Origin of the sequence: Citrobacter cronae (assembly GCF_016893685.1) — a bacterium.
Classification (GTDB): domain Bacteria; phylum Pseudomonadota; class Gammaproteobacteria; order Enterobacterales; family Enterobacteriaceae; genus Citrobacter; species Citrobacter werkmanii.
The window spans coordinates 2,552,109-2,609,275 of the sequence record NZ_CP069763.1; the positions used below are offsets into that span (position 1 = coordinate 2,552,109).

Sequence of the window (57,167 nt, forward strand, 5' to 3'; positions counted from 1 at the left end):
ATGCAATGGACATCATTCTAATGAGTATTCAAGACGATGTGTTAAAGCTTTTCAGGGAAGAAATACCCGGGTATTTGGATGAAAACTGGAAAGAGGTACCTTTAGAACTCGACTCAGAACTATTTGATGTCCCCGGTGATGACCTCCACAGTGCTCTGACTCGATATGAGAAAGAGTTTAAAGTCGATTTATCATGTGTGAACTGGAAACCGTATTATCCGTGGCACAATTTGCCACTCTTCACGAGATGGTTCAAAGCTAACCGGGAAGAAATCGAAGCAACACGCATACCGTTAACCGTAAGGATGTTTGCCGAGTCGGCTGAAGCGGGAAAATGGTTGTTTGAAATATGGACGGATAATAAACAGGAAGATGCCTGATGGGGTTACGTTTATCCGGCCTACAAGCCATGTGCTTTTTTGTAGGCCGGATAAGGCGTCAGCCGCCATCCGGCATAGAAGATGTGACGATTAACTTACCAGACGTAAGTCAGTAGGTTCTGCGAGTTTGGCACCATGAAGTCGACGGACATCATCACGCTGAGCGCGGTAATGGCGATGATGGAGAAGCCGAACAGCTTGCGCGCCCAGACTCTGTCATCTTCCACTTTATAACCGCGCAGCGCCATGCCCAACCACCAGACGCTCACCGCCGCCGCAACAATCAGGTATTTATAACCTGCATAACCGCCCAGGGTTAGCATCAGCGTGGCGATAGCAAATGCCACGATATACAGCGTGATATGGTTCTTCGCGACCGAAATGCCTTTTACCACTGGCAGTACAGGGATGTTGGCAGCCTGATAATCCTTGAAGCGGAAAATCGCAATCGCGTAAGAGTGCGGCATTTGCCACAGGCTGAAGATAGCCAGCAGAATCAGCGCACCGCTATCGAACTCACCGGTTACGGCGCAGTAGCCAATCACCGGCGGCGCAGCGCCGGAGAGTGAGCCAATCAGCGTACCGTAAACGGAATGGCGCTTCATATACAGGCTATAGACGCCCACGTATACCACGAAGCCCATCACCCCCAGCCAGCAGGCCAGAGGGTTGGCACCAAACCACAGCAGCATAAAGCCAGCAATACCCAGCAAGGTGGCGTATACCAGCGAGACGGCAGGAGAAATCAGACCTTTAACCAGCACGCGGTTTTTGGTCCTCTCCATCTTCCTGTCGATATCCCTGTCGATATAGTTGTTAAATACACAACCCGACGCCACAACCAGTGACACCCCAACCAGCGTGTAGATAAACAGGGGATAGTCGATGCTGCCTTTCGAGGCCAGCAGGAACCCCCCAATCACCGAGATCAGGTTGCCAAAGATGATGCCTGGTTTCGTAACTTGCAGGTATTGCTTAAACATCATAATCGCCGCTCTTAGTGCATCATCATGTTGTAGTTAAGGTTCCACATAATCCAGATGGAGCCCACAACCAGAATGGCGATGATTAGCACAGTAAAGACAAAGGCCGTCATGTTCCAACCTTCATCAGATTTGCTATTCATGTGCAGGAAGCACACCAGGTGCACCAGAATCTGTACCACGGCCATTGCCAGAATAGTTCCCAGAATAACGGCCGGAGAGGCAGAACCTGTCATCACCATCCAGAACGGAATGACCGTCAGGATGATCGACAGGATAAAACCTGTCATGTAGGTTTTTACGCTGCCATGGGATGCGCCGCCGCTCTCGTTAGAATGACTCATTACATCGCCCCCATCAGATAAACAACAGTGAACACACAGATCCACACCACATCCAGGAAGTGCCAGAACAGGCTCAGGCACATGATGCGGGTACGGTTAGTACTGGTCAGGCCGCGACGGGCAACTTGCACCATCAGCACCGCCATCCAGATAAGACCGGAGGTGACGTGCAGACCGTGCGTGCCGACCAGCGCGAAGAACGCAGACAGGAAGCCGCTGCGATCCGGGCCCATACCGTTAACAATCAGGTGATGGAATTCATAGAGTTCCATCCCGATGAATCCGGCACCGAACAAGAAAGTCAACGCCAGCCAGGAGATGACCTGGCTCTTGTTGTTCTTATACATGGCGATCGCCGCCATGCCGTAAGTAATGGAGCTAAATAACAGCAGGAATGTTTCAACCAGAACGAACGGCAGTTCAAAAATGTCCTTACCTGTCGGGCCACCTGCGGTGCCGTTCACCAGAACGGCATAGGTTGCAAACAGAATTGAGAACAGAATGCAGTCGCTCATCAGGTAGACCCAGAATCCGAAGATCTTGGTTTGGCCTGCATCGTGGTGCCCGTGTTCGTGCGCGTGGGCAGTCGCGTGCGTTAAAGTATCAGTTGCCATTTTTCAGCCCTGCCTTAGTAATCTCATCGAAATGCTGGTTTTCCAGTTTTTCGACTTCCGGGACCGGCACGTAGTAATCCACGTCTTCATCAAAGCTTTTCACAATCCAGCTAATGATCATGCCTGCGAAGCTTGCAATCGCCAGCCACCAGATATGCCAGATCATGGCGAAACCAAACAGTGTTGCGAAGGCGGTAATGACGATACCGGCACCGCTGTTCTTCGGCATATGAATCTCTTCATAGTGCGTAGGCTGCTTGTACGCTTCACCTTTTTCTTTCATTTCCCAGAAGGCATCACGCTCGTGAACGTGCGGCACAACGGCAAAGTTATAGAACGGAGGTGGGGAAGAGGTTGCCCACTCCAGCGTACGACCACCCCATGGGTCACCGGTCAGGTCACGGTTCTGCTCGCGATCGCGAATAGACACGTACATCTGGATGAACTGGCACAGGATACCCAGTGCAATCAGCGCGGCGCCACAGGCGGCAACAACCAGCATCGGATGGAACTGCGGGTCAATCTGCTGGCTGAGGCGACGGGTCATACCCATAAAGCCCAGCACGTACAGCGGCATAAATGCCACGAAGAAGCCGATGATCCAGAACCAGAATGCGCGTTTACCCCAGGTTTCGTTCAGCGTGAAGCCAAACGCTTTTGGCCACCAGTAGGTCATACCCGCGAAGCAACCAAATACCACGCCGCCGATGATAACGTTATGGAAGTGCGCAATCAGGAACAGGCTGTTGTGCAGTACGAAGTCCGCACCCGGCACCGCCAGCAGTACGCCGGTCATGCCGCCGACTGAGAAGGTGACGATAAAGCCAATCGTCCACAGCATTGCTGAGTGGAATACGATACGGCCCTGATACATGGTGAACAGCCAGTTGAAGATCTTCACCCCGGTCGGGATGGCGATAATCATGGTGGTAATACCGAAGAAGGCGTTTACGTTTGCGCCGGCACCCATGGTGAAGAAGTGGTGCAGCCAAACAATGAACGACAGAACGGTGATACACACGGTTGCCCACACCAGCGAGGTGTAACCAAACAGACGCTTACGCGAGAAGGTTGCTGCGACTTCGGAGAATACCCCGAATACTGGCAGGATCAGAATGTACACTTCCGGATGGCCCCAGGCCCAAATCAGGTTGATGTACATCATCATGTTGCCGCCCATATCGTTGGTAAAGAAATGGGTGCCCAGATAGCGATCCAGGGTCAGCAACGCGACGGTAACCGTCAGAATTGGGAACGAAGCGATAATCAGGATGTTCGCGCACAGAGATGCCCAGCTAAATACCGGCATCTTGAACATGGTCATTCCTGGCGCACGCATCTTAATGATGGTCACAAAGAAGTTGATACCGGTCAGGGTTGTACCAATACCGGACAACTGGACTGCCCATATCCAATAATCGACCCCGACGCTTGGACTGTACTCTATTCCCGAAAGAGGCGGATACGCCAGCCAACCGGTCTGCGCGAATTCACCGACGCCCAGAGACAGGTTAACCAGGATTACGCCAACAACGGTGAACCAGAAGCTCAGGTTGTTCAGGAACGGGAATGCAACGTCACGTGCGCCAATCTGTAGTGGAACCACCAGGTTCATCAGACCGATAACAAATGGCATTGCCACGAAGAAGATCATAATCACGCCGTGAGCCGTGAAGATCTGGTCGTAGTGGTGAGGTGGCAGGAAACCCGCTTCACCTGCAGAAGCCAGCGCTTGCTGACTACGCATCATGACGGCATCGGCAAAGCCACGAATCAACATCACGATTGCGACGATGACATACATGATGCCAAGGCGTTTGTGGTCAACCGAAGTTAGCCACTCTTTCCACAGGTAGGTCCACTTACCGAAGTAAGTGATAAGGCCGAGTAAGGCCGCACCACCGATGATAATGGCAGCGATCGTAACCATGACGATTGGTTCATGGAACGGAACTGCATCAAGTGTCAATTTTCCGAACATCGTATTCTTCTCAACCCCTTGAGTTGGCGGATTCCGCGTGGCTCATGTCCATGCCTTCCATACCTTCGTGTGCGCTGTGCTCACCTTCTGGTTGGGTCATGTCCATGCTCTTACCGTGAGCCATAAATTTGTTAATAACATCTTTAAACAAATCAGGTTTCACGTTGGAGAAGTATTCCACCTGGTTGTATTCGCTTGGCACAGCCACTTTTTCGAACGCAGCCATGTCGCTCATGGTGTTCGGAGACTGCTTAGCTTTAGCAACCCATTGGTCGAATTCGGCGCGGTCCTTTGTTGCAATAGCCTTGAATTTCATACCGGAGAAGCCTGGTCCGCTATAGCTTGCGGAGATACCATCATAAGTACCGACTTCATTGGCGATCAGATGCAGTCGAGTCTGCATACCGGCCATGGCATAAATCTGGCTACCCAGACGCGGGATAAAGAAGGAGTTCATCACGGAGTTGGACGTCACTTTGAATTCGACCGGAGTATTCGCCGGGAAGGCGATTTCATTCACGGTAGCGATACCCTGTTCCGGATAGATGAAGAACCATTTCCAGTCCATGGAAACCACTTCGATGGTAATGGGCTTCTCGTCATGCGCCAGCGGTTTGCTTGGCTCAAGAGCGTGAGTGGTTTTCCAGGTCAGCACGGCAAGGAAAATGATGATTAAGATCGGCACCGTCCAGACCACAGCTTCCACTTTATTGGAGTGTGACCAGTTCGGGCTGTACTTCGCATCTTTATTGCTTGCACGATACTTCCAGGCAAAACCAACAGCCATCAAGATGGCAGGAATAACGACGATCAACATCAGGCCAAATGCCGTCAGTATCAATGACCGTTGTTCCAGTCCAATCTGTCCTTTAGGGTCAAGCAGCGCAGAATTACAGCCACTGAGCAACGCAGTGCCTGCAATTAATGACAACCATCCCAAACTTTTATTGTATTTCCTGAGTCTCATTTAACGACCTCAATTCCACGGGACCGGGTGGCGTTTAAAGTGTGAGGTCATTTTACGGGAAGGTTACATTACTGTAAACATCATTGGATCTGTGTTACCGGGTTCTGCCGAGCGTGTCACATATGTTGCAATATATGTCGGGTTGGCTTTAAGAACCTGTTGCAACATCACGTTATAACGAAAGCAGGCAGGTGAGGGACGTGCGGAGGGCAATTGGTATAACCAATACCAAAATAAAACAATTAATTAACAATTGATTATCAATAAAAAGACAATTACAGAACAAAAAATAAATTTTTCATGGCTGAATCGAGTAAGGAAAATAGCATGTATAAAAGGCGTCAATAATTTCCAAATTCTATGGCGCACAAAATAACAAATAATATTTTTATTAGTTGTTGTTTATTTAGCCGTTATAATTACGCAGGGTGATTACAACGGCTAAATATGCTCGTCATACTTCAAGCTACGGGTGTGTTGGCTTTCCTCGCTCACCCCAGTYACTTACTTATGTAAGCTCCYGGGGATTTGCTGCGTCGCCGCCTTCCCGTAACTCGAATTATTTAGAGCATAAATATGCAACATCACGCCAGGCGGGTTTTACGCAACGCAAGATAATCCAGCAATCCGCCGAATACCACTCCGCAGACAGCGACCACCACCGAGATTTCAAGCAGTTCCGGCAGGAAGGAGAAGTTGGTGTAGTCCAGTGCGTTAAGGGTCAGCAACAATAGCCAAACTGCCAGCAAACAGCAGCCCGCGACCAGCGTCATTAATGCCAGACCGTACGCACCCCGAAATTCCGTGCGCGGAATAAAGCTCTCATTTTGCCAGCTATGTTCCAGCGTCTGGCGACAAACCAGCAGCAGGAGGAGTCCAGGCAGCGCGGCAAACACGGAGAACAGATAAAACGTGGGCCACCCGTGCGCTTCGACAAACCAACCCGCTACCGGACCTACGTACACACGGCCAACCGCTGAAAGCGCGGAGAGCAGGGCGAACTGGGTCGCTGAGAAGGACTTATTGCACAGCGTCATTAATAAGGCGACAAACGCCGCAGTGCCCATCCCGCCACACAGGTTCTCAAAGAAGACGGCGGCGGCCATACTGAACATGTGTTTGTCAGTGATGGACAGCAGCCAGTAACCTGCGTTTGATGCCCCTTGCAGAATACCGAAAATCAACAATGCGCGAAACAGCGAGAGGCGCTGCATCAGGATCCCGCCGTACAGCGCGCCAACAATGGTGGCCAGTAGCCCCAATGTCTTATTCACCACGCCAACTTCACCCGCATCAAATCCGACACCGCGGATTAAAAAGGTGGTGGTCAGACTCATCGCGAAGGCATCACCGAGCTTATAAAGCACGATGAGGAGCAGAATCAGCCAGGCATTGTTGCGGCCAAAAAAGTCTCGCAGCGGAGCCGCAACCGCCTGTTCCAGCGATTTAGGCACCGGAATAGCATCTGTTGGTTCTGGTGCTAACAGGGTGGCGATGATGCAAGGGATCAGCAGCGCCGCCATCAGCCAATACATTCCCTGCCAGCCGAGCCAGCGGTCGGCCATCCACAGGGCCAGTCCGCCGGAAACCAGCATCCCTAAACGGTAACCCAGTACGCTGATTGCCGCACCTGCGCCACGCTCTTCGGTGGGCAATACGTCGGTTTTCCAGGCGTCAAAGACGATATCCTGCGATGCCGAACAAAACGCGATCACCACCGCCAGCGCGGCCATCCAGCGTAGCTGCGTACCCGGCTCCAGAAAGCCCATCGCGGCGATAGAAATCAATAGCAGTAGCTGGGTCGCCAGTAGCCAACCGCGACGTCGGCCCAAAAACGGCGGCGTATAGCGGTCCATCAATGGAGACCAGAGGAACTTAAATACGTAGGCCTGGCCGACCAGAGAAAAGAAACCGATGGTTTTAAGATCGATATTTTCGACCGTCATCCACGCCTGGAGCGTACCGGATGTCAGTGCGAGCGGTAATCCGGAGGCGAACCCCAGAATGAGCAGGATAGCTGAACGTGGTTGCTGAAAAATACGTAAGTAATGACTGGACATGGGCTTCTATAGGCCCGACGAACGCCGGGCCATAAGGGCAGAAATTAACGAGCGTTCTGCTTGATGAAATCGTGAACGCTGGTGTCCTGAGACATATCAGCGATGGTGTCGGTCAGGACGCTGTTAACGGCATCAGCAATATTTTTGTTGGAGGCCTGCAGCGCGCCTTCAACAGAGTAGCTTGCGCGGTAGTTTTTGGTCATCTTGTTACCGTTCGCCGCGGTCGCAATAATAGCGATGTCTGCTTTAGTGGCGATGTTGTAACGCACGCTACCCTGAGACACGTCAGCATACAGCTGGCTAACAATGATTTGCAGGTTTACTGCGCCGTTCGGACCAATCATATAACCACGCGCGGTCATCTGTTTTTCCAGCACTTCTTGCAGCAGGAAACGCAGATCGCGGGAAGCGGTCAGGGTAACCAGCTGGTTGTCGCGGGTGACTTTTGCCAGCGCCTGATCCTGACGCTGGTCGGCGCCGTTGATACTCACGGTCACGCCCATCAGGCTCGGATCCTGCTGCGGCAGGGTAATTTTAGGGGAGACTTCAATGGTGGTAGGCGGCGTTGCGCATCCTGCCAACATAAACATCGCAACTAACGGGAAGAGGATTTTTTTAAACATGCCAGGGCTCTCAGCGAATCTAAATTGTGTGGTTAGAGAAAATTCCCGCCATCATAACATCGCCAACGATGAGGGGAAGTGGGTAACGCATGTAAATTCATTGTGTTGTCCTTTTTATGACATTGTGGAGACCAGAAACGGACTTTTTGCAATAAACCAAAGAATGAAATGAGTGAACTTCATTCGTTTGGCTGAGAAAATCAGACAAGCGCTAATTTTTTGTTGCTAAGGTGTAATGAAAACGGTAAAAGCGGCTAGTATTTAAAGGGATGGGTGACATCTCAGCGTTGTCGGAGGAAAAATTTCATGATGATTCGTGAGCAAATAGAAGAAAAATTAAGGGCAGCGTTCCAACCCGTATTCCTCGAAGTTGTGGATGAAAGCTATCGTCACAATGTCCCGGCAGGTTCTGAAAGCCACTTTAAGGTTGTGCTGGTTAGCGATCGTTTTACAGGTGAACGTTTTCTTAATCGTCATCGGATGATTTACGGCACGTTAACGGCGGAACTCTCCACAACCGTACATGCGTTAGCCCTGCATACCTATACCATTAAGGAGTGGGAAGCGTTGCAGGACACGATCTTTGCGTCGCCCCCTTGTCGTGGAGCCGGGAGCATCGCGTAGAAAAACGGATTTGCAACAACCGATGTTTTTCCAGTATGTTGCTACAGAATATGTGAAAACGGCCTGCGGGCCGTTTTGTTTTGTCTGAATTCTGGGGGAGTCGTACAGTATTCAGACAAAAATTAGCCGGGAATTGTGAAAAAAGCCGCAGCAACGCGCGATAACCGTTCTCGACTCATAAAAGTGATGCCGCTATAATGCGCGTCTTATTTTTCGGAATGTCTTCGGGATGATTCTGACGACAGGGAATGTGATTGCTTATGAGAACATCCCAGTTCCGCGAAGCCAACAACCTGTGCTTGCGGAGAAGAGTTGACCGAGCACTGTGATTTTTTGAGGTAACAAGATGCAAGTTTCAGTTGAAACCACTCAAGGCCTTGGCCGCCGTGTAACGATTACTATCGCTGCTGACAGCATCGAGACCGCTGTGAAAAGCGAGCTGGTCAACGTAGCGAAGAAAGTGCGTATTGACGGTTTCCGCAAAGGAAAAGTACCGATGAATGTTGTTGCTCAGCGTTATGGCGCTTCCGTGCGTCAGGACGTGCTGGGCGACCTGATGAGCCGCAACTTCGTTGACGCGATCATCAAAGAAAAAATCAATCCGGCTGGCGCACCGAACTACGTTCCGGGTGAATACAAGCTGGGTGAAGATTTTACTTACGCGGTAGAGTTCGAAGTGTACCCGGAAGTTGAGCTGACTGGCCTGGAAGCAATCGAAGTTGAAAAACCGGTTGTTGAAGTCACCGACGCTGACGTTGATGTAATGCTGGACACTCTGCGTAAGCAGCAGGCTACCTGGAAAGACAAAGACGGCGCTGCTGATGCAGAAGACCGTGTAACCATCGACTTCACCGGTTCTGTAGACGGCGAAGAGTTCGAAGGCGGCAAAGCGTCTGACTTCGTACTGGCGATGGGCCAGGGTCGTATGATCCCAGGCTTTGAAGAAGGCGTTAAAGGCCACAAAGCTGGCGAAGAGTTCACTATCGACGTGACCTTCCCGGAAGAGTACCACGCTGAAAACCTGAAAGGTAAAGCCGCTAAGTTCGTTATCAACCTGAAGAAAGTTGAAGAACGCGAACTGCCGGAACTGACTGAAGAATTCATCAAACGTTTCGGCGTTGAAGATGGTTCCGTAGCCGGTCTGCGTGCTGAAGTACGTAAAAACATGGAACGCGAGCTGAAAGGCGCTGTGCGTAACCGCGTTAAGTCTCAGGCGATCGAAGGTCTGGTAAAAGCTAACGACATCGACGTACCGGCTGCTCTGATCGACAGCGAAATCGACGTTCTGCGTCGTCAGGCTGCGCAGCGTTTTGGCGGTAACGAGAAACAAGCTCTGGAACTGCCGCGTGAACTGTTCGAAGAACAGGCTAAGCGTCGCGTAGTTGTAGGCCTGCTGCTGGGCGAAGTTATTCGCACCAACGAGCTGAAAGCTGACGAAGATCGCGTTAAAGGCCTGATCGAAGAGATGGCTTCTGCTTACGAAGATCCGAAAGAAGTTGTTGAGTTCTACAGCAAAAACAAAGAGCTGATGGACAACATGCGTAACGTCGCTCTGGAAGAACAAGCTGTTGAAGCCGTTCTGGCGAAAGCGAAAGTGACTGAAAAAGCCACTTCCTTCAACGAGCTGATGAACCAGCAGGCGTAATTCGTCGCTTTTGTAGCACGAATTTCGTACGCAAGCCCGTCACCTTTTGGTGGCGGGTTTTTTTTTGTCACGCATTTTGCATGGGAAGAGTGCGAAAACAGCGTTTCAGTGTTAGCGTTACAACAAAAGATTGTTATGCTTGAATTATGGCGATGTCGTACCCATTACTGAGGGACTAGCTGATAATCCGTCCATAAGGTTACAATCAGCACAGCAGGTTTTTTCAAATTTTATCCAGGAGACGGAAATGTCATACAGCGGCGAACGAGATAACTTTGCACCCCATATGGCGCTGGTGCCGATGGTCATTGAACAGACCTCACGTGGTGAGCGCTCTTTTGATATCTATTCTCGTCTACTTAAGGAACGCGTCATTTTTATGACTGGCCAGGTCGAAGACCATATGGCTAACCTGATTGTGGCGCAGATGCTGTTCCTGGAAGCAGAAAACCCGGAAAAAGATATCTACCTGTACATCAACTCCCCTGGTGGGGTGATCACTGCCGGGATGTCTATCTATGACACCATGCAGTTTATTAAGCCGGACGTCAGCACCATTTGTATGGGCCAGGCGGCCTCAATGGGCGCGTTCCTGCTGACTGCCGGGGCGAAAGGTAAACGTTTTTGCCTGCCTAACTCTCGCGTCATGATCCACCAGCCTCTGGGCGGTTACCAGGGCCAGGCAACGGATATTGAAATTCATGCCCGCGAAATCCTGAAGGTAAAAGGGCGCATGAACGAACTTATGGCGCATCATACGGGTCAATCTCTTGAGCAGATTGAACGTGATACCGAGCGCGATCGCTTCCTCTCCGCTTCTGAAGCGGTAGAGTACGGTCTGGTCGACTCGATTTTGACCCATCGTAATTAATGCCCAGTGCGCAGGTGTGCCGCTATAATTACCTGGAGCGGCACAACGCTGACTAGCGTCTTGCGCCTGAGAATGGCATTTGCGTCGTCGTGTGCGGCACAAAGAACAAAGAAGAGGTTTTGACCCATGACAGATAAACGCAAAGATGGCTCGGGCAAATTGTTGTACTGCTCTTTTTGCGGCAAAAGCCAGCATGAAGTGCGGAAGCTGATTGCCGGTCCATCCGTGTATATCTGCGACGAATGTGTCGATTTGTGTAACGACATCATTCGCGAAGAGATTAAGGAAGTAGCACCGCACCGTGAACGCAGTGCGCTGCCGACGCCACATGAAATTCGCAATCACCTGGACGATTACGTTATCGGTCAGGAACAGGCGAAGAAAGTGTTGGCGGTCGCGGTATACAACCATTACAAACGTCTGCGCAACGGCGACACCAGCAATGGCGTCGAGTTGGGCAAAAGTAACATCCTGCTGATTGGCCCGACGGGGTCCGGTAAAACGCTGCTGGCTGAAACGCTGGCGCGCCTGCTGGACGTTCCGTTTACTATGGCTGACGCCACCACGCTGACCGAAGCCGGTTATGTGGGTGAAGATGTTGAAAATATTATTCAGAAACTGCTGCAGAAGTGCGACTACGACGTACAGAAAGCGCAGCGCGGGATCGTCTATATCGATGAAATCGACAAGATTTCTCGTAAGTCTGACAACCCGTCCATTACCCGTGACGTTTCTGGCGAAGGCGTACAGCAAGCGCTGTTGAAACTGATCGAAGGTACGGTTGCCGCCGTTCCGCCGCAGGGGGGACGTAAACATCCGCAGCAGGAGTTCCTGCAGGTTGATACCTCCAAGATCCTGTTTATCTGCGGTGGCGCGTTCGCTGGTCTGGACAAAGTGATCGCTAACCGTGTTGAAACCGGCTCCGGCATTGGTTTTGGCGCAACGGTAAAAGCGCAGTCTGATAAAGCCAGCGAAGGTGAGCTGCTGTCGCAGGTGGAGCCGGAAGATCTGATCAAATTTGGTCTGATCCCTGAGTTCATCGGTCGTCTGCCGGTGGTGGCAACGCTGAGCGAACTGAGTGAAGAAGCGCTGATCCAGATCCTGAAAGAGCCGAAAAACGCCCTGACCAAGCAGTACCAGGCGCTGTTCAACCTTGAAGGTGTCGATCTGGAGTTCCGTGAGGAAGCGCTGGATGCGATCGCCAAGAAAGCGATGGCGCGTAAAACCGGTGCCCGTGGTTTGCGTTCTATCGTCGAAGCCGCGCTGCTTGACACCATGTACGATCTGCCTTCGATGGAAGACGTCGAAAAAGTGGTGATTGATGAGTCGGTGATTGGCGGTCAGAGCAAGCCATTGCTGATTTACGGTAAGCCGGAAGCACAGCAGGCATCTGGCGAATAATTCATCAATTCATACAGACATTTAATTTAAAAGGGGGGATTTTATCTCCCCTTTTATTTTTCCGTAAACATGGCGTTGAATGTGTGGGAAACATCCCCATATACTGACATACATGTTAAAGGTGGTGTGAAGCACAGTCGTACCACCTGATTACCTGGCGGACACTAAACTAAGAGAGAGCTCTATGAATCCTGAGCGTTCTGAACGCATTGAAATCCCCGTATTGCCGTTGCGCGATGTGGTGGTTTATCCGCACATGGTCATACCCTTATTTGTAGGGCGGGAAAAATCTATCCGTTGTCTGGAAGCGGCTATGGACCATGATAAAAAAATCATGCTGGTCGCACAGAAAGAAGCGTCAACGGATGAGCCGGGTGTAAACGATCTTTTCACCGTCGGGACCGTGGCCTCTATTTTGCAGATGCTGAAACTGCCTGACGGCACCGTAAAAGTGCTGGTCGAGGGGTTACAGCGCGCGCGTATTTCTGCGCTGTCTGACAACGGCGAGCATTTCTCTGCAAAAGCGGAGTACCTTGACTCGCCTGCCATTGATGAGCGCGAACAGGAAGTGCTGGTGCGTACCGCTATCAGCCAGTTCGAAGGCTATATCAAGCTGAACAAGAAAATTCCACCAGAAGTGCTGACGTCGCTGAACAGCATTGACGATCCCGCGCGTCTGGCGGACACCATCGCTGCGCACATGCCGCTGAAGCTGGCAGATAAGCAGTCCGTGCTGGAGATGTCCGACGTTAACGAACGTCTGGAATATCTGATGGCGATGATGGAATCTGAAATTGATCTTCTGCAGGTTGAGAAACGCATTCGCAACCGCGTGAAGAAGCAGATGGAAAAATCCCAGCGCGAGTACTATCTGAACGAGCAGATGAAAGCTATTCAGAAAGAACTCGGCGAGATGGATGATGCGCCGGACGAAAACGAAGCGCTGAAACGCAAAATCGACGCGGCGAAAATGCCGAAAGAGGCAAAAGAGAAAGCCGAAGCAGAGCTGCAGAAGCTGAAAATGATGTCTCCGATGTCGGCGGAAGCGACCGTGGTCCGTGGCTACATCGACTGGATGGTACAGGTACCGTGGAATGCGCGTAGCAAGGTCAAAAAAGACCTGCGTCAGGCGCAGGAAATCCTCGATACCGACCATTACGGTCTGGAACGCGTCAAAGACCGTATCCTTGAGTATCTCGCGGTTCAAAGCCGTGTGAACAAAATCAAGGGGCCGATCCTGTGTCTGGTTGGGCCGCCGGGGGTAGGTAAAACTTCTCTGGGCCAGTCCATCGCGAAAGCGACCGGGCGTAAATACATCCGTATGGCGCTTGGCGGCGTACGTGATGAGGCTGAAATTCGCGGTCACCGCCGGACCTATATCGGTTCGATGCCGGGTAAACTGATCCAGAAAATGGCTAAAGTGGGCGTTAAAAACCCGCTGTTCCTGCTCGATGAGATCGACAAAATGTCTTCCGACATGCGTGGCGATCCGGCTTCCGCGCTGCTTGAGGTGCTGGATCCAGAGCAGAACGTGGCGTTCAGCGATCACTACCTGGAAGTGGACTACGATCTCAGCGACGTGATGTTCGTTGCGACTTCGAACTCCATGAATATTCCGGCGCCGTTGCTGGATCGTATGGAAGTGATCCGTCTGTCCGGCTACACCGAAGACGAGAAGCTGAACATTGCTAAACGTCACCTGTTGCCGAAACAGATTGAGCGTAACGCGCTGAAAAAAGGCGAGCTTACGGTCGACGATAGCGCCATTGTGGGCATTATTCGTTACTACACCCGTGAAGCGGGCGTGCGTAGTCTGGAGCGTGAAATCTCTAAACTGTGCCGCAAAGCCGTGAAGCAGCTGCTGCTCGACAAATCACTGAAACATATTGTGATCAATGGCGACAACCTGCACGACTACCTGGGCGTACAGCGCTTTGACTATGGTCGCGCGGACAACGAAAACCGCGTCGGTCAGGTGACCGGTCTGGCGTGGACGGAAGTGGGCGGCGATCTGCTGACCATCGAAACCGCCTGCGTTCCGGGTAAAGGCAAGCTGACCTACACCGGTTCTTTGGGTGAGGTAATGCAGGAGTCTATTCAGGCTGCACTGACCGTGGTGCGCGCGCGCGCGGAAAAACTGGGTATTAATCCGGACTTTTACGAAAAACGCGACATCCACGTTCACGTACCAGAAGGGGCGACGCCGAAAGATGGTCCAAGTGCCGGTATTGCCATGTGTACCGCGCTGGTTTCTTGTCTGACCGGTAACCCGGTACGCGCCGATGTGGCGATGACCGGCGAGATCACTCTGCGTGGTCAGGTGCTGCCAATCGGTGGTTTGAAAGAAAAACTGCTGGCGGCGCACCGTGGCGGCATTAAGACGGTCTTAATTCCAGATGAAAACAAACGTGACCTGGAAGAGATTCCGGACAACGTGATTGCCGATCTGGACATCCATCCGGTGAAACGCATCGAGGAAGTTTTGACGCTTGCGCTGCAAAATGAACCCTCTGGAATGCAGGTTGTGACCGCAAAATAGTGACCTCGCGCAAAGAGCACTAATAAAAACAGGGCTGGCAGGCCATTTCGGACTTGCCAGCCTTTTTTTGTATAGCTAATTTAGATGACGGATTAGGCTTGCCATCATTAACGGGTGTTGTAAGGGCATGGCAGGCCTGATATAACTGCTGCGCGGTCGCACTTTGAAGGATTCAGGTGCGATATAAATTATAAAAGAGGAAGAGAAGAGTGAATAAATCTCAACTGATCGACAAAATTGCTGCAGGGGCTGATATCTCTAAAGCTGCGGCTGGACGTGCGTTAGATGCAATTATTGCTTCTGTTACCGAATCCCTGAAGGAAGGCGATGACGTAGCGCTGGTAGGTTTTGGTACTTTTGCCGTTAAAGAGCGTGCTGCCCGTACTGGTCGCAACCCGCAAACAGGTAAAGAGATCACCATCGCCGCGGCTAAAGTACCGGGCTTCCGTGCAGGTAAAGCACTGAAAGACGCGGTAAACTAAGTGATTTCCCCTTTGGGGATGTGACGAAGTACAAGGGCGCATCAACTGATGTGCCTTTTTTATTTCTGATTCCGGTACTTTCTACGTGTTGTGGGCTGACAATTGCCCCCGTTTCTTGTCACAATAGGCCTTTGTGCGCAGCGTTCAGGAAACGCTATGCTGCGTGAAGCATATATACTCAAAATCCTTGCCGCCGTTGTTGTAACAACGTGCAGGCGGCTTGAAGGATAACGCGTATAGTCATCTACAGCGGAGTGTGGTTACACCATGATGGACAGCTTACGCACGGCTGCTAACAGTCTCGTGCTCAAGATTATTTTCGGTATCATTATCGTGTCGTTCATTTTGACCGGCGTGAGTGGTTACCTGATTGGCGGGGGCAACAATTACGCCGCCAAAGTGAATGGCCAGGAGATCAGCCGCGGGCAATTCGAGAATGCGTTCAATAGCGAACGTAACCGCATGCAGCAACAGTTGGGCGATCAATACTCTGAGCTGGCGGCGAATGAAGGCTATATGAAAACGCTGCGTCAGCAGGTGCTGAATCGTCTTGTAGACGAAGCGCTGCTGGATCAATACTCCCGCGAGCTGAAGCTCAATATCAGCGACGATCAGGTTAAACAGGCTATTTTCGCCACGCCTGCTTTCCAGGTGGACGGCAAATTTGATAACAACCGCTACAATGCGATTGTTAATCAAATGGGAATGACCGCCGATCAGTACGCTGAGGCATTACGTAATCAGCTTACTACCCAGCAGTTGATCAACGGCGTTGCCGGTACGGACTTCATGCTGAAAGGCGAGACCGATGAGCTGGCGGCGCTGGTCGCACAGCAGCGTATCGTGCGTGAGGCGACGATTGACGTTAACGCGCTTGCCGCGAAGCAATCCGTTACCGAGCAGGAAGTTGCCAGCTACTACGAGCAGAATAAAAACAACTTCATGACGCCGGAACAGTTCCGCGTGAGCTACATCAAGCTGGACGCTGCTGCACTGCAGGAGACGGCCAGCGATGCTGATATTCAGTCTTACTATGACCAGCATCAGGACCAGTTCACTCAGCCGCAGCGTAACCGCTACAGCATTATTCAGACGAAAACGGAAGATGAAGCTAAAGCGGTACTGGATGAGTTGAGCAAAGGCGCAGATTTCGCTGCGCTGGCGAAAGAAAAATCAGCCGACATCATCTCTGCCCGTAAAGGTGGCGATATGGGATGGCTGGAAGATTCCACCACTCCGGATGAGCTGAAAAATGCCGGCCTGAAAGACAAAGGCCAACTGTCCGGTGTGATTAAATCTTCCGTTGGTTTCCTCGTTGCGCGTCTTGATGACGTACAGCCTGCGCAGGTTAAACCGCTGAGCGAAGCCCGTGACGACATTGCGGCGAAAGTGAAGCAGGAAAAAGCGCTGGATGCGTACTATGCGCTGCAGCAGAAAGTGAGCGATGCAGCCAGCAACGATAACGAATCCCTGGCGGGTGCGGAGCAAGCTGCCGGTATGAAAGCGGTTGAAACGGGCTGGTTTAGCCGTGACAGTCTGCCGGAAGAGCTGAATTTCAAACCCGTCGCTGACGTCATTTTCAATGGGGGTCTGGTTGGCGAGAACGGTACGCCAGGCAGTAACTCTGACATCATTACCGTGGATGGCGATCGCGCGTTTGTGCTGCGTATTGCAGAGCACAAAGCCGAAGCCGTTAAGCCACTGGCTGAAGTGAAAGAGCAGGTTACTGCGCTTGTTAAGCACAATAAAGCAGAGCAACAGGCTAAGCTGGATGCTGATAAACTGCTGGCGGACCTGAAAGCCGGTAAAGGCGATGAAGCGATGAAAGCCGCGGGTCTGAGCTTTGGTGAGGCGAAAACGCTGAGCCGCACTGGTCAGGATCCTCTGAGCCAGGCAGCCTTTGGTCTGAGCCTGCCAGCGAAAGACAAACCGAGCTACGGCGTGGCGAACGATATGCAGGGGAACGTTGTTCTGCTGGCGCTGGACGAAGTGAAAGCGGGTTCGATGCCTGAAGCGCAGAAGAAAGCGATGGTTCAGGGGATCACCCAGAACAACGCGCAGATTGTGTTTGAAGCGCTGATGAGCAACCTGCGTAAAGCCGCAAAAATTAAAATCGGTGACGCGCTGGAGCAACAGCAATAACCGAGGCTGCTCGCAAAAAATTGCAAAAAGTTGTATTAACCAAAGGCCGCTTTCGCGGCCTTTTCCATTTCTGTTATTTGCCGTTTGTCTGCTGTTCCGCACCTCGCTATCGTGATTCCACTGTTAACAAACACGGAGAAAACAGTATGAAACATGGAATCAAAGCCCTGCTTATCACCCTTTCATTGACCTGCGGCGCTATGGCCCAAAGCGCATTGGCTGCAGAGCCCGTTACCAAAAACCAGGCGACTCAAACCAAAGCGGATGCTTCCACAGTGGCGCAAAGCAAGGCTACGCAACCCGCTAAAGCAAGCGAGGATGAAGGCACCAGGGTAAGCATCAACAGCGCTTCTGCGGAGGATTTAGCGCGAGTGATGAATGGGGTCGGACTGAAAAAGGCTCAGGCCATTGTCAGCTATCGAGAAGAGTACGGGCCATTTAAAACGGTCGATGATTTAAAGCAGGTGCCGGGGATGGGAAGTTCTTTGGTAGAGCGTAACCTGGCAGTTTTAACACTTTAATAACTTGCAGAGCGCTGAAAGTTTGCCAGACTATAGAGGTCATACCAGTTATGGCCTCTTCACCCTGAATATGTACATATAAAAAAACGTAAGGTTTCTGCGCTATGCAAACACAAATCAAAGTCCGTGGTTATCATCTTGATGTCTATCAGCACGTCAACAATGCCCGTTATCTTGAGTTTCTGGAAGAAGCACGCTGGGATGGACTGGAAAACAGCGACAGCTTTCAGTGGATGACCGCTCACAACATCGCTTTTGTGGTTGTGAATATTAATATCAACTATCGCCGTCCGGCGGTGCTGAGCGACCTGCTGACTGTTACCAGTCAGGTACAGCAGTTAAATGGCAAAAGCGGCGTGTTGAACCAGACTATCACCCTGGAGCCGGAAGGACAGGTGGTAGCAGATGCGTTGATTACCTTCGTCTGTATTGATTTGAAAACGCAAAAAGCGCTACCGCTGGAAGGAGAGTTGCGCGAGAAACTGGAACTGATGGTGAAGTAGTGGCTGCGAGTGCTTGCAGGCCGGATAAGCAAAGCGCCATCCGGCATCGCTCAACCCATTACTTTAACCCGGTTTTCTGCTTCATCGCCGTCATCACTGCCGGTTTATCCGCCAGATAATGGTTAAGACCGTTGGCGCGCAGATTACAGGCCGCGCAGTGACCACAACCGTCACCTTTGATACCGTTATAGCAGGTCAGCGTTTCTTCGCGTACCAGGTCCAGCTTGCCCCAGTAATCGGCCAGTGCCCAGGTTTCGGCTTTATCGATCCACATCAGCGGAGTTTCAAAGCGGATATCTTTTGCCATCCCCAGGCTCACGGCATGGTTCAGAGCCTTGACGAACTCATCGCGACAGTCGGGATATCCAGAGAAGTCGGTTTCACAAACGCCGGTAATGACCGCCTCTGCCTGTACCTGATATGCGTAAATCGCCGCCAGCGTTAAAAACAAAATATTGCGTCCGGGCACAAAGGTATTGGGAATGCCGTTCGCATCCGGTTCGTAATCAGGCACCGGAATGTTATCACGGGTCAGGCTACTGACAGCCAGTTCGCTAAGCAGCGTGACATCAAGCACTTTGTGCGCACGCGCGCCGAGTTTTAAGGCCAGATCACGTGCGACATCAATCTCAGCGCGATGGCGCTGACCATAATCAAAGGTCACGCAGTGCACTTCATCATACTGATGTAGCGCTTGCGCCAGACAGGTCGTGGAGTCCTGACCTCCACTGAATACAACAACGGCACGTTTCATGGCTTTTCCTGACAAATAACGAAACCCATATGGTAGCGCCTGGACGTGGTGTCGACCAGCTTCTTCATGCTGAAGGGGGCGGTAACCAGGCTTCGGTGAACTCAAACCAGCCGCGAGGATTCAGGCGAACACCGTTCACGCCCGGTGGCGCGCTAATACGATAGTGATAATTGAACAGCGGAGTCAGCGTGGCATCATGCATCAGCGTGGCGAACACTTGCTGTAACGCCGCGTGACGATCGTCTTCATTGGCCTGGACTTGCAGGGCATCCAGCGTGGTTTGCAAGTGCGTGTATTCAGGCGCATTGAGTACATGTGACCACAGTTGATCGCAACGTAACCACTGTTCGAGGGTATATTCAGGCGCTTCGCCAATCAGTCTGTCTCCCATCATCAGGTCGGCCTGCGCTAAAGGATGATTACCGTCCCAGTTTTTAGCATTATGAAATATAAGCGTTAATTCACAGCCGAGTAGCGCCAGCGCCTGGCGAAGCTGTTCAGCCATGGCATGTAGTTCAACCGGCAGGTGATACGCCAGCGTCAGTTTTTCCGGTAGCGCTACCTCGTTCAACTCATCCCATTGCGGGATCGTCCATCCAGGCAGCAGCGCATTGCTCGGGGTTATCAGGTTTTCATCTACCTCCAGCGTTTGTAGCAGGGAAGAGCGATGGATAATATTGACCAGCCGGCGGGCTTGCAAGGTATTCAGGCGCGCACTTTTTCTGAGCGTGAGATAGCAAAAACCGAGGCTTATCCCGCTGCTCACCTGGCTTAGCATGGGCAGCTCTTCGGGTTTACCAATCGCTATTTGCACCGGATGGCGACAGCTGGTGCCCAAGTCCTGGGAGAAGAGTTGCGGAGTTATCCAGTATTCGATCGCTTTCAGGAGTGGATGACTCAGGTGGTAGTGATCGTGACTCTCGATACGCACCAGCTCAGGGGTAAACAACGTCAACCGGAATGGACCTGTACCTACAAACGGATGTTCCGGATGCGCCAAATGGCTGCTGTAGCTTGCCAGACGATGCGCCAGCCAGAAGTCGGGGCGATGCAGAATAAAGGTCAGACACTGGGGATGGGCCACCTCAATATGTTTGACGCTGATGAACAGCTTATTCAGCGCGGGTAGTTCTAACAGCTTCAGCAACTGCTGATGTAGCTGCGTACTGCTGACGGCATCGCCGTTATGCCAGTACAACGTGGAGCGAATATAGAAATCCCAACGCAGGCCGTCGGCGGAGATATTCCAGTGGTGAGCTAAATCACCGCAGGGGCGTTGTGTATGCGTGTCAAACCGGGTCAGGCCAGAGAATACCTGCCCGGCGAGATGTTGCTCTGCGCGGCCAGGGAGAAATCCGGGGTGCAAAGGGTCGAGCTGGCGGTAATAGGGGATACGCAGGGTTGGCGTGTCGTTTTGCCACTGACCGCCCATAAACGGTTGTAGCAGGGTTCTTAATTCACCCGGCGCCAGTTGGGCCAGCTCCAGCACGCTAAGCTGTTCCCCCTTTTGCAGCGCCTGCTCCATCATGGTATTGCGTAGTGAGTCCGGCGTAACTAAAAAGCGTAGCTGCCCGCGTTTACCCCGCCCCGATTGGGCGTGCCACTCCAGCCAGCCTGCATCCTGCGCTTGTTTTAACAAGGTTCGCACGTGGCGTTCGCTGCAAAAACAGCGTTCAGCCAGTTCGCCAATGGTCACCGACTGCGGCTCCCCGTTCGAGGGTTGCCACAGGCGTTGGTATTGATTTAGTCGGTTCAATAGTCGCATATAAACCCGGAACAATTCATTTTATCTATTCACTATTACTTCCGTATATCTCAGGTGATACTGAATCACAAGTTAACCGCCTCACAGTGTGGAGAAAGAAATGGCTCGTCTGGCTGCATTTGATATGGATGGCACTCTTTTGATGCCGAATCACCATTTAGGTGATGAAACGCTTTCAACGCTGGCGCGCCTGCGTGAACGTGATATCACTCTGACATTTGCCACCGGTCGCCATGTGCTGGAGATGCGCCACATTCTGGGTTCTATTTCGCTGGATGCCTTTTTAATCACGGGTAACGGTACGCGCATTCACTCGCTGGAGGGTGATGTGCTGCACCGCCAGGATCTGGATCCGAATGTTGCGGATAGTGTATTGCACCAGAAGTGGGACACCACGGCCAGCATGCATGTCTTTAATGACAACGGTTGGTTCACCGGACAAGAAATTCCAGCGCTGCTTCAGGCGCATGTATATAGCGGATTTCGTTACCAGATCGTGGATGTGAAACGTATTCCCGCCCACCAGGTAACGAAGATCTGTTTCTGCGGCGATCATGACACGCTGATCCGTCTGCGCATTCAACTCAATGAGGCGCTGGGTGAACAGGCGAATCTCTGTTTCTCCGCGGTTGATTGCCTCGAGGTGCTGCCGCTGGGATGTAATAAAGGTTCTGCGCTGGCGGTATTAAGCAACCACTTAGGTTATTCAATGGCCGAGTGTATGGCGTTTGGCGATGCCATGAACGATCGCGAAATGTTAAGTAGCGTAGGGCGCGGCCTGATTATGGGTAACGCGATGCCGCAACTGATTGCTGAACTGCCTCATTTATCGGTGATTGGGCATTGCCGTAATCAGGCAGTATCACACTTTTTGACGCATTGGCTGGACAATCCGCATCTACCTTATTCCCCCGAATGAGAGATCCCTTCCAGCAAGCCAGACTTCGCGTCTGGCTTTTTTTTGTCTGATTAGTGGGTATTCAGGAGTTGAGCCAGCTCCGCTTTCCACGGCGTTAAATCACCGATGTGCGCGTCGACCCACTGCGGGTTGTAATAGGTTTCCAGATAACGTTCGCCGCTGTCACACAACAACGTCACCAGCGATCCCGTTTCTCCTGCATCGCGCATACGGGCGGCAAGTTGTAATGCTCCCCACATGTTGGTACCGGTTGAGGCGCCAACTTTACGGCCTAGCTGCGTCTCCAGCCAGTGCGCGGTGGCCACGCTGGCGGCATCAGGCACGCGCAGCATTTCATCGACCACATCAGGAATAAAAGACGGTTCTACGCGTGGGCGACCGATACCTTCGATTTTGCTACCTACCGGGCTGCGTAAGGTTGCATCGCGATCTTGCCAGAAGGGCAGAAAGACCGAGTTTTCCGGGTCCACCACCATCAAACGAGTGTCGTAGCCCTGACAACGAATATAGCGGCCAATGGTCGCCGAGGTGCCGCCGGTTCCGGCACTCATCACGATATGCCGGGGAACGGGGTTGGGCTCGCATTGCATCTGCCGAAAGATACTGTCGGCAATATTGTTGTTACCACGCCAGTCGGTGGCGCGCTCAGCGTAAGTGAACTGATCCATGTAATGGCCGTTCAGCTCACGCGCCAGTTGTTCAGAAGCCGCATAAATTTCGCAGGCGCTTTCCACGAAATGACAGCGCCCGCCATAAAACTCAATCTGTTCAATTTTACGTTTCGCAGTACACGAAGGCATAACGGCGATAAACGGTAATCCTAACAGACGGGCGAAATACGCTTCGGAAACCGCCGTTGAGCCGGATGATGACTCGATGATGGTAGTGCCTTCTTTGATCCAGCCATTGCACAGTCCATACAGAAACAGTGAGCGTGCCAGACGATGTTTCAGGCTCCCGGTCGGATGCGTGCTCTCATCTTTTAAATAGAGCTGAATGCCCGGAAACGCCGGGAGCGACAGACGAATGAGATGCGTATCCGCAGAACGCTGATAATCCGCGTTGATTTCATTGATGGCGTTTTTAACCCAGGAGCTATTCATCATTAAAAGATATCCATTTGTCATTTTGTGCCCAGAATAGCGAAAAGCACGGAAAAAATTGTTGCCATTTAGCCTTTAAAATAGAATGTAAGGAGAAAATTCTTCTCTGTGGAGTGGATATGTTAGACAAAATTGACCGTAAGCTGCTCGGCTTACTGCAACAGGACTGCACCCTTTCTTTGCAGGCGTTAGCAGATGCCGTTAATCTGACTACCACCCCTTGCTGGAAACGCCTCAAACGGCTTGAAGATGATGGTATCCTGCTGGGTCGAGTCGCCCTGCTGGATCCCGAAAAACTGGGGCTGGGCTTAACCGCGTTTGTGTTGATCAAGACTCAGCACCACAGCAGCGAATGGTATTGCCGCTTTGTCACCGAAGTCACCGGAATGCCGGAAGTTCTGGGATTCTGGCGTATGGCAGGGGAGTATGACTACCTGATGCGGGTCCAGGTCGCCGATATGAAAAGCTATGACGAATTTTATAAGCGCCTGGTGAACAGCGTGCCGGGCCTGTCTGATGTCACCTCCAGCTTTGCGATGGAACAGATTAAATACACAACTGCTCTACCGATTGAATAATTCTCCCGGCGCTCATTGCCGGAAATCTTGTCAGGACATAACGCGTGCGATTATTTGCTCAATTAAGCTGGTACTTCCGCCGGGAGTGGCGTCGCTACCTTGGAGCAGTGGCTCTGCTTATTATCATCGCTATCCTTCAGCTTATTCCGCCGAAAGTGGTCGGGATCATTGTGGATGGCGTAACAGCGCAACGCTTCACCACCGAGAGGCTGCTGATGTGGGTTGGCACAATCGCCCTGATTGCGGTGGTCGTGTACTTGCTGCGCTATGTCTGGCGCGTACTGCTGTTTGGCGCATCCTACCAACTGGCGGTTGAGCTGCGGGAAGATTATTACCGTCAATTGAGTCGCCAGCACCCCGAGTTCTATCTGCGCCACCGTACGGGTGATCTAATGGCGCGCGCCACTAACGATGTCGATCGGGTGGTGTTTGCCGCTGGCGAAGGCGTGCTGACGCTGGTGGATTCGCTGGTGATGGGGTGTGCGGTACTGATCGTGATGTCTACGCAGATAAGCTGGCAACTGACGCTTATTGCGTTACTGCCGATGCCGGTGATGGCGTTAATGATCAAACGTTACGGTGATCGACTCCATCACCGTTTTAAGCTGGCGCAGGCGGCGTTCTCCAGTCTTAACGATCGTACTCAGGAGAGCCTGACCAGCATTCGCATGATCAAGGCTTTTGGCCTGGAGGATCGGCAGTCGGCGTTATTTGCCGCAGATGCTGAAGACACCGGTAAGAAAAACCTGCGGGTGGCGCGTATTGACGCCCGTTTTGACCCAACGATTTATATCGCCATTGGGATGGCTAACCTGCTGGCGATTGCCGGAGGAAGCTGGATGGTGGTGCACGGTTCGCTGACGCTCGGCCAGCTCACCAGCTTTATGATGTATCTCGGTCTGATGATTTGGCCGATGCTGGCGCTGGCATGGATGTTTAACATTGTCGAACGCGGCAGCGCCGCCTACAGCCGTATTCGCGCCATGCTGGCTGAAGCGCCGGTGGTGGATGACGGTACTGAACCGGTGCCGGAAGGACGCGGCGAGCTGGCGGTGGCGATTCGCGAATTTCGCTACCCATTGACGGCTCAGCCAGCGCTGGAAAACGTGAATTTCCAGCTCAGACCCGGACAGATGCTGGGCATCTGCGGCCCGACCGGCGCGGGGAAAAGTACGGTGCTGTCGCTGATCCAGCGTCATTTCGATATCAGCCAAGGGGATATACGTTTTCATGATATCCCGTTATCGCGCTTACAACTTGATAGCTGGCGCAGCCGGCTGGCGGTGGTTAGCCAGACGCCGTTCCTGTTTTCAGATACCGTCGCCAATAACATCGCGTTAGGACGCCCGCAGGCCACGCAGGAAGAGATCGAACATGTGGCGCGTCTCGCCAGCGTTCATGAGGATATTTTACGTCTTCCGCAAGGCTATGATACTGAAGTGGGCGAGCGCGGCGTGATGCTGTCCGGCGGGCAAAAACAGCGAATCTCTATTGCCCGTGCTTTGCTGTTGAATGCTGAAATTCTGATCCTGGATGATGCGCTGTCGGCAGTAGACGGCCGTACCGAGCATCAGATCCTGCATAACCTGCGCCAGTGGGGCGAAGGCAGAACTGTGATTATCAGCGCTCACCGTTTATCGGCCCTGACGGAAGCCAGCGAGATTATTGTGATGCAGCATGGGCATATTGCTCAGCGTGGTGAGCATGACGTGTTGGTGCAGCAGCCAGGCTGGTATCGCGATATGTTTCGCTATCAGCAACTGGAAGCGGCGCTGTCCGACGCGCCAGAGATAAACGGGGAGGCGGCTAATGCGTAGTTTTGGGCAATTATGGCCGACCCTGAAAAGGCTGCTGAAGTACGGTTCGCCATGGCGAAAACCGCTGGCGATTGCGGTAGTCATGCTGTGGGTGGCGGCGGCGGCGGAAGTCAGCGGCCCGCTGCTAATTAGCTATTTTATCGATAACATGGTGGCGAAAAACAACCTGCCGCTGGCGATGGTCGCCGGGCTGGTTGCGGCGTATGTGGGATTACAGCTGCTGGCGGCGGGTCTGCATTACGCGCAGTCACTGTTATTTAATCAGGCGGCGGTTGGCGTGGTGCAACAGTTGCGCACCGATGTCATGGACGCAGCGCTTCGTCAGCCGCTCAGCGCCTTTGATACACAGCCCGTCGGGCAGCTTATCTCCCGAGTGACGAATGACACAGAAGTGATTCGTGACCTGTATGTGACGGTAGTGGCAACGGTTCTGCGCAGTGCGGCCTTGATCGGCGCGATGCTGGTGGCGATGTTTAGCCTGGAGTGGCGTATGGCGCTGGTCGCGATGGTCATTTTCCCGGCGGTGCTGGTGGTGATGGTGATTTATCAACGCTACAGCACACCGATTGTGCGCCGGGTTCGCGCTTATCTGGCGGATATTAACGATGGCTTTAACGAAGTCATCAACGGCATGAGTGTTATCCAGCAGTTCCGTCAGCAGGCGCGATTTGGCGAGAGAATGGGCGAGGCCAGCCGTTCGCACTATATGGCGCGGATGCAGACCCTGCGACTGGATGGCTTTTTGCTGCGTCCGCTGCTTAGCCTTTTCTCGGCGCTGATCCTCTGCGGTTTATTGATGCTGTTCAGCTTTACCTCTGGCAGTTCGATCGAGGTGGGGGTGTTGTATGCGTTTATTAGCTATCTCGGGCGGTTGAACGAGCCGCTTATCGAGCTGACGACCCAGCAGTCAATGCTGCAGCAGGCGGTTGTCGCCGGTGAACGTGTGTTCGAATTGATGGATGGGCCACGTCAACGCTATGGTGACGATGACCAGCCGCTAAAGAGTGGGGATATCGAGGTAGATAACGTTTCATTTGCTTATCGTGACGACAATCTGGTGCTGCAAAACATCAGTCTGTCCGTGCCTTCGCGTAGCTTTGTGGCCCTGGTCGGGCACACCGGCAGCGGCAAAAGTACGTTGGCAAGTCTGCTGATGGGATACTACCCGCTGACGCAGGGGGAAATCCGCCTTGATGGGAGACCGCTGTCTTCGCTGAGCCACGGGGTATTGCGTCAGGGCATCGCGATGGTGCAGCAGGATCCGGTGGTGATGGCGGATACCTTCCTGGCAAACGTCACGCTGGGCCGCGATATCTCAGAAGCGCGGGTATGGCAGGCGCTGGAAACCGTGCAACTGGCGGAACTGGCGCGCGGTCTGAGCGAGGGGATTCATACCCGGCTGGGCGAGCAGGGCAATAATCTCTCCGTTGGGCAGAAACAGTTGCTGGCGCTGGCGCGGGTGCTGGTTGAAACGCCGCAGGTACTGATCCTCGATGAAGCCACGGCCAGTATTGACTCCGGCACGGAACAGGCGATTCAGCAAGCGCTGGCGGCGGTGCGTGAACACACCACGCTGGTGGTGATTGCGCATCGCTTATCGACGATTGTCGATGCGGACACCATTCTGGTACTGCACCGTGGACAGGCGGTTGAACGTGGTACGCACCAGCAATTACTGGCGGCGCAAGGCCGTTACTGGCAGATGTATCAACTGCAGCTGGCGGGCGAAGAGCTGGCGGCCAGTACGCAAGAGGATTCCATTATTGCCTGATAGCTGAGACCAACCCGGTTTCGTAGGCCGGACGGCAATCAACAATCTGGTGCAAAAATGTAACGCACTATGCACCGTTATAGTGCGTTTTTTCTTTTTCTCCCCCCACTCCCCTCGGCTGGCCCGAATCATCCTGCTTTTTCATTCCTGGCACATCCCTTGCAGTATTCATCTGGTGTATCTGCAGCCACTACTGAATTCTGACTGGAGGGGATCTATGAAGCTGGTTACCGTGGTAATCAAACCGTTCAAACTGGAAGACGTCCGCGAAGCCTTGTCGTCTATTGGTATTCAGGGGCTGACCGTCACCGAAGTGAAGGGGTTTGGCCGACAGAAAGGTCATGCCGAGCTTTACCGTGGGGCTGAATATAGCGTCAATTTTTTGCCCAAGGTGAAGATTGATGTGGCGATTGCCGATGACCAACTGGATGAAGTGATCGATGTCATCAGCAAGGCGGCCTACACCGGAAAAATTGGCGACGGCAAAATCTTTGTCGCCGAGCTGCAACGCGTGATTCGTATTCGTACCGGCGAAACTGACGAAGCCGCACTGTAACGTCTGACACACAGTGATAGGAAACCAAAAAATGAAGATAGCAACGATGAAAACAGGTATTGCTTCACTGGCGCTGTTGCCGGGACTGGCGATGGCGGCACCGGCGGTCGCGGATAAAGCGGATAACGCTTTTATGATGATCTGTACCGCGCTGGTGCTGTTTATGACCATTCCTGGCATTGCGCTGTTTTACGGCGGTTTGATTCGCGGTAAGAACGTGTTGTCGATGCTGACTCAGGTGACGGTGACATTTGCCCTGGTGTGTATTTTATGGGTGGTTTACGGCTATTCACTGGCCTTTGGCGAAGGGAATAATTTCTTCGGCAACTTCAACTGGGTATTACTGAAGAACATTGCGCTGACGGCGGTCACGGGGAGCTTCTACCAGTATATTCACGTTGCTTTTCAGGGCTCTTTCGCCTGTATCACCGTTGGGCTTATCGTTGGGGCGCTGGCTGAGCGTATTCGCTTCTCGGCGGTACTGATTTTTGTGGTCGTGTGGTTAACGCTGTCTTACATCCCAATAGCCCACATGGTCTGGGGCGGCGGTTTGCTGGCTTCTCATGGCGCACTGGATTTTGCCGGCGGGACAGTTGTACATATCAACGCGGCGATAGCCGGTCTGGTGGGGGCTTATCTGATTGGCAAACGCGTCGGTTTTGGTAAAGAAGCCTTTAAGCCGCATAACCTGCCGATGGTCTTCACTGGCACCGCCATTCTCTACATTGGCTGGTTTGGCTTTAATGCCGGTTCTGCGGGCACGGCGAATGAAATCGCTGCGCTGGCCTTCGTCAATACCGTGGTCGCCACCGCTGCCGCCATCCTCGGGTGGATCTTCGGGGAATGGGCGTTGCGCGGGAAGCCCTCTCTGCTGGGAGCCTGTTCTGGGGCCGTTGCGGGTCTGGTTGGCGTAACGCCTGCATGTGGTTATATCGGTGTCGGCGGCGCGTTGATTATTGGCGTGGCAGCCGGTCTGGCGGGCCTGTGGGGAGTGACGATGCTGAAGCGTTTTCTGCGCGTGGACGATCCGTGTGACGTGTTTGGTGTTCACGGCGTGTGCGGCATTGTCGGCTGTATCCTGACCGGGGTTTTTGCCGCCAGCTCGCTGGGTGGCGTGGGGTTTGCCGAGGGCGTGACCATGGGGCATCAGTTACTGGTGCAACTGGAAAGCGTGGCAATCACCATCGTCTGGTCCGGCGTGGTGGCCTTCATTGGTTATAAGCTGGCGGATATGACAGTTGGTCTGCGCGTACCAGAAGAGCAGGAACGCGAAGGTCTGGATGTGAACAGTCACGGCGAGAACGCTTACAACGCCTGATTTCTCAATATGCCGGATGGCGCTAACGTTTATCCGGCCTACAACGATGTAGCCTGTAGGCCGGATAAGACATCAATTACGATTACGCATGACCCCTTCCTGTACGGTAGAAGCGACCAGCACGCCATCCTGCGTATAAAATTCCCCGCGCACAAAGCCCCGGGCACCGGAGGCGGAAGTACTTTCAACGTTATACAGCAGCCATTCATTGATATTGAACGGACGATGGAACCACATTGAGTGGTCAATGGTGGCGATCTGAATCCCTTTTTCCAGGAAACCAATTCCGTACGGTTGCAGCGCGACGGGCAGGAAGTTCAGGTCAGAGGCATAACCCAGCAGATACTGATGGACGCGCAGATCGTCTTGCAGTTCACCGTTGGCGCGGATCCATACCTGACGGGTCGGAGGTGCGACATGACCTTTTAAGGGGTTATGAAACTCCACCGGGCGCACTTCCAACGGACGATCGTTGATGAACTTTTCTTTCAATAACGGTGGCAGAAGATGCGCCACTGAGCGGGCAATTTCTGTTTCTGATTTCAGCTCATCGGGACCCGGCGCATACGGCATGGTTTTCTGATGTTCAAACCCGTCTTCTGGTGCCTGAAAGGAGGCGGTCATGTAAAAAATGGGTTTACCATTCTGGATTGCGGCAACGCGGCGCGCACTGAAGCTGTTACCATCACGCAGGACTTCTACATCATAAATGATGGGTTTTTGGCTATCGCCGGGGCGTAAAAAGTAGCTGTGAAAGGAGTGCACCAGACGTTCTTCCGGAACGGTTTCTTTCGCGGCATACAGCGCCTGACCGACAACCTGTCCGCCAAAAACCTGACGTAACCCTAAGTCTTCACTTTGGCCGCGAAAGAGCCCTTCTTCAATTTTTTCCAGATTTAACAGTGTCAGCAAATTTTTGAGTGCCAGACTCATAGGAGCTCTCCAGGTGATATCGATGTCGCGCGAGTTAGGCAGAGTATAACGCAATTTTAAAAGTGGTCCGATGGGTGCAATTGTCTGAATTACTGGCCTATTACAGGCAAAAACAGCTGTCTTGTGCCACACTTAATCACTTTATGTTTTTGTTAACCACTCTTCTGGCGAGGAAAGTTCTCGCTGGTGCATAGATGATAAGGAGAATTTAATGAAACTCGTGCACATGGTAAGTGGTTTAGCGGTTGCAGTCGCTCTGGCGGCCTGCGCCGATAAAAGTGCAGATATTCAGACACCTGCGCCAAGCCCTAATACGTCAATTTCTGACACACAGTCTAAAATTCAACAGCCGAATGTATCTGGTACAGTATGGATCCGCCAGAAAGTGGCCTTGCCACCGGATGCTGTGCTGACCGTTACGCTGTCGGATGCGTCGCTGGCCGATGCGCCATCAAAAGTGTTGTCGCAAAAAGCGGTGCGTACTGAAGGCAAGCAAGCGCCATTCAGCTTTGTATTACCGTTTAACCCGGCAGATATTCAGCCCAATGCGCGTATTCTGCTGAGTGCGGCAATTACGGTGAATGGCAAACTGGTCTTCATTACCGATACCGTTCAGACGGTTATCAATCAGGGCGGGACGAAAGCCGACCTGACGTTGGTTCCCGTGCAGCAGACCGCAGTTCCGCTTAATGCTGGCGGCGGCGCAACCACCACGGTGCCTTCGACTTCACCAACCCAGGTGACTCCGTCTTCAGCCGTTCCTGCTCCCACGCAGTACTAAAGCAGTCGTAACCCTCTCCATGAGGAGAGGGTTAGTACACCCAGCGATAGCGCTGTAAATCGATTTGCCCGCTGCCGGAAACGACAATCCCTTCTGCCAGCAACGCCTGACGTTGTCGTTGCAGATCGGGGCCCGTCAATGAAATAGCGCCGTGGCGATTGACGACCCGGTGCCAGGGCAGGGAACTACCCTCGGGGAGACGCTTAAGTACGCCGCCCACCTGGCGCGCAGCGCGCGGCGATCCGGCAAGTCTGGCGACATCGCCATAGGTGGTGACGAATCCTTCGGGAATTGACGCGACGATTTGCCAGACGCGTTGGGGGAAAGTGTCTTGTATATCCATCATTTATTCCTGCGCTAATCCTTCAGCATAATCCTGAATGGCGAGTGAGTGAAGCCGCATTGCGCAAGAAAACAGCATCCGATGCTGGATGGGTTGCATTTACAGGGTACACCAGTGATAATGCGCCTGCGCGTTGGTTAACAACGCTCTCAATGGGGGCTCTGTTGGTTCTCCCGCAACACTACTCTGTTTACCAGGTCAGGTCCGGAAGGAAGCAGCCAAGGCAGATGACGTGTGTGCCGGGATGTAGCTGGCAGGGCCCCCACCCAATTCTGCCGTCCGGCAATTTCCTTCTGCTTATCTTCTTTTTCTTTGTCACTGTATTGTCATTTTATTGTCATCAAATGCTGTCAATGTGTTTCGGGGATGTTGTTTGACGCTTTTACCGTCGCCGATCACAAGGACTTTTTACAATGTCGACTGCTGTACTGAATGTCAAAATTGATGAAGCGCTGAAAGAAAAACTTCGTCATTACGCCGAAGTGCATAATGAAAATCTAAGTGTCGCGACGGAAAAGCTGCTGCTGATCGCCTTTTCCGCCGTTGAAGAGGCGGGAGTCTCCGCTGAGGATATCGACAGCCAGCATACGGAAGAATCCGTCGTTGATGCACTGACTCCTAAAGAAATCAAAGCATTGCGCAGATTACTGAAGAAGAAAAAATGAAACAACAATCGTTCTCAACCGCCTGTAATTACAGCGAAGCCTGTGAATTGCTGCGATCTGGCTATGTGAAACATGTTCGCCTGAGCTGGAATGTCGGCAGCGATGAGTTCTTCCGTATTGCTTCCGACTGGTGTGATGCCGGGGCAAAAATTAAGAAGGACGGTGAGAATTTTGTGATTTCCCTGAAAGGTTTTCCGGTTCCTCCGCAGTTGTAATTGTGCCGGGACGTTGTTGTCCGTCACAACATACAAAAGCGGGTCCTTTGGCCCGTCGCTTAAATTATTTTGCGCATTTTCCCGCTGCTGGCCTGCAAACGCAGGTTATCCCAAATGGGTTGCAACACCCTGAAGGCGGCGCGTGCTGTATCATCCGGCAATGTGAAGGGCATGCGCAAAAAACGATCGAATGCGCCATCGAGGCCGAAGCGCGTACCGGTTCCTAACTGAATTCCCGCGCTTTCGGCGCGCGCAGCAAAGAGCGTCGCCAGCGTATCGGGCAGTTCGACCCAGAAAGAGAGTCCTCCTTGTGGTTGGGTAAACTGCCATTCCGGGAAATGTGTATGCATCAGGCTGGAGCACAGGTCGCGCTGCGATGCCAGCAAGCGTCTTCTGTCAGGCAGAAAGCGCCCGGCGTTATCCAACAACCAACGGGTGGCGAGTTGTTCAAGTACCGGAGAGCCCAAATCGAAAGTGTCGCGGGTTTGTACCAGGGCGGCAATTGTTCGTGACGAAGCCCGAATCCAACCCAAACGTAATCCTCCCCAAAAGCTTTTCCCTGCCGAACCCAGTAAAATGATTGGGGCATCGCGATTGAACGCGGCAAGCGGCGGTGGTGGCGGGGCGTCGTACCACAGGTTCACCATCGTCTCATCGACGACCAACGTCGTACGTGTTCTTTCGGCAATATCCGCCACGACCTGGCGGGTTGCGGCGTCCATACAACGCCCGGTCGGGTTGTGGAAGTCCGGCATCAGGTAGGCCATTCTGGGCGCCGTTTGCGCAATAGTGGCGACCAGACCCGCCGTATCCCAACCCTGCCCGGGTAGCGACACGCCAACGGGTCGACAGGATGCGCCCTGAATAGCGGCAATCGCCAGTGGATACGTGGGGTGATCAACGACGACGCGATCGCCAGGACATGTCAGCAAACGCAGGATGAGCGCCAGACCGCTGACCGCGCCATTCACCACCATTATTTCATCGGGCTGCGTTGGGAGTCCGCGCTCGCAATAATGCCGGGCGATGGATTCACGCAAAGCTGGCAGCCCCTGCGGCAGATACCCGGAACTCAGCAGATGCTGCGGCATCGCGAACAACGCTTGCTGATAAGCCTGATGAATTTCGGGACCGGCACTGAGCGCTGCCGTGGACAAATCAAGCGCTGTGCCAGTGCTGGTTCTCGTTGGCACATGGCGAATATGTTCCGGCAGAATAACCCGCGAACCGCTCCCATGACGGCTCTCCAGATAGCCTTCTTCACGCAGTTGCGCCATCGCGCTGGCGACGGTGGTTCGGCTCACTTCCAGAACGGCAGCGAGTTCACGCTCGCCGGGCAAACGGCTATCCAGCGCCAGCCGACCATCGAGAATCAATAGACGTAGCGCTTCTGCCAGCTGTCGCCAGAGGGGCGTTCGCGAGGGGCTTTCCTGCCAGTGGCCGAGCAGGCGCTGCAAAGACTGACTTCCATAACGGCGAGATGACATAGCAGTCCACTTTTTGAAAACTGGACGTTAATCATAGTGCCAATTGCGGGGAAGATGAAAGCTATCTGAGAGTGAGAGGGGAAAAAGCATGCTGCGTCGTTTACTTCAGCTGTATATCGGTCTGGTGCTGTACGGTGTGTCGACGGCCATGTTTGTTCGCGCCGATTTAGGGGCCGATCCGTGGAACGTGTTTCATCTGGGGGTGGCCAATTTACTGTCGATGAATATCGGCGTGGTGATTATTGTCGTAGGCGTGTTGGTGCTGCTGGCGTGGATACCGCTACGCCAGCGTCCCGGATTTGGCACCCTGAGCAATGTTATTATGATTGGGCTGGCGGCAGATGCCGCGCTGGTGGTGATTCCGGGATTCGAATCCCTGCCGGCGCGCAGCGTCCTGCTGGTGACCGCGGTGATCCTGAATGCATTAGCCACCAGCTTATACATTGGCGCTGGTTTTGGCGCGGGTCCACGGGACGGCCTGATGACCGGTATTCACGCACGTACCGGCTGGCCAGTACGACGCATTCGCACCGCAATTGAAGTGTCAGTGTTGCTTATTGGTTGGCTGCTGGGGGGAACCGTGGGGGTTGGCACGGTATTGTATGCGCTGGCTATTGGGCCGTTAATTCAGATTTGCCTGCCGTGGTTTCGCCACCAGCCACAGTCGCGTATCCGAGTCAGGAGTGAACCTGGGGCACGATCGCCTGCTGGCGACTAAACTTAACCTCGACTGACGCGGCCAGAATCGGCTTGCCGCGCAGTACACTTCGGAGGTTTTTCTCATGAAGTATGTTGATGGTTTTGTCGTTGCCGTACCCGCTGACAACAAGGAGGCGTACATTGCGATGGCGGCGAAAGCAGCTCCGCTTTTCAAGGAGTTCGGTGCATTACGCGTGGTGGAGTGCTGGGCAGATGATGTCCCTGAAGGCAAATTAACTGATTTTCGCATGGCAGTGAAAGCGCAGGATCATGAAGAGGTGGTATTCAGTTGGATTGAATACCCTTCCAAAGAGGTCCGGGATGCGGCGAATCAGAAGATGATGTCCGATCCCCGTATGAAGGAATTCGGTGAGTCTATGCCATTTGATGGCAAACGAATGATCTACGGCGGATTTGCGCCCATTATGGACGAGTGATGTGACTGGCTGTGCGGCGTGCCGCCAGCCATCTCAACATCAACAGCCATGTCACAGCCGTTTTTCAGCCCACAGAATAAATTCCGCTTTTGGCAGTGCTTTACTGTAAAGCCAGCCCTGACCGTACTGCACGCCATGTTGGCGTAGCCAGGCTGCCTGATTTTCAGTTTCGATACCTTCTGCCACCATTTCCAGCTTCAGCGTCTTGGCTATCTCAATGATATGCGGCGTCACGTTGTTGTACTCCAGGGCATCAACAAAGGATTTATCGATCTTCAGGATGTCCACATCCAGATCCTGTAAATAGCTCAGGCTGGAATAGCCGGTTCCAAAATCATCGATGTATATTGAATGTCCCGCCTGACGATATTTAGCAATAAACGGCGCGCTGTTTTTCGGATCGGCAAACTCGCGTTCGGTCAGTTCCAGCGCGATTTGCGCTGGCTTAAGCTGCCAGTGCTTTACCTTCTGGCCTAACAGCGCGGGAAGCGTTTCAGAAGCCAGATCGGCTGACTCAAGGTTTATGGAGATATGCTGATCCGGGTGTTGACGCAGCCATTTTCCTAAATCGTCAAATACGCTTTCAATTATCAAACGCGTGAGGGGTTTTGTCAGTCCGGTCTCCTGCGCCATCGCGACAAAAATTTCAGGCGACAGATAGCTCCCATCGGCCTGCTGCCAACGGGCCAGTGCTTCTGCCCCGACCACTTTTCCCGTTGTGAGCGAGATAATGGGCTGGTAATGGACCTTGATATCCCGATGCTGGATAGCATCCTGCAACTGGTGATGGGGGGACTGTAAGCGACGCAAAATGCGCAGAATAAAGGCGGCGGTAAGCAGGCCGATGATAATCCCGGCCGGGAGCCAGATCAGGGCTTGTCGGTGCCAGGTTTTTTGTAATGGTAGGGTAGATGCCCAGGTGACGATCGTGATGCCCAGTTCAGGAAAGGGGCGGGCATTAAAAATATTGCTATCTTTCTGAAAATGAGTGATCGAATGTTCTTGTTTTACATGCTGCAAAACGTCCGATGGCAGCGCGGCGCTACTGGCAACCACCACGTTGCGCGCGGTGCCAATGATAGTGACTTCGATTGGCCATGAGCCAAACGGGATGACATCAATAAAGGAACCCGGATCGACCATCACGACATAATGCTCGCTACCTAAAGCTGCCATAAAACGCTTGATGCCCAAATCATTTTGCGTAGTAAGCCATGCGCGATATCCATCCGGCGTGACTTTCATTGCTGGTGGAAATGCGGCAGCCTGGCTGTTTTTTTCCAGAGATGAACATTGCGGAACATTGTCTTTGAGATACAGCACTTCCTGAATATAGCGATAGCTATATGACAAGCGACGCATTTCCAGCAGATGCTCATCACTACAAGGCACTCCCTGAAAGGACTCTATGTGGCGTAATGCTTTCCTGGCCTGCTCGCCGACGCGTTCTGTGCGCAATGCGACTCGTGTTGAGAACATATCGAGTTCATCAATAAACTTTGTTTCGACCTGACGATGTGCCAGCCACAAGCTTAAACCTACGGGGGCGAGGATAGAAAGAAACAGCACCCCTGTCACCAGGCTTATCAGATGTCGTGTTGTCACAATGATATCCTTATTAACACAGCGTAAGGAAAGTATATCCGAAAGCCGAAAAAGCTATTCGATTGGCATCATATATTTAGGGCCACTTATCACCCCGTTTGTTTGCACGTCGCGTAAATCAGGTTGTGATTTAAATAAGAGTGGTGTACTTTGATTATTATGTTATAACGTAACAATTTGAGGTTGCCATGAAACCGGATATCCATCCTTTTTATCGTACCGTGGTGTTTCACGATACCAGTGCCAATGAATACTTTAAGGTCGGTTCGACCATCAAAACCGAACGTGAGATTGAGTTCGAGGGGAAAACGTACCCGTATGTGACCCTTGATATCTCTTCTAAGTCACATCCGTATTACACCGGAAAACAAAAGACCTTTGACAACGAAGGTAGCGCAGCCCGCTTCCAGAAACGTTTTGGTCATTTTATTGGCGCTAAGCGAGGTTAAAATGCAGGTACTCAATTCGCTTCGCAGCGCAAAACAGCGGCACCCTGACTGCCAGATAGTGAAACGCAAAGGGCGTTTGTATGTTATCTGTAAAACAAATCCGCGATTTAAAGCGGTACAGGGCCGTAAAAAAAGACGTTAATTTCTTTGCCGGCATTCAGGGACTAAAGTGCGTTTCCTTTACAGGGACGCACTTTTTTATGTCAGAGGCGAAATTACTGGCTGGCCTGCGGGCGGGTGAGCGTAAACACATCGTAGAACGAGAGTTCGCCTTTACGTGAAATCATCTTTTGCAGTTGTGTTTTATGCTCGCTATCAACGGAAGGGGAGTGCAAAATAGAGTCGATGAGTGAGGAGGGAACAAAACGCGTGTTGTACCATTCACCGTTATAACAAACTCTGAAATCCAGGACGTCGATGTCTTCATAGCGATAACGCGGCGCCACGTCGAAAAAGAAAAAGCCGTTAAGTATGACAAACAGTACTACCAGCAGCCATACCGAATCGACCAGCGTTTCTGACTGTAGCATTACCGCCAGCGTGGCAAACCATGCCACATACATACCGATAAACAGCCCCGGATGTTTGCGAATAAAACTGATGCTAAAGCGCGGTTTGTTGTCGCGCTTCTCGCGAATATTTAAGTCATCGATTGTTTCGGTAAGCAGGCGCTGTATTTCTGTCATCTCTTGCCTTCGTGATATCTGCAAAATTCAGGAGCGATCGCCCTATTTTAAAAGGGGATACCTGCTGAAGGTAGTAACAGATTAACCGCAATTTAGCATAACAGTTACATTTTAGATCACAGCGTTTTGATGATCCTCGCGGGATTACCGCCGACTACGCTGTTTGCCGGAACGCTTTTCGTCACCACCGCGCCAGAGGCTACAACGACATTATCACCGAGCGTGACGCCGGGATTGATCACTGCGCGGCCACCTATCCAGACATTGTTGCCGATAGTCACGGGCTTTCCGAACTCCAGGCCACTGTTGCGTTCGGTCGCATCCAGAGGGTGTGTCGCGGTATAGATATGGACGCCGGGTGCCAGCATGCAGTTGTCGCCAATATGGATTGGACAGACATCAAGCATGACGCAGTCGAAGTTGGCGTAAAATTCTTTACCGAGATAGATGTTATAACCGTAATCACAACGGAAAGAGGGTTCAATATATGCACCTTCGCTTTGACCCAGCAGATCATGCAGGATGGCCTGACGCTCACTTTTTGCCTCTGGCGAGGTGAGATTGTAGCGGTGAGTCAACTGACGAGCGCGTAGTCGGTCGTTGCGCAACGTTTCATCTGCCGGGCGATAGCGTTCGCCGGCGATCATTTTTTGCTTTTCTTTACTCATTACGAATTCCCTGTGTCCTGATGATCATTTCAGCACAGTAAAACGCAATGCAAGCAAAGGGAACGTTCCCGTTGGTTCGCTGTGATCGTAATCACGTGATTTGAATTAAATAACCATTGTAAATACGAAAATGGTCAGTCAGACAAACAAATGTCCCGCTATACCTGACTTAACCTCGAGAGCAATTAGCGAATGAATTTCCAAACGGAAGTTGGAATCTTGTCGTAGAGCTTATTCATGGTCAATTCAGCAAGACGGTGATCCGCTGCTGAGTAAAATACAGCCAGTTCGTTGTCGGACAATTCATATTTATTTTTTTCAATAACGCGCTCAAGCGTGTCAATTGTCTGGCAGCGTCGCAGGCGCATCAAATAATCTGTTTTAGTTAATGGTTTATCAGACATAACTCTTACCTATGATTGTAATAATTTTTAACAAGACAAACTAACAGGATTAGCCCTGGTGGCATTGACAAAACAGCGAAACAGTCGATTACCTGATTTCCGCCATTTCTGCAGATCCTGCGTATTAATACCATAACTGCTGAACAACATAAAAGTGTCATCCAGGTATTCATCTATCTGCGCAATCAGCTTATTGTCCTCATTGTACTTAATTTTATAATTAAGTGCGAAGGTTGCAATATGCTCTATCAGTTCATTGAGCTGCAAGCTGGTTGCAGAGGTAGGGTCGTTAACCCAGCCATGGTTACTTTGTTCAAGGTTTGCAAGACAGTCATGATACAGAGTTTCGCAGAGAAATTTAAGCTGCGCGATATCATGTCTTTTGGGTGAGTATTCATCCATAACGCATCCCCTTCTTCGTGGCTTAAACTAACCGAACACCTTCGGGATGGATACAACAAACTACCTGGAACTTGCCCGCGACTCCTGATGATTTAACTATAATCTAGTCTAAAAAAGATTTCATCGTCATATCACGAAAAATTACAATTATGCAAAATTATGACGTGGCGTCATTTTTACATTTTAACAGATAAGTACAGTTATTTGAAATCGGACAATTTCTTTATTCTTCGGGCAATCATCGGGTTATCTTCATTAGCTATCGCAGCGACAGGCAACAACCGCCAGGACGGCGCGATAACCAGGAATAATCTTAATATTTATTAAGGTAAATAAGAACTCTCAACACTTTTTAAGAATAGCCTTTAAGGCTACAGGGATTATATCGCTTATTTAAGCCGGAGAAAATAAACCGAATTTCAATAAGTGGATTTTATGATTTTTCCAGAAAAAAGGCCGCTTGCGCGGCCTTATCTTTAGAAAGGTATCAATGATGATCGACTGAGTGGCTATGCTCAATATCTTCATTTTTGCGGCTAAAGCGGCGGCGTACCACCACAAAGAACACCGGAACAAAGAAGATAGCCAACACGGTTGCCGTCACCATCCCGCCCATTACGCCAGTACCAACGGCGTTCTGCGCGCCGGAACCTGCGCCGGAGCTGATTACCAGCGGCATTACGCCCAGAATAAAGGCCAGTGACGTCATGAGGATCGGACGTAAACGCATGCGGACCGCGTCCAGCGTCGCCTCTATCAGACCTTTGCCTTCTTTATCCATCAGATCTTTGGCGAATTCGACGATAAGTATCGCGTTCTTCGCCGACAACCCAATGGTTGTGAGCAGGCCTACCTGGAAGTATACGTCGTTGGTCAGACCGCGGAATGTCGCCGCCAGCAATGCGCCGATAACCCCCAACGGTACTACCAGCATAACGGAGAATGGAATTGACCAGCTCTCGTACAATGCCGCCAGACACAGGAAGACGACGATCAGTGAAATGGCATACAGGGCAGGGGCCTGGTTACCGGACAGTCGTTCCTGGTAGGACATACCCGTCCAGTCATAACCGATACCGGATGGCAGTTTGCTGGCCAGTTGCTCCATCATCGCCATCGCTTCACCGGTACTTTTACCCGGTGCGGCCTGGCCTAAGATCTCCATGGAAGGCAGACCGTTATAGCGTTCCAGACGCGGTGAACCGTATTCCCAGCGTGAGGTAGAGAAGGCGGAGAATGGGACCATCTGTCCATCGCTGCCGCGCACGTACCAGTTGCCAATATCTTCCGGCAACATACGGTACTTCGCTTCAGACATGACGTAAACTTTCTTCACACGACCACGGTCGATGAAGTCATTCACGTAGCTTCCGCCCCATGCGGCACCCAGCGTTGTATTAATATCACTAATGGAAACACCCAGCGCCTGCGCTTTTTCCTGATCGATATCGATCTTGAACTGCGGCGTATCTTCCAGACCGTTAGGACGTACGCCGACTAACAGATCAGGATGTTTCGCAACTTCACCAAACAGTTGGTTACGCGCCTGGGTCAGTTTTTCATGGCCCAAACCAGCCTGGTCAATCAACTGGAAGTCAAAACCAGTAGCGGTACCTAACTCCACAATCGCTGGCAGGTTGAAGGCAAAGACCATTGCATCTTTAATCTGCGAGAATGCGCCCATCGCACGCTCGGTAATCGCCTCAACTTTATTCTCTTTACCTGGACGTTCGCTCCAGTCTTTCAGTGAGACGAACGCGATACCGGTGTTCTGACCACGCCCTGCAAAACCGAAGCCGTTAACGGCAAATACCGATTCAACGTTCGCTTTTTCTTTCGTCAGATAGTAATCCGTCATTTCATCCAGCACCTTCTGGGTACGCTCTTGCGTTGCACCCGCTGGCAGCTGAGCCATTGACAGGAATACCCCCTGGTCTTCATCTGGCAGGAACGAACTTGGCAGACGAACGAACAGATAAGCCATGCCCACGACGATGATCAGATACAGCGCCAGATAACGACCGGTGCTGCGCAGAATACCGCCCACGCTGTCGGTGTAATGATGCGTGCTCTTATCGAACATGCGGTTAAACCAGCCGAAGAAGCCTTTTTTACCTTCTCCGTGATCGCCTTTAGCAATCGGTTTGAGCATGGTCGCACACAGGGCAGGGGTCAGAATCAATGCCACCAGTACTGACAACGCCATCGCGGAAACAATGGTGATGGAGAACTGACGGTAAATTGCACCGGTAGAACCCCCGAAGAATGCCATCGGGATAAATACCGCTGACAGCACCATTGCGATACCCACCAGCGCGCCCTGAATCTGGCCCATTGATTTACGTGTTGCTTCCTTCGGCGGTAGTCCTTCTTCCGCCATAACACGTTCAACGTTCTCGACCACCACGATGGCGTCATCCACCAACAGGCCGATGGCGAGCACCATCCCGAACATCGTCAGGGTGTTTATCGAGAAGCCGAAAATCGCAAGGACGGCAAACGTACCCAACAGCACCACCGGCACAGCGATAGTCGGAATCAACGTCGCGCGGAAGTTCTGCAGGAACAGATACATGACCAGGAACACGAGGATGATTGCTTCCGCCAGCGTTTTCACCACTTCGTGAATAGAGATTTTCACGAACGGCGTGGTGTCATACGGGTAAACGATCTTCAGACCTGACGGGAAGAACGGTTCCATCTTCTTCAGTTCATCGCGGATAGCGTTTGCCGTGTCCAGGGCGTTAGCGCCTGTCGCCAGCTTGATACCCAGACCGGATGCTGGTTTACCGTTGAACTTCGCAATGATGTCGTAGTTCTCGCCGCCCAGCTCCACTTTCGCCACGTCACGTAAACGAACCTGGGAACCATCCTGATTCACTTTCAGCAGAATTTTGCTGAACTCATCGGCGGAGGTCAGACGGGTCTGCGCGATGATCGACGCGTTAAGCTGCTGGCCTTTCACCGGCGGCGTACCACCTAACTGACCGGCTGCAACCTGGGCGTTTTGCGCTTTGATTGCGTTGATGACATCAACCGGCGTCAGCTGGAAATTGTTCAGTTTGTTCGGATCCATCCAGATACGCATTGCGTACTGCGAACCGAACAGCTGAACATCGCCCACGCCTGAAGTACGGCTAATGGCGTCCTTCATGTTGGCGCCAACGTAGTCGGAAATATCCTCCTGCGTCATGGTGCCATTGGTGTTGATAACACCGACGACCATCAGGAAGCTGCTGGATGACTTCTCAACGCTAACCCCTTGCTGCTGTACTTCCTGCGGCAGTAACGGCATAGCCAGCTGCAGTTTGTTCTGCACCTGTACCTGCGCGATGTCCGCATCAGTACCAGACTGGAAGGTTAGGGTGATCTGCACGGTACCCGTGGAGTCACTGTTTGAGGACATGTACATCAGGTTATCGATACCGTTCATATTCTGTTCGATAACCTGCGTAACAGTATCCTGTACTGTTTTGGCATCAGCGCCAGGGTAGGTCGCGGAGATCGTCACTGCTGGCGGTGCAATAGTCGGATATTGCGCTACCGGCAATTTGAGGATCGCGAGCCCCCCTGCCAACATGATGATAATGGCGATCACCCACGCAAATATTGGGCGATCGATAAAGAAATTAGGCATGTCTTAACGGCTCCTGTTTAAGTTAAGACTTGGACTGTTCAGGCTGGCTACCGCTTGCGGCTTGCTGGTTGTTATCCGCGGTAATCTCCTGGGCTTTTACCTGCGCGCCAGGACGTACTTTTTGCAACCCAGTGACAATCACGCGGTCGCCCGGCTTAAGTCCATCAGTGACTAACCATTTATCGCCAATCGCTTGTGCGGCGACAATTTGACGCATTTCAACTTTGTTATCTGCACCGATAACCAAGGCACTGGCATCGCCACGCGGTGTGCGGGTAACGCCTTGCTGCGGAACCAGTAATGCAGTTGGGTTAGTCCCTTCTTCCAGGCGAGCACGGACGAACATTCCCGGTAGTAAGGTGTGATCCGGGTTAGGGAAGATGGCGCGTAACGTAATCGAACCGGTGGTTTGATCTACCGTAACATCGGAAAATTCCAGCGTACCGGCCTGCGGGAACTTGATGCCGTCATTGGTCACCAGCTCGACTTTCGCTTTACCGTTCTCTTGCTTCAGCGTGCCGTTGGCCAACTCTTGTTTCAGGCGCAGGAAGTCGTTACTTGACTGCGTCACGTCTACATAGATAGGGTCCAATTGCTGAACGGTAGCCAGTGCGGTCGCCTGACCGTTTTGCACCAGAGCGCCTTCCGTAACGGATGACTTACCAATGCGGCCGCTGATCGGCGACGTCACTTTGGTATAGGCCAGATTGATGCGTGCAGTTTCTACTGCGGCTTTCGCGGCGACAACGGCGGCGTTCGCCTGCTGTGCGTCTGCCAGCGCGCTATCGTAATCCTGTTGACTGATGTACTTAGTACCCAACAGTTTCTGATAACGTTTGACCGTCAGTTGAGCGATATTTGCTGCGGCTTGTGCTTTGGCCAGATCGCCTTTTGCGCTCTCATAAGCGGCCTGGTAAGTCGCAGGATCAATCTGATAGAGAGATACACCCGCTTCGATGTCACCACCTTCCGTGAAATTACGCTTCAGGATAATACCGCTAACCTGAGGACGAACTTCAGCAATGCGATACGCACTGGTGCGACCCGGGAGTTCGGTTGTTATCTGTAGAGGTTCAGTTTTGAGCGTAACAACTCCAACCTCTGGCATCTGCTGGCCCCCTTGTTGGGCCTGTTTGTCGTCACATCCTGTTAGCGCTAAGCTGCCTGAGAGCATCAGAACGACTGCCAGAGGCGTTAACCCTCTGTTTTTGTTCATATGTAAACCTCGAGTGTCCGATTTCAAATTGATCAATGGCTTAAAGCCCATAAACCCATTGCTGCGTTTATATTATCGTCGTGCTATGGTACATACATTCACAAATGTATGTAAATCTAACGCCTGTAAATTCACTGACCTATGGCACGAAAAACCAAACAACAAGCACAGGAAACACGACAGCACATTCTCGATGTTGCTCTGCGTTTGTTTTCGCAACAAGGGGTATCATCCACCTCGCTTGCGGAGATCGCAAAAGCCGCTGGTGTCACGCGCGGCGCAATCTATTGGCATTTCAAAAACAAATCGGATTTATTCAGTGAAATTTGGGAGCTAGCAAAACCTAACATTGATGAGTTAGAGACTGAGTATCAAGCAAAATTCCCCGACGATCCACTATCAGTATTAAGAGAAATTTTAATTTACGTTCTTGAAGCTACCGTGACAGAAGAACGCCGACGTTTGTTGTTGGAAATTATATTCCACAAATGCGAATTTGTCGGGGAAATGGCCTCTGTTCAGCTCGCTCAACGCAGTCTGTGTATTGAGAATTACGACCGTATCGAACAAACATTGCGGCAGTGCATGAATGCCAACATGCTGCCGGAAAATCTGAACACGCGTCGCGTGGCGGTGCTGTTGCGTAGCTATGTTACGGGAATTATAGAGAACTGGTTATTTGCCCCTGAATCTTTTGATCTGAAAAAAGACGCGCGTGAATACGTCGCAGTACTGCTGGAGATGTGTCTTCTCTGCCCAAGCCTGCGGGTTAACGTGGCGAAATCCTGCTAACTTTTGCGGTCTGAACCAGGAATTATCCTGGTCGTTTTGCCTGCTGCTATTCTGCTGCTCACAGCCGTGATATTCTTGCCGCTTGACTATTTCCGGTCACTTTTCCGGTTCAGAAACGTTCATTCTCATGACTATGTTGCAGCTCTATAAACGTTCACAGCATCTTATTGCTATTACCTTTCTTTTCTTCATTCTATTGCTTTCTTGCCAGTCGTCAGCATTTGCACGGGCGCAACAGAGTGGGGATCTGCCGACGAAAGCGGATATTCAGAGCCAACTGGACGCGCTGAATAAACAAAAAGATCTCTCCGCGCAGGATAAGCTGGTTCAGCAGGATCTGACCGATACCATCGCCACGCTGGATAAAATCGATCGCGTGAAAGATGAGACCGTACAGCTTCGGCAGAAAGTTGCCGAGGCGCCGGAGAAAATGCGTCAGGCGACAGATGCGCTAAATTCGCTCAGTGATGTTGATAATGACGATGAAACGCGAAAAACGCTGAGTACGCTCTCCTTACGTCAACTGGAGTCGCGCGTGGCGCAGGTATTGGATGACCTGCAAAGCGCGCAAAATGATTTGGCCGCTTATAACAGCCAACTGGTATCGCTGCAGACTCAGCCAGAGCGCGTGCAAAATGCGATGTACACCGCGTCGCAGCAAATGCAGCAAATCCGCAATCGGCTTGATGGTAATAATGTGGGGGAGGCGGCGTTGCGCCCCAGCCAGCAGGTGCTACTGCAGGCGCAGCAGGCGCTACTGAACGCGCAGATCGACCAACAGCGTAAAAGCCTTGAAGGCAATACGATTTTGCAGGACACCTTGCAAAAACAACGCGATTACGTGACGGCAAACAGCAATCGTCTTGAGCATCAGCTCCAGCTCCTGCAAGAGGCTGTAAACAGCAAACGGCTGACGTTAACCGAAAAGACGGCGCAGGAAGCGGTATCGCCTGACGAAGCTGAACGTATTCAGTCTAATCCGTTAGTGAAGCAGGAACTGGACGTCAACCATCAGCTTAGCCAGCGTCTGATCGCCGCGACCGAAAACGGCAATAACCTGATGCAGCAAAATATTAAGGTTAAAAACTGGCTCGATCGCGCGCTGCAATCCGAACGCAATATTAAAGAACAGATCGCCGTCCTGAAAGGCAGTCTGTTGTTGTCACGTATTCTGTACCAGCAGCAACAAACGCTGCCGTCGGCAGATGAGCTTGCTGATATGACCAACCGGATTGCCGATTTGCGTCTGGAACAATTTGAGGTCAACCAGCAGCGTGACGCCCTGTTCCAGAATGATGCGTTTGTCGCCAAACTGGAAGAAGGGCACAGCAACGAAGTCAACGGTGAAGTCCATGATGCCCTGCTGCAGGTCGTGGATATGCGCCGGGAGCTGTTGGATCAGCTGAATAAGCAACTGGGCAACCAGTTGATGATGGCGATTAACTTGCAAATCAACCAGCAGCAGTTGATGAGCGTGTCGAAAAACCTGAAAGGGATCCTCACCCAGCAAATTTTTTGGGTTAACAGTAACCGTCCAATGGACTGGGACTGGATCAAAGCCTTCCCGCAAACGCTTAAAGACCAGTTTAAGTCGATGAAAATCACCGTGAACTGGGAAAAAGCCTGGCCGGCGGTATTTATTGCCTTCCTGGCAGGGTTGCCGCTGCTGCTCATTGCCGGGTTAATCCGCTGGCGTTTGAAATGGCTGAAAGAATATCAGGCGAAATTAGCCGCCGCGGTAGGCAACCTGCGTAATGACAGTCAGCTCAATACGCCAAAAGCGATACTGATCGATCTCATCAGAGCGCTGCCAGCGTGTCTGATTATCCTCGCCGTGGGGCTGATTCTGCTTACCATGCAGCTGAATATCAGCGACCTGCTGTGGGCGTTCAGTAAGAAGATGACTGTCTTCTGGCTGGTATTTGGTCTGTGCTGGAAGGTGCTGGAAAAAGATGGTGTGGCGATACGCCATTTTGGCATGCCTGCAAAGCAAACCAGCCACTGGCGTCGCCAGATTGTGCGTATTAGCCTGGCGTTGTTACCGCTTAACTTCTGGTCAGTTGTTGCTGAACTGTCGCCGCTCAATCTGATGGATGATGTGCTTGGTCAGTCCGTTATTTTCCTCAACCTGTTGCTGATCGCCTTCCTGGTATGGCCAATGTGCCGTGAAAGCTGGCGTGACAAAGAGTCGCATGGTCTGCGTCTGGTCACCATTACCGTGTTGTCTATTATCCCGATTGCATTGATGGTGCTGACGGCGACAGGGTATTTCTACACCACGCTGCGCTTGTCGGGCCGCTGGATTGAAACGGTTTATCTGGTTATTGTCTGGAACCTGTTGTATCAGACGGTGCTCCGCGGGTTGAGCGTGGCGGCGCGGCGTATCGCCTGGCGTCGTGCGTTAGCGCGTCGTCAGAACCTGGTGAAAGAAGGGGCAGAAGGCGCAGAACCGCAAGAAGAACCGACCATTGCGCTGGAGCAGGTTAACCAGCAAACCTTACGTATCACCATGCTGGTGATGGTTGCCTTGTTTGGTGTTCTGTTCTGGGCAATTTGGTCCGATCTGATCACCGTGTTCAGTTACCTCGACAGCATTACGCTCTGGCATTATAACGCTACAGAAGCGGGGGCCGCAGTGGTGAAAAGCGTCACCATGGGCAGCCTGCTGTTTGCGATTATTGCGTCAATGGTCGCATGGGCGCTGATCCGCAACTTACCCGGACTATTGGAAGTGCTGGTGCTCTCGCGACTGAAGATGCGCCAGGGAGCGTCGTATGCGATCACCACCATTCTTAACTATGCGATCATCGCCATCGGTGCGATGACGGTCTTCGGTTCGCTCGGCGTCTCGTGGGATAAACTACAGTGGCTGGCCGCAGCCTTGTCGGTTGGTCTTGGTTTTGGTTTACAGGAGATTTTCGGTAACTTTGTTTCCGGTCTGATTATTCTGTTTGAGCGCCCGGTACGCATCGGCGATACCGTGACTATCGGAACATTCTCGGGAACGGTCAGCAAGATCCGTATTCGTGCCACCACTATTACCGACTTTGATCGCAAAGAGGTGATCATCCCGAACAAAGCCTTTGTGACGGAGCGTTTGATCAACTGGTCGCTTTCCGATACCACTACGCGTCTGGTGATCCGCATTGGCGTGGCCTACGGTTCGGATCTGGAGAAAGTGAAGAAAGTGCTGTTGCAGGCGGCGATGGAACACCCGAAAGTGATGCACGATCCGGAACCAGCGGTGTTCTTTACCGCCTTCGGCGCCAGCACCTTGGATCATGAGCTGCGTTTATACGTGCGTGAACTGCGCGATCGTAGCCATACGGTTGACGAACTTAACCGTGCGGTCGATCGTTTGTGTCGTGAAAATGACATTGATATCGCCTTTAACCAGCTCGAAGTGCACCTGCATAATGCGAAAGGGGACACCGTGACCGAAGTTAAGCGTGACATCATCAAAGGTGATGATCCGACGCCTTCGGTAGGTTAAGTTGCAATCAGGGTGGCCAGTTTGCCGCCCTGATTGTATTTAGTGAGTCAGCGCTGTCAGTTCTTCCTGCGTCAGGCCCGTAAGGTGTGTAATCAGATCCGGTTCCAGGCCGCGGGCGAGCATTTTTTGTGCGATATCACGGGCTTCTGCCTGCCGACCTTTTTCCAGCCCTTTTTCCAGCCCTTGCTGCATGCCTTCCGCTCTACCTTTTTCTTCTAACCATTCAGCAATTGTCATCAGCTGTTCCTTGTACTGTGGCGCACTCTGCGCCAGTTGGCGGACAAGTACGCCGGGTTCCGTGGTATTTCCTGCTTTCAGCATGTAATTAATCAAAACGTCGAGCTGATATTCTGTCAGGCGATCCTGCGTTAAGAGCGTAATGAGTTGATCCAATAACTCGCTCAGATCGCGTTGCCGAATATGTTTTTGCAGGAGTTCCAGCATCGCTACCCGTTGATGCTGCATGATCTGATTATCTGGCATAATGGTCAGGTCTACCAGCGCAAATTCATTGCCATAAAGCGCTTTCGCAAGCTGTGGCTCGCTAAACAACTGATGCCAGTTGAGAGTATAGGGCCACGGGCTTTCTGTACCATGATAAAACAGTACAGGTACCACCAGAGGTAAGGTTTTATGCCCGGCGTTAAGGTGATGCTGCATAGCAGCAACAGCGTAGCGCATCAGGCGAAAGGCCATTAATTTTTCGGGTTTACTCTGATGCTCAATCAGCGCATAAACGTAGCCGGGTCCATGTGTTGTTTGCAGGGAATAGAGGATATCTGAATAGCAGGTGCGTAAATCGTCCTCAATAAAGCTGCCTGATTCCAGCGTTAATGTTTCCATATCGCATATATTGAGAAACGCTCGAGGCAGATGGATCTGCAAAAAATCTCGGGCGACCTCTTTTTGCGTCAGCATTTGCCGAAAGACCGCATCGTGCGGCGTGGTGGGGAGCCGTTCCATGATCTGTCCGTTATCGTCGTGATGTTGCGACGACTCTGACACCGAAGCCAATGGCAGACCAGAGGGCAATCAATCAGTTTGCGAGGCGCCTTCCGCACTTTTAAGCTTATTTTCATAATCGCGCATAACGATCTCCAGCGCGCGTAGCACTGTGCGTGCTGGAAGCTGATTTTCTTCAAGTAAAACTATCAAATCGACGGCCAGTTTGACCTCGTCCGGGGCGTTCTCTAATGACATAAATTCTCCGGGTATTAACGGGTTAAACGCGCCAGCACGGCTTCTATTCTTGCCAGCGCATGGCGACAGCGCGTCAGTCGCGCTTCGAATGCTTCTACTTCACGATGCAATTTCTGTTGTTCTTCAAAACCCGTAGCCTGGGACAGGCGCTCCTTGCGTTCACGCGTCATTTCAACCAGCCGGCGTTCAAATTCCTGGTGTTGAACCCGCTTGCGCTGCCAACGCGCCAGGCCGGGAGAGGCGCAGTCCCACTCTCTGAGCGACCAACTGGCTGTTTCGCGTGAAATCGCCTCTAACTGTGAAGCAAGGTGTTCCGCAAGCCAGCTAATTTGGGGGAGTTGTTGCTGATCCACCGCGCGGCGTAGGGCCGTGAGATTATCTTCTGCTTCATCCAGACACGCCTGCAGCAACGTGCTGCGAGTGTGAAACAGATGCCTGTCAAAGCGGGCGCTAAGCGTTGTATGATGCGCCAACGGGGCACAACGCTGGCGCAGGCGGTTAAGCTGGTTTTCGAGCGTCTGTAGCAGCATGACGGTTTTCACGACAACACTCCGATGAAAATGAGAACTGTTATGCTAAAGTAGCGATTCTCTGTGTTAAGTACTCATATTATGCAACGCATTATTCTAATCATCATTGGCTGGCTAGCGGTAGTATTAGGAACGCTGGGCGTGGTATTGCCGCTATTGCCCACGACGCCATTTATCCTGTTGGCTGCCTGGTGTTTTGCCCGCTCATCGCCGCGTTTTCACGATTGGCTGCTGTATCGTTCGTGGTTCGGCGGGTATCTGCGCCATTGGCAAAAACACCGCGCGATGCCGCCGGGCGCAAAGCCGCGCGCTATTTTGCTGATATTGATTACGTTTGGTATTTCACTGTGGCTGGTCAATATGATGTGGGTACGCGGCCTGCTGCTGGTTATTCTCGCCTGTTTACTGATTTTTATGTGGCGGATCCCGGTGATTGATGAAAAACAACAAAAGCAGTAAAGCGCAATAATCGCTGTTGCAATTGTCGCTCACAGCCAGTAAATTCGACCGTTTTCGAGCACAGGCGCAGGTGGTCAAAGGTTAAGCAAATGTAACCCTGGCCCTTAATATAGACACAAAATCATTCAAGACACGTCGAGGATGAAGTGTATAGTGCGCCGTGAAGTAATACCGAATTAATCAGGCACAAACTTATGACCGCGACTGCACAGCAGCTTGAGTTTCTCAAAAATAGCATCAAAAGCATCCACGACTACCCGAAACCGGGCATTCTTTTTCGCGATGTCACCAGCTTACTGGAAGACCCGAAAGCCTACGCCCTCAGCATTGAATTGCTGGTTGAACGCTACAAAAATGCGGGTATCACTAAAGTGGTTGGCACCGAAGCGCGTGGCTTCCTGTTTGGCGCGCCGGTAGCATTGGGTCTGGGCGTCGGCTTTGTTCCGGTACGTAAACCCCGCAAGCTTCCGCGTGAAGTGATTGCCGAGAGCTATGAGCTGGAATACGGCACAGATCAGCTGGAAATCCACGTTGATGCCATCAAACCGGGCGATAAGGTACTGGTTGTGGACGACCTGCTGGCAACTGGCGGCACGATTGAAGCCACCGTGAAACTGATCCGCCGTCTGGGTGGCGAAGTGACCGATGCTGCTTTTATCATTAACCTGTTTGACCTGGGCGGCGAACAACGCCTGGAAAAACAGGGGCTGACCTGTTATAGCCTGGTTCCGTTCCCGGGCCACTAAGTCGGCTATCTCATCTCGGCTGAAGAGATACCGAGACACACAACCTCGCCGTCGCTGCGAGGTTGTGTTAGCATTATCCTCCTGTGAATCCACCCTCCAGCCTTTCAGAGCCTGCCAATGAGTTATCAGGTCTTAGCCCGAAAATGGCGCCCACAAACCTTTGCTGACGTCGTCGGCCAGGAACATGTGCTGACGGCACTGGCGAACGGCTTGTCGTTAGGGCGTATTCATCATGCTTATCTGTTTTCCGGCACCCGTGGCGTCGGGAAAACCTCTATCGCCCGTTTGCTGGCGAAGGGACTAAACTGTGAAACCGGTATTACCGCCACGCCGTGCGGCGTGTGCGATAACTGCCGTGAAATCGAGCAGGGGCGTTTTGTCGATCTGATTGAAATCGACGCCGCCTCACGCACCAAAGTCGAAGACACCCGCGACCTGCTGGATAACGTCCAGTACGCGCCTGCGCGCGGTCGCTTTAAGGTCTATTTGATCGACGAAGTGCACATGTTATCGCGCCACAGCTTTAACGCCTTGCTGAAAACGCTCGAAGAGCCGCCTGCACACGTTAAATTCCTGCTGGCGACCACCGATCCGCAGAAGTTACCGGTGACTATCCTGTCGCGCTGTCTGCAATTCCATCTTAAAGCGTTGGATGTTGAACAGATTCGCCATCAGCTTGAGCATATCCTCAAACAAGAGCATATCGCCCATGAGCCACGCGCGTTGCAACTGCTGGCTCGCGCCGCGGACGGCAGCCTGCGCGATGCGCTGAGTCTTACCGATCAAGCGATCGCCAGCGGCGATGGTCAGGTGTCGACCGACGCGGTGAGCACCATGCTCGGCACATTGGACGATGACCAGGCGCTCTCGCTTGTTGAAGCGGTTGTCGCGGCTGACGGCGAACGCGTTATGACGTTGGTGAACGACGCCGCCGCGCGGGGTATTGAATGGGAAGCGCTGCTGGTTGAGATGTCGGCTTTGCTGCATCGCATTGCTATGGTACAGCTTTCGCCCGCCGCGCTCGGCAGCGATATGGCCGCCATTGAACAGCGTATGCGCGAACTGGCGCGAATCGTTCCGCCAACTGACATACAGCTTTACTACCAAACCCTGTTAATCGGGCGCAAAGAACTGCCGTATGCGCCGGACAGGCGAATGGGCGTCGAAATGACGCTACTGCGTGCGCTGGCTTTTCATCCGCGCATGCCACTGCCGGAGCCTGAAGTCCCGCGCCAGTCGTTTGCCCCCGTCGCGCCGACTGCGGTGATGACCCCGACGCAAGTACCTCAGCAGCCTGCGCCAGCGCAACAGCAACAGAATGTGCCGCTCTCCGAGGCCACCAGCCAGGTGCTGGCGGCGCGCAGCCAACTGCAACGCGCTCAGGGAGCAACCAAACCAAAAAAGAGTGAACCGGCAGCCGCTTCCCGCGCGCGGCCGGTGAATAATGCTGCGCTGGAAAGACTGGCCTCGGTGTCGGAGCGTGTTCAGGCGCGTCCGGCCGTCTCTGCGCTGGAAAAAGCGCCGGCGAAGAAGGAAGCGTATCGCTGGAAAACGACCAATCCCGTAGCCGAAGTTAAAGAAGCCATTGCCACGCCGAAAGCGTTGAAAAAAGCGCTTGAGCATGAAAAAACGCCGGAACTGGCGGCAAAGCTGGCGGCAGAAGCCATTGAGCGCGACCCCTGGGCTGCTCAGGTGAGCCAGCTTTCGCTGCCAAAACTGGTGGAGCAGGTGGCGCTTAATGCCTGGAAAGAAGAGAATGGCAACGTGGTTTGCCTGCACCTGCGTTCCTCGCAACGGCATCTTAATTCCAGCGGCGCGCAGCAAAAACTGGCCGAAGCATTGAGTACCTTAACGGGGTCAACGGTTGAATTGACCATCGTTGAAGATGATAATCCTGCGGTGCGCACGCCGCTGGAGTGGCGTCAGGCCATTTATGAAGAGAAACTCGCGCAGGCGCGAGAGTCGATTATTGCGGATAATAACATTCAGACGCTGCGTCGTTTTTTCGATGCAGACCTGGACGAAGAGAGTATTCGCCCCATTTGATCGTCAGCCTGATGGTTGGACGGTCGTCATCCCTTAACGTGATTGAGAGAGAAGCCTATGTTTGGTAAAGGCGGTCTGGGTAACCTGATGAAACAGGCCCAGCAGATGCAGGAAAAAATGCAGCAGATGCAGGAAGAAGTCGCCAAGCTGGAAGTGACCGGCGAATCTGGCGCGGGTCTGGTAAAAGTGACCATCAACGGCGCGCACAACTGCCGTCGCGTGGAGATCGATCCAAGCCTGCTGGAAGACGACAAAGAGATGCTGGAAGACCTGGTCGCTGCGGCATTCAACGACGCGGCGCGTCGCATTGAAGAGACGCAGAAAGAGAAGATGGCTTCTGTTTCTTCCGGAATGCAGCTGCCGCCTGGCTTTAAGATGCCGTTCTGATGCAAACCAGCCCGCTGTTAACTCAGCTTATGGAAGCACTGCGCTGTCTGCCGGGCGTTGGCCCGAAGTCTGCGCAGCGCATGGCGTTCACGCTACTTCAGCGCGATCGCAGCGGCGGGATGCGTCTGGCGCAGGCGTTAACGAAGGCGATGTCGGAAATCGGCCACTGTGCCGATTGCCGCACCTTCACAGAGCAGGATGTCTGTAATATCTGTTCGAACCCGCGTCGCCAGGAAAACGGTCAGATCTGTGTGGTGGAGAGTCCGGCGGACATCTATGCCATTGAGCAAACCGGCCAATTTTCTGGACGTTACTTCGTGCTGATGGGGCACCTGTCACCGCTGGACGGTATTGGCCCTGATGATATCGGGCTGGATCGCCTTGAACAGCGACTGGCGTCTGAGCAAATCAACGAACTGATCCTCGCGACCAATCCCACGGTCGAAGGAGAGGCGACCGCCAACTATATTGCTGAGCTTTGCATGCAGTATGGCGTTGAAGCCAGCCGTATCGCCCATGGCGTACCGGTCGGCGGCGAGCTGGAAATGGTCGACGGCACCACGCTGTCGCACTCTCTGGCCGGGCGTCACAAGATTAAATTCTGAACAAACGGAGGCCGCGACGGCGGCTTCCGCTTGAAATCCTTCGCGCTTGTCCCCATTTCACCCTCAACGTGTTTTTACCATTGAAAATGGCATTGTTGAGGTAGATCTACATGAAAGGACAAGAAACTCGTGGTTTTCAGTCAGAAGTAAAACAGCTTCTGCATCTGATGATCCATTCTCTGTATTCCAATAAAGAAATCTTCCTGCGTGAGCTCATCTCTAACGCCTCGGATGCGGCAGACAAGCTGCGTTTCCGCGCACTGTCTAACCCGGACCTGTACGAGGGGGACGGTGAACTGCGTGTGCGTGTTTCCTTCGATAAAGATAAGCGTACGTTGACCATTGCTGATAACGGCGTGGGGATGAACCGTGATGACGTCATCGATCATCTGGGGACCATTGCGAAATCCGGCACCAAATCTTTCCTCGAATCCATGGGCTCCGATCAGGCGAAAGACAGCCAGTTGATCGGTCAGTTCGGGGTTGGCTTCTACTCGGCGTTTATCGTGGCCGATAAAGTGACCGTACGTACCCGCGCGGCGGGCGACAAACCTGAGAACGGCGTGTTCTGGGAATCTGCGGGCGAAGGTGAATACACCGTTGCCGACATCACCAAAGACGATCGCGGCACCGAAATCACTTTGCATCTGCGCGAAGGCGAAGACGAGTTCCTTGATGACTGGCGCGTACGTTCCATCATCAGCAAATATTCCGACCATATCGCGCTGCCGGTAGAGATCGAAAAATCCGAAGAGAAAGACGGCGAGACCGTGGTTTCCTGGGAAAAGATCAACAAGGCGCAGGCGCTGTGGACGCGTAACAAGTCGGAAATCAAAGATGACGAGTACAACGAATTCTACAAGCATATTGCCCACGACTTCACTGACCCGCTGACCTGGAGCCACAACCGTGTGGAAGGTAAGCAGGAGTACACCAGCCTGCTGTACATTCCGTCGCAGGCGCCGTGGGATATGTGGAACCGCGATCACAAGCATGGTCTGAAACTGTACGTTCAGCGTGTGTTCATCATGGACGACGCCGAGCAGTTTATGCCGAACTACCTGCGCTTTGTGCGCGGCCTGATAGATTCCAACGATCTACCGCTGAACGTTTCCCGTGAGATCCTGCAGGACAGCACCGTCACCCGTAACCTGCGCAGCGCGCTGACCAAACGCGTGTTGCAGATGCTGGAAAAACTGGCGAAAGATGATGCCGAAAAATACCAGACCTTCTGGAAACAGTTCGGCCTGGTGCTGAAAGAAGGTCCGGCGGAAGACCACGCTAATCAGGAAACTATCGCTAAGCTGATGCGCTTCGCGTCTACGCACACAGACTCCTCCGCACAGACCGTGTCGCTGGAAGACTATATCTCCCGCATGAAAGAAGGGCAGGAGAAAATCTACTACATCACTGCAGACAGCTATGCGGCGGCGAAGAGCAGCCCGCACCTGGAACTGCTGCGTAAGAAAGGCATTGAAGTGCTGCTGCTTTCTGACCGCATCGATGAGTGGATGATGAACTACCTGACCGAGTTCGACGGCAAGCCGTTCCAGTCCGTTGCGAAAGCCGACGAGTCCATCGATAAGCTGGCGGATGAAGTGGACGAGAGCGCGAAAGAAGCGGAAAAAGCGCTGACGCCGTTCGTTGAACGCGTGAAAACGCTGCTGGGCGATCGCGTCAAAGAAGTGCGTCTGACCCACCGTCTGACCGACACGCCGGCCATCGTCACCACCGATGCGGATGAAATGAGCACCCAGATGGCGAAACTGTTCGCTGCTGCGGGTCAGGCCGTACCGGACGTGAAATATATCTTTGAACTTAACCCGGACCACGTGCTGGTAAAACGCACGGCGGATACCCAGGACGAAACGCAGTTTAAAGAGTGGATTGAACTGCTGCTGGATCAGGCTCTGTTCGCCGAACGCGGCACGCTGGAAGATCCGAACCAGTTCATCCGCCGTATGAACCAGTTGCTGGTATCCTGATAGCCATCATCTAATGCCGGATGGCGCTAACGCGTATCCGGCCTACCATATCTTTTACTCGTAGGCCGGATAAGGTGTGTACACCGCCATCCGGTAATTTCACTCCTTATTTTCAATTTTCCCTCCATTAACCGTTTCAGCGTCGGGCGTCTTCCTTGAGCCAATTGCGTGATGGTGGTATCGTTTAGCGCTTTTTAAAAAATATCGACAACCTTTAAGGGGATTTTCGTAATGCGTATCATTCTGCTTGGCGCTCCGGGCGCGGGTAAAGGAACTCAGGCTCAGTTCATCATGGAGAAGTATGGTATTCCGCAAATCTCCACCGGTGATATGCTGCGTGCCGCCGTGAAATCTGGCTCCGAGCTGGGCAAACAAGCGAAAGACATCATGGACGCCGGTAAGCTGGTGACTGATGAGCTGGTGATTGCGCTGGTAAAAGAGCGTATTGCTCAGGAAGACTGCCGTAATGGTTTCCTGCTCGATGGCTTCCCGCGTACTATTCCGCAGGCTGACGCCATGAAAGAAGCAGGTATCAACGTGGACTACGTTCTGGAGTTCGACGTACCTGACGAGCTGATCGTTGACCGTATCGTGGGGCGTCGCGTACATGCTGCTTCTGGCCGCGTTTACCACATCAAATTCAACCCGCCTAAGGTTGAAGGTAAAGACGACGTAACCGGCGAAGAGCTGACCACCCGTAAAGACGATCAGGAAGAGACCGTACGTAAGCGCCTGGTGGAATACCATCAGATGACCGCGCCGCTGATCGGCTACTACTCTAAAGAAGCGCAGGCGGGTAACACCAAATACGCGAAAGTTGATGGCACTCAGGCTGTTGCTGACGTGCGCGCAGCGCTGGAAAAAATCCTCGGTTAAGTTTTAGCGCAGTCAATGCCGGATGGCGGTGTAAACACCTTATCCGGCCTATGATTTTTTTGTAGGCCAGATAAGCGCAGCGCCATCAGGCAAATTCACGTCTTACCTCTCGCAGCAATTAGTTCTTCTTCATCACTTTTCCGCTACAATTATCAACAAT

At 52.4% G+C, this 57,167-nt stretch carries 54 protein-coding genes, 1 other RNA gene, 1 pseudogene and 1 other annotated feature; of the genes and pseudogenes, 33 read left to right on the forward strand and 23 right to left on the reverse strand.

Annotated elements, in window-relative coordinates; genetic code table 11:
- Nucleotides 1–5: 5 nt before the first annotated feature.
- Nucleotides 6–380 (forward strand): DUF1493 family protein, encoded by a 375-nt coding sequence (locus JSN25_RS10765; RefSeq protein WP_069323957.1) that lies wholly within the window; start codon nt 6–8, stop codon nt 378–380.
- Nucleotides 381–475: 95 nt separating this feature from the next.
- Here the strand turns inward: JSN25_RS10765 and cyoE are convergent, their stop codons facing one another.
- The 7 genes from cyoE to JSN25_RS10800 form a co-directional block, all read right to left on the reverse strand.
- Entirely contained in the window at nt 476–1,366 is an 891-nt protein-coding gene (cyoE, locus tag JSN25_RS10770; protein WP_003831005.1) for a heme o synthase, read from the reverse strand.
- Between the two features lie 11 nt (nt 1,367–1,377).
- The gene (locus JSN25_RS10775) at nt 1,378–1,707 is read right to left on the reverse strand and encodes a cytochrome o ubiquinol oxidase subunit IV (protein ID WP_003831006.1); all 330 of its coding nucleotides are present in this window, start codon (nt 1,705–1,707) and stop codon (nt 1,378–1,380) included.
- Complete coding sequence (locus JSN25_RS10780; RefSeq protein WP_003831007.1) at nt 1,707–2,321, reverse strand: cytochrome o ubiquinol oxidase subunit III; 615 nt, start codon at nt 2,319–2,321, stop codon at nt 1,707–1,709. The genes JSN25_RS10775 and JSN25_RS10780 overlap by 1 nt, the downstream gene beginning before the upstream one ends.
- Entirely contained in the window at nt 2,311–4,302 is a 1,992-nt protein-coding gene (gene cyoB, locus JSN25_RS10785; RefSeq protein ID WP_038638255.1) for a cytochrome o ubiquinol oxidase subunit I, read from the reverse strand. Before cyoB ends, JSN25_RS10780 begins: the two co-directional genes overlap by 11 nt.
- Nucleotides 4,303–4,312: 10 nt before the next feature.
- Nucleotides 4,313–5,269, reverse strand: coding sequence for a cytochrome o ubiquinol oxidase subunit II (gene cyoA / locus JSN25_RS10790; protein WP_085047638.1), 957 nt, complete (start codon nt 5,267–5,269; stop codon nt 4,313–4,315).
- Between the two features lie 584 nt (nt 5,270–5,853).
- Nucleotides 5,854–7,329, reverse strand: coding sequence for a muropeptide MFS transporter AmpG (gene ampG / locus JSN25_RS10795; RefSeq protein WP_069323958.1), 1,476 nt, complete (start codon nt 7,327–7,329; stop codon nt 5,854–5,856).
- A 44-nt stretch (nt 7,330–7,373) separates the two neighbouring features.
- The gene (locus JSN25_RS10800; protein ID WP_003021617.1) at nt 7,374–7,952 is read right to left on the reverse strand and encodes a lipoprotein; all 579 of its coding nucleotides are present in this window, start codon (nt 7,950–7,952) and stop codon (nt 7,374–7,376) included.
- Nucleotides 7,953–8,258: 306 nt separating this feature from the next.
- On the opposite strand from JSN25_RS10800, the gene bolA reads away from it, so the two are divergent.
- From bolA to fadM, 9 genes are all read left to right on the forward strand, one after another.
- Nucleotides 8,259–8,576: a transcriptional regulator BolA gene (gene bolA / locus JSN25_RS10805; RefSeq protein ID WP_038638264.1), complete on the forward strand. Its 318-nt coding sequence runs from the start codon at nt 8,259–8,261 to the stop codon at nt 8,574–8,576.
- 346 nt (nt 8,577–8,922) lie between these two features.
- On the forward strand, nt 8,923–10,221 hold the full coding sequence (gene tig / locus JSN25_RS10810) for a trigger factor (protein WP_003021622.1): 1,299 nt from the start codon (nt 8,923–8,925) through the stop codon (nt 10,219–10,221).
- A gap of 247 nt (nt 10,222–10,468) precedes the next feature.
- A complete protein-coding gene (gene clpP, locus JSN25_RS10815) occupies nt 10,469–11,092 on the forward strand; it encodes an ATP-dependent Clp endopeptidase proteolytic subunit ClpP (protein ID WP_032939995.1) in 624 nt (207 codons plus the stop codon).
- 126 nt (nt 11,093–11,218) lie between these two features.
- A complete protein-coding gene (clpX, locus tag JSN25_RS10820) occupies nt 11,219–12,493 on the forward strand; it encodes an ATP-dependent protease ATP-binding subunit ClpX (RefSeq protein WP_003831013.1) in 1,275 nt (424 codons plus the stop codon).
- Between the two features lie 184 nt (nt 12,494–12,677).
- Nucleotides 12,678–15,032, forward strand: coding sequence for an endopeptidase La (lon, locus tag JSN25_RS10825; RefSeq protein WP_038638272.1), 2,355 nt, complete (start codon nt 12,678–12,680; stop codon nt 15,030–15,032).
- 209 nt (nt 15,033–15,241) lie between these two features.
- On the forward strand, nt 15,242–15,514 hold the full coding sequence (hupB, locus tag JSN25_RS10830) for a nucleoid-associated protein HU-beta (RefSeq protein WP_003021629.1): 273 nt from the start codon (nt 15,242–15,244) through the stop codon (nt 15,512–15,514).
- Nucleotides 15,515–15,781: 267 nt separating this feature from the next.
- Complete coding sequence (ppiD, locus tag JSN25_RS10835; RefSeq protein ID WP_085047635.1) at nt 15,782–17,656, forward strand: peptidylprolyl isomerase; 1,875 nt, start codon at nt 15,782–15,784, stop codon at nt 17,654–17,656.
- A 146-nt stretch (nt 17,657–17,802) separates the two neighbouring features.
- Nucleotides 17,803–18,177, forward strand: coding sequence for a helix-hairpin-helix domain-containing protein (locus tag JSN25_RS10840; RefSeq protein ID WP_204524927.1), 375 nt, complete (start codon nt 17,803–17,805; stop codon nt 18,175–18,177).
- A gap of 104 nt (nt 18,178–18,281) precedes the next feature.
- Nucleotides 18,282–18,680: a long-chain acyl-CoA thioesterase FadM gene (gene fadM / locus JSN25_RS10845; RefSeq protein WP_038638282.1), complete on the forward strand. Its 399-nt coding sequence runs from the start codon at nt 18,282–18,284 to the stop codon at nt 18,678–18,680.
- 58 nt (nt 18,681–18,738) lie between these two features.
- Here the strand turns inward: fadM and queC are convergent, their stop codons facing one another.
- Nucleotides 18,739–19,434 carry a 7-cyano-7-deazaguanine synthase QueC gene (gene queC, locus JSN25_RS10850; RefSeq protein WP_038638285.1) on the reverse strand — a complete coding sequence of 232 codons (696 nt, stop codon included), beginning with the start codon at nt 19,432–19,434 and terminating at the stop codon, nt 18,739–18,741.
- Between the two features lie 64 nt (nt 19,435–19,498).
- Nucleotides 19,499–21,199 (reverse strand): SgrR family transcriptional regulator, encoded by a 1,701-nt coding sequence (locus JSN25_RS10855; protein WP_204524928.1) that lies wholly within the window; start codon nt 21,197–21,199, stop codon nt 19,499–19,501.
- A gap of 100 nt (nt 21,200–21,299) precedes the next feature.
- Here JSN25_RS10855 and cof point away from each other — a divergent pair, with 100 nt between their 5' ends.
- Nucleotides 21,300–22,118 (forward strand): HMP-PP phosphatase, encoded by an 819-nt coding sequence (cof, locus tag JSN25_RS10860; protein WP_069323962.1) that lies wholly within the window; start codon nt 21,300–21,302, stop codon nt 22,116–22,118.
- Between the two features lie 50 nt (nt 22,119–22,168).
- Here cof and JSN25_RS10865 read toward each other — a convergent pair whose 3' ends face one another.
- Nucleotides 22,169–23,224 (reverse strand): PLP-dependent cysteine synthase family protein, encoded by a 1,056-nt coding sequence (locus JSN25_RS10865; protein ID WP_110498633.1) that lies wholly within the window; start codon nt 23,222–23,224, stop codon nt 22,169–22,171.
- A 116-nt stretch (nt 23,225–23,340) separates the two neighbouring features.
- Here JSN25_RS10865 and decR point away from each other — a divergent pair, with 116 nt between their 5' ends.
- The 5 genes from decR (at nt 23,341) to amtB (ending at nt 29,261) form a co-directional block, all read left to right on the forward strand.
- Nucleotides 23,341–23,799, forward strand: coding sequence for a DNA-binding transcriptional regulator DecR (gene decR, locus JSN25_RS10870; protein ID WP_003831023.1), 459 nt, complete (start codon nt 23,341–23,343; stop codon nt 23,797–23,799).
- 44 nt (nt 23,800–23,843) lie between these two features.
- Nucleotides 23,844–25,616: a SmdA family multidrug ABC transporter permease/ATP-binding protein gene (locus JSN25_RS10875; RefSeq protein WP_121528686.1), complete on the forward strand. Its 1,773-nt coding sequence runs from the start codon at nt 23,844–23,846 to the stop codon at nt 25,614–25,616.
- Nucleotides 25,609–27,387 (forward strand): SmdB family multidrug efflux ABC transporter permease/ATP-binding protein, encoded by a 1,779-nt coding sequence (locus tag JSN25_RS10880; RefSeq protein ID WP_038638298.1) that lies wholly within the window; start codon nt 25,609–25,611, stop codon nt 27,385–27,387. The genes JSN25_RS10875 and JSN25_RS10880 overlap by 8 nt, the downstream gene beginning before the upstream one ends.
- 217 nt (nt 27,388–27,604) lie before the next feature.
- Nucleotides 27,605–27,943, forward strand: coding sequence for a P-II family nitrogen regulator (glnK, locus tag JSN25_RS10885; RefSeq protein WP_006685697.1), 339 nt, complete (start codon nt 27,605–27,607; stop codon nt 27,941–27,943).
- A 31-nt stretch (nt 27,944–27,974) separates the two neighbouring features.
- Entirely contained in the window at nt 27,975–29,261 is a 1,287-nt protein-coding gene (amtB, locus tag JSN25_RS10890; RefSeq protein WP_085047630.1) for an ammonium transporter AmtB, read from the forward strand.
- A gap of 72 nt (nt 29,262–29,333) precedes the next feature.
- Here the strand turns inward: amtB and tesB are convergent, their stop codons facing one another.
- Nucleotides 29,334–30,194, reverse strand: a complete 861-nt coding sequence (gene tesB, locus JSN25_RS10895; protein WP_204524929.1) for an acyl-CoA thioesterase II — start codon at nt 30,192–30,194, stop codon at nt 29,334–29,336.
- A gap of 211 nt (nt 30,195–30,405) precedes the next feature.
- Here tesB and JSN25_RS10900 point away from each other — a divergent pair, with 211 nt between their 5' ends.
- The gene (locus JSN25_RS10900) at nt 30,406–30,975 is read left to right on the forward strand and encodes a YbaY family lipoprotein (protein WP_038638307.1); all 570 of its coding nucleotides are present in this window, start codon (nt 30,406–30,408) and stop codon (nt 30,973–30,975) included.
- Nucleotides 30,976–31,006: 31 nt separating this feature from the next.
- Here the strand turns inward: JSN25_RS10900 and JSN25_RS10905 are convergent.
- Nucleotides 31,007–31,396, reverse strand: a pseudogene (locus JSN25_RS10905) (MGMT family protein).
- 84 nt (nt 31,397–31,480) lie between these two features.
- Here JSN25_RS10905 and ffs point away from each other — a divergent pair.
- From ffs to JSN25_RS10920, 3 genes are all read left to right on the forward strand, one after another.
- An RNA gene (gene ffs / locus JSN25_RS10910) (signal recognition particle sRNA small type) lies at nt 31,481–31,577 on the forward strand.
- A gap of 154 nt (nt 31,578–31,731) precedes the next feature.
- Nucleotides 31,732–31,983: a hypothetical protein gene (locus JSN25_RS10915; protein WP_038638313.1), complete on the forward strand. Its 252-nt coding sequence runs from the start codon at nt 31,732–31,734 to the stop codon at nt 31,981–31,983.
- The gene (locus JSN25_RS10920; RefSeq protein WP_038638314.1) at nt 31,980–32,198 is read left to right on the forward strand and encodes a hypothetical protein; all 219 of its coding nucleotides are present in this window, start codon (nt 31,980–31,982) and stop codon (nt 32,196–32,198) included. Before JSN25_RS10915 ends, JSN25_RS10920 begins: the two co-directional genes overlap by 4 nt.
- A 59-nt stretch (nt 32,199–32,257) precedes the next feature.
- Here JSN25_RS10920 and yczR read toward each other — a convergent pair whose 3' ends face one another.
- A complete protein-coding gene (gene yczR, locus JSN25_RS10925; RefSeq protein ID WP_204524930.1) occupies nt 32,258–33,685 on the reverse strand; it encodes a MocR-like transcription factor YczR in 1,428 nt (475 codons plus the stop codon).
- An 88-nt stretch (nt 33,686–33,773) separates the two neighbouring features.
- Between yczR and yczE the strand changes: the two genes are divergently transcribed.
- Both yczE and JSN25_RS10935 read left to right on the forward strand, forming a co-directional pair.
- On the forward strand, nt 33,774–34,403 hold the full coding sequence (gene yczE, locus JSN25_RS10930) for a membrane protein YczE (protein ID WP_204524931.1): 630 nt from the start codon (nt 33,774–33,776) through the stop codon (nt 34,401–34,403).
- Nucleotides 34,404–34,467: 64 nt separating this feature from the next.
- Nucleotides 34,468–34,821: a DUF1428 domain-containing protein gene (locus JSN25_RS10935; RefSeq protein ID WP_204524932.1), complete on the forward strand. Its 354-nt coding sequence runs from the start codon at nt 34,468–34,470 to the stop codon at nt 34,819–34,821.
- A 51-nt stretch (nt 34,822–34,872) separates the two neighbouring features.
- On the opposite strand, the gene JSN25_RS10940 is transcribed toward JSN25_RS10935, so the two are convergent.
- A complete protein-coding gene (locus JSN25_RS10940; protein ID WP_085047627.1) occupies nt 34,873–36,426 on the reverse strand; it encodes an EAL domain-containing protein in 1,554 nt (517 codons plus the stop codon).
- Nucleotides 36,427–36,614: 188 nt separating this feature from the next.
- Between JSN25_RS10940 and JSN25_RS10945 the strand changes: the two genes are divergently transcribed.
- On the forward strand, nt 36,615–36,875 hold the full coding sequence (locus tag JSN25_RS10945) for a type B 50S ribosomal protein L31 (protein ID WP_038638331.1): 261 nt from the start codon (nt 36,615–36,617) through the stop codon (nt 36,873–36,875).
- A gap of 1 nt (nt 36,876) precedes the next feature.
- Nucleotides 36,877–37,017, forward strand: coding sequence for a type B 50S ribosomal protein L36 (gene ykgO / locus JSN25_RS10950; RefSeq protein ID WP_005125190.1), 141 nt, complete (start codon nt 36,877–36,879; stop codon nt 37,015–37,017).
- A gap of 73 nt (nt 37,018–37,090) precedes the next feature.
- Here ykgO and JSN25_RS10955 read toward each other — a convergent pair whose 3' ends face one another.
- The 6 genes from JSN25_RS10955 to acrA all read right to left on the reverse strand — a co-directional run bounded on the left by JSN25_RS10955 (nt 37,091) and on the right by acrA (nt 43,888).
- Nucleotides 37,091–37,561, reverse strand: a complete 471-nt coding sequence (locus JSN25_RS10955; RefSeq protein WP_069323967.1) for a YlaC family protein — start codon at nt 37,559–37,561, stop codon at nt 37,091–37,093.
- 116 nt (nt 37,562–37,677) lie between these two features.
- Nucleotides 37,678–38,229 (reverse strand): maltose O-acetyltransferase, encoded by a 552-nt coding sequence (maa, locus tag JSN25_RS10960; RefSeq protein WP_085047626.1) that lies wholly within the window; start codon nt 38,227–38,229, stop codon nt 37,678–37,680.
- A 185-nt stretch (nt 38,230–38,414) separates the two neighbouring features.
- Nucleotides 38,415–38,633, reverse strand: coding sequence for an HHA domain-containing protein (locus tag JSN25_RS10965; protein ID WP_002892050.1), 219 nt, complete (start codon nt 38,631–38,633; stop codon nt 38,415–38,417).
- A gap of 27 nt (nt 38,634–38,660) precedes the next feature.
- Nucleotides 38,661–39,035 (reverse strand): Hha toxicity modulator TomB, encoded by a 375-nt coding sequence (gene tomB / locus JSN25_RS10970; RefSeq protein WP_003021733.1) that lies wholly within the window; start codon nt 39,033–39,035, stop codon nt 38,661–38,663.
- 487 nt (nt 39,036–39,522) lie between these two features.
- Complete coding sequence (acrB, locus tag JSN25_RS10975; RefSeq protein ID WP_038638345.1) at nt 39,523–42,672, reverse strand: efflux RND transporter permease AcrB; 3,150 nt, start codon at nt 42,670–42,672, stop codon at nt 39,523–39,525.
- A gap of 22 nt (nt 42,673–42,694) precedes the next feature.
- Nucleotides 42,695–43,888 carry a multidrug efflux RND transporter periplasmic adaptor subunit AcrA gene (acrA, locus tag JSN25_RS10980; RefSeq protein ID WP_038638348.1) on the reverse strand — a complete coding sequence of 398 codons (1,194 nt, stop codon included), beginning with the start codon at nt 43,886–43,888 and terminating at the stop codon, nt 42,695–42,697.
- Between the two features lie 141 nt (nt 43,889–44,029).
- Between acrA and acrR the strand changes: the two genes are divergently transcribed.
- Complete coding sequence (acrR, locus tag JSN25_RS10985; RefSeq protein ID WP_069323969.1) at nt 44,030–44,680, forward strand: multidrug efflux transporter transcriptional repressor AcrR; 651 nt, start codon at nt 44,030–44,032, stop codon at nt 44,678–44,680.
- 127 nt (nt 44,681–44,807) lie between these two features.
- Entirely contained in the window at nt 44,808–48,173 is a 3,366-nt protein-coding gene (gene mscK / locus JSN25_RS10990; RefSeq protein WP_069323970.1) for a mechanosensitive channel MscK, read from the forward strand.
- 39 nt (nt 48,174–48,212) lie between these two features.
- Here mscK and JSN25_RS10995 read toward each other — a convergent pair whose 3' ends face one another.
- The 3 genes from JSN25_RS10995 to priC all read right to left on the reverse strand — a co-directional run bounded on the left by JSN25_RS10995 (nt 48,213) and on the right by priC (nt 49,915).
- Nucleotides 48,213–49,136, reverse strand: a complete 924-nt coding sequence (locus tag JSN25_RS10995) for an Rpn family recombination-promoting nuclease/putative transposase (protein ID WP_204524933.1) — start codon at nt 49,134–49,136, stop codon at nt 48,213–48,215.
- Between the two features lie 69 nt (nt 49,137–49,205).
- Complete coding sequence (gene rsmS / locus JSN25_RS11000; protein WP_006685679.1) at nt 49,206–49,373, reverse strand: pleiotropic regulatory protein RsmS; 168 nt, start codon at nt 49,371–49,373, stop codon at nt 49,206–49,208.
- Between the two features lie 14 nt (nt 49,374–49,387).
- The gene (gene priC / locus JSN25_RS11005) at nt 49,388–49,915 is read right to left on the reverse strand and encodes a primosomal replication protein N'' (protein ID WP_087857063.1); all 528 of its coding nucleotides are present in this window, start codon (nt 49,913–49,915) and stop codon (nt 49,388–49,390) included.
- 69 nt (nt 49,916–49,984) lie between these two features.
- On the opposite strand from priC, the gene JSN25_RS11010 reads away from it, so the two are divergent.
- The 7 genes from JSN25_RS11010 to adk all read left to right on the forward strand — a co-directional run bounded on the left by JSN25_RS11010 (nt 49,985) and on the right by adk (nt 57,007).
- On the forward strand, nt 49,985–50,362 hold the full coding sequence (locus JSN25_RS11010) for a DUF454 family protein (protein ID WP_038638360.1): 378 nt from the start codon (nt 49,985–49,987) through the stop codon (nt 50,360–50,362).
- Between the two features lie 194 nt (nt 50,363–50,556).
- Entirely contained in the window at nt 50,557–51,108 is a 552-nt protein-coding gene (gene apt / locus JSN25_RS11015) for an adenine phosphoribosyltransferase (protein WP_006685676.1), read from the forward strand.
- A gap of 117 nt (nt 51,109–51,225) precedes the next feature.
- Nucleotides 51,226–53,154 (forward strand): DNA polymerase III subunit gamma/tau, encoded by a 1,929-nt coding sequence (gene dnaX, locus JSN25_RS11020; RefSeq protein ID WP_085047621.1) that lies wholly within the window; start codon nt 51,226–51,228, stop codon nt 53,152–53,154.
- Nucleotides 52,487–52,551: a sequence feature (DnaX frameshifting element), on the forward strand. (Overlaps the previous gene by 65 nt.)
- Nucleotides 53,155–53,211: 57 nt before the next feature.
- Nucleotides 53,212–53,541: a YbaB/EbfC family nucleoid-associated protein gene (locus JSN25_RS11025; RefSeq protein ID WP_003021764.1), complete on the forward strand. Its 330-nt coding sequence runs from the start codon at nt 53,212–53,214 to the stop codon at nt 53,539–53,541.
- Nucleotides 53,541–54,146, forward strand: a complete 606-nt coding sequence (gene recR, locus JSN25_RS11030) for a recombination mediator RecR (RefSeq protein ID WP_003021767.1) — start codon at nt 53,541–53,543, stop codon at nt 54,144–54,146. The genes JSN25_RS11025 and recR overlap by 1 nt, the downstream gene beginning before the upstream one ends.
- A 110-nt stretch (nt 54,147–54,256) precedes the next feature.
- Entirely contained in the window at nt 54,257–56,131 is a 1,875-nt protein-coding gene (gene htpG, locus JSN25_RS11035) for a molecular chaperone HtpG (RefSeq protein WP_085047620.1), read from the forward strand.
- A gap of 231 nt (nt 56,132–56,362) precedes the next feature.
- On the forward strand, nt 56,363–57,007 hold the full coding sequence (gene adk / locus JSN25_RS11040; RefSeq protein WP_003021773.1) for an adenylate kinase: 645 nt from the start codon (nt 56,363–56,365) through the stop codon (nt 57,005–57,007).
- Nucleotides 57,008–57,167 lie beyond the last annotated feature (160 nt).

Excerpts from the sequence above, each read along its gene's own strand:
- JSN25_RS10765 (WP_069323957.1), top strand. The coding sequence starts at position 6 with ATGGACATCATTCTAATGAGTATTCAAGACGATGTGTTAAAGCTTTTC.
- cyoE (WP_003831005.1), bottom strand. The coding sequence starts at position 1,366 with ATGATGTTTAAGCAATACCTGCAAGTTACGAAACCAGGCATCATCTTT.
- JSN25_RS10775 (WP_003831006.1), bottom strand. The coding sequence starts at position 1,707 with ATGAGTCATTCTAACGAGAGCGGCGGCGCATCCCATGGCAGCGTAAAA.
- JSN25_RS10780 (WP_003831007.1), bottom strand. The coding sequence starts at position 2,321 with ATGGCAACTGATACTTTAACGCACGCGACTGCCCACGCGCACGAACAC.
- cyoB (WP_038638255.1), bottom strand. The coding sequence starts at position 4,302 with ATGTTCGGAAAATTGACACTTGATGCAGTTCCGTTCCATGAACCAATC.
- cyoA (WP_085047638.1), bottom strand. The coding sequence starts at position 5,269 with ATGAGACTCAGGAAATACAATAAAAGTTTGGGATGGTTGTCATTAATT.
- ampG (WP_069323958.1), bottom strand. The coding sequence starts at position 7,329 with ATGTCCAGTCATTACTTACGTATTTTTCAGCAACCACGTTCAGCTATC.
- JSN25_RS10800 (WP_003021617.1), bottom strand. The coding sequence starts at position 7,952 with ATGTTTAAAAAAATCCTCTTCCCGTTAGTTGCGATGTTTATGTTGGCA.
- bolA (WP_038638264.1), top strand. The coding sequence starts at position 8,259 with ATGATGATTCGTGAGCAAATAGAAGAAAAATTAAGGGCAGCGTTCCAA.
- tig (WP_003021622.1), top strand. The coding sequence starts at position 8,923 with ATGCAAGTTTCAGTTGAAACCACTCAAGGCCTTGGCCGCCGTGTAACG.
- clpP (WP_032939995.1), top strand. The coding sequence starts at position 10,469 with ATGTCATACAGCGGCGAACGAGATAACTTTGCACCCCATATGGCGCTG.
- clpX (WP_003831013.1), top strand. The coding sequence starts at position 11,219 with ATGACAGATAAACGCAAAGATGGCTCGGGCAAATTGTTGTACTGCTCT.
- lon (WP_038638272.1), top strand. The coding sequence starts at position 12,678 with ATGAATCCTGAGCGTTCTGAACGCATTGAAATCCCCGTATTGCCGTTG.
- ppiD (WP_085047635.1), top strand. The coding sequence starts at position 15,782 with ATGATGGACAGCTTACGCACGGCTGCTAACAGTCTCGTGCTCAAGATT.
- JSN25_RS10840 (WP_204524927.1), top strand. The coding sequence starts at position 17,803 with ATGAAACATGGAATCAAAGCCCTGCTTATCACCCTTTCATTGACCTGC.
- fadM (WP_038638282.1), top strand. The coding sequence starts at position 18,282 with ATGCAAACACAAATCAAAGTCCGTGGTTATCATCTTGATGTCTATCAG.
- queC (WP_038638285.1), bottom strand. The coding sequence starts at position 19,434 with ATGAAACGTGCCGTTGTTGTATTCAGTGGAGGTCAGGACTCCACGACC.
- JSN25_RS10855 (WP_204524928.1), bottom strand. The coding sequence starts at position 21,199 with ATGCGACTATTGAACCGACTAAATCAATACCAACGCCTGTGGCAACCC.
- cof (WP_069323962.1), top strand. The coding sequence starts at position 21,300 with ATGGCTCGTCTGGCTGCATTTGATATGGATGGCACTCTTTTGATGCCG.
- JSN25_RS10865 (WP_110498633.1), bottom strand. The coding sequence starts at position 23,224 with ATGATGAATAGCTCCTGGGTTAAAAACGCCATCAATGAAATCAACGCG.
- decR (WP_003831023.1), top strand. The coding sequence starts at position 23,341 with ATGTTAGACAAAATTGACCGTAAGCTGCTCGGCTTACTGCAACAGGAC.
- JSN25_RS10880 (WP_038638298.1), top strand. The coding sequence starts at position 25,609 with ATGCGTAGTTTTGGGCAATTATGGCCGACCCTGAAAAGGCTGCTGAAG.
- glnK (WP_006685697.1), top strand. The coding sequence starts at position 27,605 with ATGAAGCTGGTTACCGTGGTAATCAAACCGTTCAAACTGGAAGACGTC.
- amtB (WP_085047630.1), top strand. The coding sequence starts at position 27,975 with ATGAAGATAGCAACGATGAAAACAGGTATTGCTTCACTGGCGCTGTTG.
- tesB (WP_204524929.1), bottom strand. The coding sequence starts at position 30,194 with ATGAGTCTGGCACTCAAAAATTTGCTGACACTGTTAAATCTGGAAAAA.
- JSN25_RS10900 (WP_038638307.1), top strand. The coding sequence starts at position 30,406 with ATGAAACTCGTGCACATGGTAAGTGGTTTAGCGGTTGCAGTCGCTCTG.
- JSN25_RS10915 (WP_038638313.1), top strand. The coding sequence starts at position 31,732 with ATGTCGACTGCTGTACTGAATGTCAAAATTGATGAAGCGCTGAAAGAA.
- JSN25_RS10920 (WP_038638314.1), top strand. The coding sequence starts at position 31,980 with ATGAAACAACAATCGTTCTCAACCGCCTGTAATTACAGCGAAGCCTGT.
- yczR (WP_204524930.1), bottom strand. The coding sequence starts at position 33,685 with ATGTCATCTCGCCGTTATGGAAGTCAGTCTTTGCAGCGCCTGCTCGGC.
- yczE (WP_204524931.1), top strand. The coding sequence starts at position 33,774 with ATGCTGCGTCGTTTACTTCAGCTGTATATCGGTCTGGTGCTGTACGGT.
- JSN25_RS10935 (WP_204524932.1), top strand. The coding sequence starts at position 34,468 with ATGAAGTATGTTGATGGTTTTGTCGTTGCCGTACCCGCTGACAACAAG.
- JSN25_RS10945 (WP_038638331.1), top strand. The coding sequence starts at position 36,615 with ATGAAACCGGATATCCATCCTTTTTATCGTACCGTGGTGTTTCACGAT.
- ykgO (WP_005125190.1), top strand. The coding sequence starts at position 36,877 with ATGCAGGTACTCAATTCGCTTCGCAGCGCAAAACAGCGGCACCCTGAC.
- JSN25_RS10955 (WP_069323967.1), bottom strand. The coding sequence starts at position 37,561 with ATGACAGAAATACAGCGCCTGCTTACCGAAACAATCGATGACTTAAAT.
- maa (WP_085047626.1), bottom strand. The coding sequence starts at position 38,229 with ATGAGTAAAGAAAAGCAAAAAATGATCGCCGGCGAACGCTATCGCCCG.
- JSN25_RS10965 (WP_002892050.1), bottom strand. The coding sequence starts at position 38,633 with ATGTCTGATAAACCATTAACTAAAACAGATTATTTGATGCGCCTGCGA.
- tomB (WP_003021733.1), bottom strand. The coding sequence starts at position 39,035 with ATGGATGAATACTCACCCAAAAGACATGATATCGCGCAGCTTAAATTT.
- acrB (WP_038638345.1), bottom strand. The coding sequence starts at position 42,672 with ATGCCTAATTTCTTTATCGATCGCCCAATATTTGCGTGGGTGATCGCC.
- acrA (WP_038638348.1), bottom strand. The coding sequence starts at position 43,888 with ATGAACAAAAACAGAGGGTTAACGCCTCTGGCAGTCGTTCTGATGCTC.
- acrR (WP_069323969.1), top strand. The coding sequence starts at position 44,030 with ATGGCACGAAAAACCAAACAACAAGCACAGGAAACACGACAGCACATT.
- mscK (WP_069323970.1), top strand. The coding sequence starts at position 44,808 with ATGACTATGTTGCAGCTCTATAAACGTTCACAGCATCTTATTGCTATT.
- JSN25_RS10995 (WP_204524933.1), bottom strand. The coding sequence starts at position 49,136 with ATGGAACGGCTCCCCACCACGCCGCACGATGCGGTCTTTCGGCAAATG.
- rsmS (WP_006685679.1), bottom strand. The coding sequence starts at position 49,373 with ATGTCATTAGAGAACGCCCCGGACGAGGTCAAACTGGCCGTCGATTTG.
- JSN25_RS11010 (WP_038638360.1), top strand. The coding sequence starts at position 49,985 with ATGCAACGCATTATTCTAATCATCATTGGCTGGCTAGCGGTAGTATTA.
- apt (WP_006685676.1), top strand. The coding sequence starts at position 50,557 with ATGACCGCGACTGCACAGCAGCTTGAGTTTCTCAAAAATAGCATCAAA.
- dnaX (WP_085047621.1), top strand. The coding sequence starts at position 51,226 with ATGAGTTATCAGGTCTTAGCCCGAAAATGGCGCCCACAAACCTTTGCT.
- JSN25_RS11025 (WP_003021764.1), top strand. The coding sequence starts at position 53,212 with ATGTTTGGTAAAGGCGGTCTGGGTAACCTGATGAAACAGGCCCAGCAG.
- recR (WP_003021767.1), top strand. The coding sequence starts at position 53,541 with ATGCAAACCAGCCCGCTGTTAACTCAGCTTATGGAAGCACTGCGCTGT.
- htpG (WP_085047620.1), top strand. The coding sequence starts at position 54,257 with ATGAAAGGACAAGAAACTCGTGGTTTTCAGTCAGAAGTAAAACAGCTT.
- adk (WP_003021773.1), top strand. The coding sequence starts at position 56,363 with ATGCGTATCATTCTGCTTGGCGCTCCGGGCGCGGGTAAAGGAACTCAG.